The organism is Pseudomonadota bacterium, assembly GCA_016195085.1.
Lineage (GTDB): Bacteria > Pseudomonadota > Alphaproteobacteria > SHVZ01 > SHVZ01 > JACQAG01.
Map to the genome: position 1 here is coordinate 1 of JACQAG010000003.1, position 56,482 is coordinate 56,482.

Annotated in this window: 54 protein-coding genes (1 of these 54 cut by a window edge); 23 read left to right on the forward strand and 31 right to left on the reverse strand. The window is 66.8% G+C overall.

The window, feature by feature from the left end:
• Positions 1-129: 129 nt before the first annotated feature.
• Positions 130-1,293 carry a ribonuclease D gene (rnd, locus tag HY058_00575; protein MBI3495780.1) on the reverse strand — a complete coding sequence of 388 codons (1,164 nt, stop codon included), beginning with the start codon at positions 1,291-1,293 and terminating at the stop codon, positions 130-132.
• A gap of 152 nt (positions 1,294-1,445) precedes the next feature.
• On the opposite strand from rnd, the gene HY058_00580 reads away from it, so the two are divergent.
• Positions 1,446-2,120 (forward strand): SPOR domain-containing protein, encoded by a 675-nt coding sequence (locus HY058_00580; GenBank protein MBI3495781.1) that lies wholly within the window; start codon positions 1,446-1,448, stop codon positions 2,118-2,120.
• A 28-nt stretch (positions 2,121-2,148) separates the two neighbouring features.
• On the opposite strand, the gene HY058_00585 is transcribed toward HY058_00580, so the two are convergent.
• Positions 2,149-2,883: a GGDEF domain-containing protein gene (locus HY058_00585; GenBank protein MBI3495782.1), complete on the reverse strand. Its 735-nt coding sequence runs from the start codon at positions 2,881-2,883 to the stop codon at positions 2,149-2,151.
• A 191-nt stretch (positions 2,884-3,074) separates the two neighbouring features.
• The gene (locus HY058_00590; protein MBI3495783.1) at positions 3,075-4,043 is read right to left on the reverse strand and encodes a D-glycerate dehydrogenase; all 969 of its coding nucleotides are present in this window, start codon (positions 4,041-4,043) and stop codon (positions 3,075-3,077) included.
• A 176-nt stretch (positions 4,044-4,219) separates the two neighbouring features.
• Between HY058_00590 and HY058_00595 the strand changes: the two genes are divergently transcribed.
• Positions 4,220-5,062 (forward strand): cell envelope integrity EipB family protein, encoded by an 843-nt coding sequence (locus tag HY058_00595; protein MBI3495784.1) that lies wholly within the window; start codon positions 4,220-4,222, stop codon positions 5,060-5,062.
• Positions 5,063-5,071: 9 nt separating this feature from the next.
• On the opposite strand, the gene HY058_00600 is transcribed toward HY058_00595, so the two are convergent.
• A complete protein-coding gene (locus HY058_00600; protein ID MBI3495785.1) occupies positions 5,072-6,346 on the reverse strand; it encodes a DNA polymerase IV in 1,275 nt (424 codons plus the stop codon).
• A gap of 4 nt (positions 6,347-6,350) precedes the next feature.
• Positions 6,351-7,256, reverse strand: a complete 906-nt coding sequence (locus tag HY058_00605) for an ROK family protein (protein MBI3495786.1) — start codon at positions 7,254-7,256, stop codon at positions 6,351-6,353.
• Positions 7,257-7,390: 134 nt separating this feature from the next.
• Between HY058_00605 and HY058_00610 the strand changes: the two genes are divergently transcribed.
• Positions 7,391-7,759: a response regulator gene (locus HY058_00610; GenBank protein MBI3495787.1), complete on the forward strand. Its 369-nt coding sequence runs from the start codon at positions 7,391-7,393 to the stop codon at positions 7,757-7,759.
• Between the two features lie 3 nt (positions 7,760-7,762).
• The gene (locus HY058_00615) at positions 7,763-9,151 is read left to right on the forward strand and encodes a PleD family two-component system response regulator (protein ID MBI3495788.1); all 1,389 of its coding nucleotides are present in this window, start codon (positions 7,763-7,765) and stop codon (positions 9,149-9,151) included.
• 18 nt (positions 9,152-9,169) lie between these two features.
• On the opposite strand, the gene rpmG is transcribed toward HY058_00615, so the two are convergent.
• A complete protein-coding gene (gene rpmG, locus HY058_00620; GenBank protein ID MBI3495789.1) occupies positions 9,170-9,337 on the reverse strand; it encodes a 50S ribosomal protein L33 in 168 nt (55 codons plus the stop codon).
• 218 nt (positions 9,338-9,555) lie between these two features.
• Between rpmG and HY058_00625 the strand changes: the two genes are divergently transcribed.
• On the forward strand, positions 9,556-10,422 hold the full coding sequence (locus HY058_00625) for a YicC family protein (GenBank protein ID MBI3495790.1): 867 nt from the start codon (positions 9,556-9,558) through the stop codon (positions 10,420-10,422).
• Positions 10,423-10,427: 5 nt separating this feature from the next.
• Positions 10,428-11,066 (forward strand): guanylate kinase, encoded by a 639-nt coding sequence (gene gmk / locus HY058_00630; GenBank protein MBI3495791.1) that lies wholly within the window; start codon positions 10,428-10,430, stop codon positions 11,064-11,066.
• Here the strand turns inward: gmk and rsmA are convergent.
• The 10 genes from rsmA to HY058_00680 all read right to left on the reverse strand — a co-directional run bounded on the left by rsmA (position 11,063) and on the right by HY058_00680 (position 25,830).
• On the reverse strand, positions 11,063-12,025 hold the full coding sequence (gene rsmA, locus HY058_00635) for a 16S rRNA (adenine(1518)-N(6)/adenine(1519)-N(6))-dimethyltransferase RsmA (protein ID MBI3495792.1): 963 nt from the start codon (positions 12,023-12,025) through the stop codon (positions 11,063-11,065). The two genes, gmk and rsmA, sit on opposite strands and share 4 nt — an antisense overlap.
• Positions 11,916-12,965: a 4-hydroxythreonine-4-phosphate dehydrogenase PdxA gene (gene pdxA / locus HY058_00640; GenBank protein MBI3495793.1), complete on the reverse strand. Its 1,050-nt coding sequence runs from the start codon at positions 12,963-12,965 to the stop codon at positions 11,916-11,918. Before pdxA ends, rsmA begins: the two co-directional genes overlap by 110 nt.
• A 1-nt stretch (position 12,966) precedes the next feature.
• Entirely contained in the window at positions 12,967-14,262 is a 1,296-nt protein-coding gene (locus HY058_00645; protein ID MBI3495794.1) for a peptidylprolyl isomerase, read from the reverse strand.
• 96 nt (positions 14,263-14,358) lie between these two features.
• On the reverse strand, positions 14,359-16,560 hold the full coding sequence (locus tag HY058_00650; GenBank protein ID MBI3495795.1) for an LPS-assembly protein LptD: 2,202 nt from the start codon (positions 16,558-16,560) through the stop codon (positions 14,359-14,361).
• Between the two features lie 26 nt (positions 16,561-16,586).
• Positions 16,587-17,681, reverse strand: coding sequence for an LPS export ABC transporter permease LptG (gene lptG, locus HY058_00655; protein ID MBI3495796.1), 1,095 nt, complete (start codon positions 17,679-17,681; stop codon positions 16,587-16,589).
• Positions 17,682-17,688: 7 nt separating this feature from the next.
• Positions 17,689-18,810: an LPS export ABC transporter permease LptF gene (gene lptF, locus HY058_00660; protein ID MBI3495797.1), complete on the reverse strand. Its 1,122-nt coding sequence runs from the start codon at positions 18,808-18,810 to the stop codon at positions 17,689-17,691.
• Positions 18,811-18,931: 121 nt separating this feature from the next.
• Entirely contained in the window at positions 18,932-20,737 is a 1,806-nt protein-coding gene (locus HY058_00665) for a hypothetical protein (protein ID MBI3495798.1), read from the reverse strand.
• Positions 20,738-20,914: 177 nt separating this feature from the next.
• Positions 20,915-22,060, reverse strand: coding sequence for a glycosyltransferase family 2 protein (locus HY058_00670; protein MBI3495799.1), 1,146 nt, complete (start codon positions 22,058-22,060; stop codon positions 20,915-20,917).
• Positions 22,057-23,964, reverse strand: a complete 1,908-nt coding sequence (locus tag HY058_00675) for a hypothetical protein (protein MBI3495800.1) — start codon at positions 23,962-23,964, stop codon at positions 22,057-22,059. The genes HY058_00670 and HY058_00675 overlap by 4 nt, the downstream gene beginning before the upstream one ends.
• A 351-nt stretch (positions 23,965-24,315) precedes the next feature.
• Positions 24,316-25,830, reverse strand: a complete 1,515-nt coding sequence (locus HY058_00680; GenBank protein ID MBI3495801.1) for a hypothetical protein — start codon at positions 25,828-25,830, stop codon at positions 24,316-24,318.
• 205 nt (positions 25,831-26,035) lie between these two features.
• Here HY058_00680 and HY058_00685 point away from each other — a divergent pair, with 205 nt between their 5' ends.
• The 4 genes from HY058_00685 to HY058_00700 are packed head-to-tail and all read left to right on the forward strand — an operon-like array spanning position 26,036 to position 30,406.
• Entirely contained in the window at positions 26,036-27,043 is a 1,008-nt protein-coding gene (locus tag HY058_00685) for a glycosyltransferase (GenBank protein ID MBI3495802.1), read from the forward strand.
• A 14-nt stretch (positions 27,044-27,057) separates the two neighbouring features.
• Complete coding sequence (locus HY058_00690; protein ID MBI3495803.1) at positions 27,058-27,459, forward strand: GtrA family protein; 402 nt, start codon at positions 27,058-27,060, stop codon at positions 27,457-27,459.
• Positions 27,456-29,321 carry a hypothetical protein gene (locus tag HY058_00695; protein ID MBI3495804.1) on the forward strand — a complete coding sequence of 622 codons (1,866 nt, stop codon included), beginning with the start codon at positions 27,456-27,458 and terminating at the stop codon, positions 29,319-29,321. The genes HY058_00690 and HY058_00695 overlap by 4 nt, the downstream gene beginning before the upstream one ends.
• 17 nt (positions 29,322-29,338) lie before the next feature.
• Positions 29,339-30,406, forward strand: coding sequence for an acyltransferase (locus HY058_00700; GenBank protein ID MBI3495805.1), 1,068 nt, complete (start codon positions 29,339-29,341; stop codon positions 30,404-30,406).
• Here the strand turns inward: HY058_00700 and HY058_00705 are convergent.
• Together HY058_00705 and HY058_00710 are read right to left on the reverse strand one after the other, a co-directional pair.
• A complete protein-coding gene (locus HY058_00705) occupies positions 30,403-31,185 on the reverse strand; it encodes a phosphatase PAP2 family protein (GenBank protein MBI3495806.1) in 783 nt (260 codons plus the stop codon). The two genes, HY058_00700 and HY058_00705, sit on opposite strands and share 4 nt — an antisense overlap.
• Complete coding sequence (locus tag HY058_00710; GenBank protein MBI3495807.1) at positions 31,149-32,846, reverse strand: glycosyltransferase family 39 protein; 1,698 nt, start codon at positions 32,844-32,846, stop codon at positions 31,149-31,151. The genes HY058_00705 and HY058_00710 overlap by 37 nt, the downstream gene beginning before the upstream one ends.
• A 190-nt stretch (positions 32,847-33,036) precedes the next feature.
• On the opposite strand from HY058_00710, the gene HY058_00715 reads away from it, so the two are divergent.
• The 3 genes from HY058_00715 (at position 33,037) to HY058_00725 (ending at position 37,309) form a co-directional block, all read left to right on the forward strand.
• On the forward strand, positions 33,037-34,557 hold the full coding sequence (locus HY058_00715) for a leucyl aminopeptidase (protein ID MBI3495808.1): 1,521 nt from the start codon (positions 33,037-33,039) through the stop codon (positions 34,555-34,557).
• A 41-nt stretch (positions 34,558-34,598) separates the two neighbouring features.
• Entirely contained in the window at positions 34,599-35,045 is a 447-nt protein-coding gene (locus HY058_00720) for a DNA polymerase III subunit chi (protein MBI3495809.1), read from the forward strand.
• Between the two features lie 128 nt (positions 35,046-35,173).
• Entirely contained in the window at positions 35,174-37,309 is a 2,136-nt protein-coding gene (locus HY058_00725) for a HAMP domain-containing protein (GenBank protein MBI3495810.1), read from the forward strand.
• Positions 37,310-37,366: 57 nt separating this feature from the next.
• On the opposite strand, the gene HY058_00730 is transcribed toward HY058_00725, so the two are convergent.
• Positions 37,367-38,668: an NCS2 family permease gene (locus HY058_00730; GenBank protein MBI3495811.1), complete on the reverse strand. Its 1,302-nt coding sequence runs from the start codon at positions 38,666-38,668 to the stop codon at positions 37,367-37,369.
• Between the two features lie 175 nt (positions 38,669-38,843).
• Here HY058_00730 and ndk point away from each other — a divergent pair, with 175 nt between their 5' ends.
• Entirely contained in the window at positions 38,844-39,266 is a 423-nt protein-coding gene (gene ndk / locus HY058_00735) for a nucleoside-diphosphate kinase (protein ID MBI3495812.1), read from the forward strand.
• Between the two features lie 36 nt (positions 39,267-39,302).
• Here the strand turns inward: ndk and HY058_00740 are convergent, their stop codons facing one another.
• Positions 39,303-39,449 carry an aa3-type cytochrome c oxidase subunit IV gene (locus tag HY058_00740; protein ID MBI3495813.1) on the reverse strand — a complete coding sequence of 49 codons (147 nt, stop codon included), beginning with the start codon at positions 39,447-39,449 and terminating at the stop codon, positions 39,303-39,305.
• Positions 39,450-39,489: 40 nt separating this feature from the next.
• Between HY058_00740 and HY058_00745 the strand changes: the two genes are divergently transcribed.
• The gene (locus tag HY058_00745; protein ID MBI3495814.1) at positions 39,490-40,284 is read left to right on the forward strand and encodes a class I SAM-dependent methyltransferase; all 795 of its coding nucleotides are present in this window, start codon (positions 39,490-39,492) and stop codon (positions 40,282-40,284) included.
• Positions 40,285-40,297: 13 nt separating this feature from the next.
• Here the strand turns inward: HY058_00745 and HY058_00750 are convergent, their stop codons facing one another.
• Entirely contained in the window at positions 40,298-40,954 is a 657-nt protein-coding gene (locus HY058_00750; GenBank protein MBI3495815.1) for a phosphoribosylglycinamide formyltransferase, read from the reverse strand.
• Complete coding sequence (locus tag HY058_00755; protein MBI3495816.1) at positions 40,942-42,024, reverse strand: phosphoribosylformylglycinamidine cyclo-ligase; 1,083 nt, start codon at positions 42,022-42,024, stop codon at positions 40,942-40,944. The genes HY058_00750 and HY058_00755 overlap by 13 nt, the downstream gene beginning before the upstream one ends.
• Before the next feature lie 68 nt (positions 42,025-42,092).
• Between HY058_00755 and HY058_00760 the strand changes: the two genes are divergently transcribed.
• From HY058_00760 to HY058_00790, 7 genes are read left to right on the forward strand one after another with little or no spacing between them, the layout of a single operon-like run.
• Positions 42,093-43,280 carry a DUF2066 domain-containing protein gene (locus HY058_00760; protein MBI3495817.1) on the forward strand — a complete coding sequence of 396 codons (1,188 nt, stop codon included), beginning with the start codon at positions 42,093-42,095 and terminating at the stop codon, positions 43,278-43,280.
• Positions 43,281-43,297: 17 nt separating this feature from the next.
• Positions 43,298-43,840, forward strand: a complete 543-nt coding sequence (locus tag HY058_00765) for a CDP-alcohol phosphatidyltransferase family protein (protein MBI3495818.1) — start codon at positions 43,298-43,300, stop codon at positions 43,838-43,840.
• Complete coding sequence (locus HY058_00770) at positions 43,837-44,913, forward strand: AI-2E family transporter (protein ID MBI3495819.1); 1,077 nt, start codon at positions 43,837-43,839, stop codon at positions 44,911-44,913. Before HY058_00765 ends, HY058_00770 begins: the two co-directional genes overlap by 4 nt.
• A complete protein-coding gene (locus HY058_00775) occupies positions 44,910-45,590 on the forward strand; it encodes a DNA replication protein (protein MBI3495820.1) in 681 nt (226 codons plus the stop codon). The genes HY058_00770 and HY058_00775 overlap by 4 nt, the downstream gene beginning before the upstream one ends.
• A 14-nt stretch (positions 45,591-45,604) precedes the next feature.
• A complete protein-coding gene (locus tag HY058_00780; protein ID MBI3495821.1) occupies positions 45,605-46,381 on the forward strand; it encodes an SDR family oxidoreductase in 777 nt (258 codons plus the stop codon).
• A gap of 39 nt (positions 46,382-46,420) precedes the next feature.
• Positions 46,421-47,650, forward strand: coding sequence for a dienelactone hydrolase family protein (locus HY058_00785; GenBank protein MBI3495822.1), 1,230 nt, complete (start codon positions 46,421-46,423; stop codon positions 47,648-47,650).
• A gap of 30 nt (positions 47,651-47,680) precedes the next feature.
• Entirely contained in the window at positions 47,681-48,421 is a 741-nt protein-coding gene (locus HY058_00790) for an SDR family oxidoreductase (protein MBI3495823.1), read from the forward strand.
• A 201-nt stretch (positions 48,422-48,622) separates the two neighbouring features.
• On the opposite strand, the gene HY058_00795 is transcribed toward HY058_00790, so the two are convergent.
• Genes HY058_00795 through HY058_00805 form a run of 3 tightly spaced genes read right to left on the reverse strand, consistent with a single transcriptional unit; the run spans position 48,623 to position 49,689 of the window.
• A complete protein-coding gene (locus tag HY058_00795; protein MBI3495824.1) occupies positions 48,623-49,117 on the reverse strand; it encodes a VOC family protein in 495 nt (164 codons plus the stop codon).
• A 29-nt stretch (positions 49,118-49,146) separates the two neighbouring features.
• A complete protein-coding gene (locus tag HY058_00800) occupies positions 49,147-49,422 on the reverse strand; it encodes a carboxymuconolactone decarboxylase family protein (protein MBI3495825.1) in 276 nt (91 codons plus the stop codon).
• Positions 49,423-49,446: 24 nt separating this feature from the next.
• Positions 49,447-49,689: a hypothetical protein gene (locus HY058_00805; GenBank protein ID MBI3495826.1), complete on the reverse strand. Its 243-nt coding sequence runs from the start codon at positions 49,687-49,689 to the stop codon at positions 49,447-49,449.
• A gap of 69 nt (positions 49,690-49,758) precedes the next feature.
• Here HY058_00805 and HY058_00810 point away from each other — a divergent pair, with 69 nt between their 5' ends.
• Positions 49,759-51,330, forward strand: a complete 1,572-nt coding sequence (locus HY058_00810; GenBank protein ID MBI3495827.1) for an ABC transporter substrate-binding protein — start codon at positions 49,759-49,761, stop codon at positions 51,328-51,330.
• Between the two features lie 6 nt (positions 51,331-51,336).
• Here HY058_00810 and HY058_00815 read toward each other — a convergent pair whose 3' ends face one another.
• The 6 genes from HY058_00815 to HY058_00840 all read right to left on the reverse strand — a co-directional run.
• A complete protein-coding gene (locus HY058_00815) occupies positions 51,337-52,185 on the reverse strand; it encodes an alpha/beta hydrolase (GenBank protein ID MBI3495828.1) in 849 nt (282 codons plus the stop codon).
• A gap of 55 nt (positions 52,186-52,240) precedes the next feature.
• Complete coding sequence (locus tag HY058_00820) at positions 52,241-52,522, reverse strand: DUF427 domain-containing protein (GenBank protein ID MBI3495829.1); 282 nt, start codon at positions 52,520-52,522, stop codon at positions 52,241-52,243.
• Positions 52,523-52,592: 70 nt separating this feature from the next.
• Positions 52,593-54,281, reverse strand: a complete 1,689-nt coding sequence (locus tag HY058_00825; protein ID MBI3495830.1) for a long-chain fatty acid--CoA ligase — start codon at positions 54,279-54,281, stop codon at positions 52,593-52,595.
• Positions 54,282-54,339: 58 nt separating this feature from the next.
• Positions 54,340-55,350, reverse strand: coding sequence for a hypothetical protein (locus HY058_00830; protein ID MBI3495831.1), 1,011 nt, complete (start codon positions 55,348-55,350; stop codon positions 54,340-54,342).
• A complete protein-coding gene (locus tag HY058_00835; protein MBI3495832.1) occupies positions 55,335-56,312 on the reverse strand; it encodes an ATP-binding cassette domain-containing protein in 978 nt (325 codons plus the stop codon). The genes HY058_00830 and HY058_00835 overlap by 16 nt, the downstream gene beginning before the upstream one ends.
• On the reverse strand, positions 56,309-56,482 hold the final stretch of the coding sequence (locus HY058_00840; protein ID MBI3495833.1) for an ABC transporter ATP-binding protein. It continues 807 nt past the right edge of the window; the window shows 174 of its 981 coding nt (coding positions 808-981); the start codon falls outside the window, past its right edge; its stop codon occupies positions 56,309-56,311. The genes HY058_00835 and HY058_00840 overlap by 4 nt, the downstream gene beginning before the upstream one ends.

Below are 56,482 nucleotides of genomic sequence, written 5' to 3' on the forward strand. Positions count from 1 at the left end.
GCTTGAATCACCAAGCTGGCGCCATGTCAAGTAATAGCCCTCTATCTACATGGACACAAAAGCAGCTGAAAAGCCGCAGACAGTCAAACAGCTCAAGCGCTTATCGCAAAACACAGGGTAAAGTTCGGACTAGGTGGTCTCGGTCGGCTTCAGGCGCACGAGCTGCAGGCGGCCGCCCTGGCCGGTGAGTGCGATGCGGCCGCGCTTCAGGGCGAGCGCATAGTCACCGAACACGGCGCGGCGCCAGCCGGTGAGGGCGGGGACCGCGGCATCGTCGACGGCGGCGATGGCCTCCAAGTCCTCGGCGCTCGCCACCAGCTTCTGCGCCACCTCGTGGGTCTCGCATTGCAGCTTGAGGAGCACCTTCAAGAGCTCCACCAGGGGCTGGCGCCCCGGGGGAACCGAGGGGCGCTCGCCTTCGGTGATCGCCGGCGGCGGCCGATCCCGTCCTTCGGCGATTGCCGTCAGCATGTCCTGGCCCAACCGGCTCTCGGCGAAACCGGTTGGAATCAGCCGGCAGCGCGCCAAGTCGGCGACGTTGGCGGGGGCCTGGGCCGCCACCTCCAGCAACACCTCGTCGCGCACGATGCGCTGGCGGGGCACGTTGCGGCGCTGCGCCTCGACCTCGCGCCAGGCGGCGAGCGATGCGAGCATCGCCAGGAAGCGCGGGTTGCTGGAGCGGGGCTTCAGGCGGCGCCAAGCGTGGCTGGGCTCGAGGCGATAGGTCTCCGGATTGCGCAACACCGCCAGCTCCTCGGCAAGCCAGGCCGCGCGGCCGCTCTCCGCCATGCGCAGCGAAAGCTTGTCGTAGATGGTCCTGAGGTAGGTCACGTCGGCCAGCGCATAGCCCAGCTGCCGCTCGGTCAGCGGCCGCCTCGACCAGTCGGTGAAGCGCGAGGACTTGTCGATGCGGGCGCCGGTGAGCTTGCCGGCAAGCGTCTCGTAGCTCACCTGATCCCCGAAGCCGCAAACCATCGCCGCGACCTGGCTGTCGAAGATCGGGCTCGGCACCTCGCCGGTCATGTGGAAGAAGATCTCGACGTCCTGCCGGGCGGCGTGGAAGACCTTCACCACATCGGCCGCCCGCAGCAGCTCTAGCAGCGGCGCGAGGTCGATTCCCGGTGCGAGCGCATCGATCGCATGCGCCTCCTCCGGCCCCGCCAGCTGCACCAGGCAGAGCAGCGGCCAATAGGTCTTGTCGCGGAGAAACTCGGTGTCGATGGCGACGAAGGGGGCGTTGCTGAGCCGGTGGCAGAGCGCCGCCAGCTCCGCATTGTCGGCTATGGGAGACATGGACGGAGAGCTATACAGCCATCCCCGGCAGGGGCAAAGCCGCCCGCTCCTGGCCACCGTCCCGCGCAACTTTCTGACCCATATTTGCCAATTGAAGAAAGTTCATTTAAAGTCCGGCGCAATTGGGGAGGGGCTGGCGCGTGCGCGGAGTGTTGGCACGAACTGCAATCGTCGTGGGGGGGCTGGCCGGCGTGAGCGGCTGTGGCGTGGTGCCGCCGATCGTCAGCATCGCCTCCTATGCGATCGATGGATTTTCCTTGGTGGCCAGCGGCAAGACGCTGACCGATCACGCTATTTCAGTGGTGGCTGCGAGCGACTGCGCGCTTTGGCGCATCTTCAGCACCGGCCCGATATGCGTGGAGGACGCCCAGATCGCCGCCGCCGACGCGGCCGCCTCGCCGTTCGTGCCGGCCGCGCCGCGGCAGGGCCGGGCCGGCGACGGCGACGGCGATGCCGATCCCATCCTGCTGGCCGCGCCCGCGCCAAGCGCATCTCCGCCGGCGGCCACCCAGCCGGAGCCGGCAAAACCGGCGACCCGGGTCGTGGGGCTGCACTATCTCGTGCTGGCCAGCTTCCGCGATGCGAAGCCGGCCGAACAGCTCGCCGACGTGCATCGCAATCTCGGCGCCTCGCTCAAGGAGGCGGAGGTCGATGGCAAGCGCTGGTATCGCGTCGTGGTCGGCCCGGCGCCGATCGCCCAGCTTGTGCCCGTGCAAAAGTCGATGGGTGGCGTCGGCATCGAGCGGCCATGGCTCGTGGGCGCCGGCGAGGCCGTCCCGGCACCGAACTTCACCACGCTTGCGTTGAATTTGAACGCCGGCCGCTAGCCGGAATCTTCACACTAAATTCAATAGATTAGTGTCCCGCGATCCGCCGCTGGCGGCTCGGCTTTTTCCGCTTGTCCCGGTAGAGCCCGGCATCCGCGTCCTGCAGCAGCTCATCGGGACGCTGCCCCGGGCGATAGGCGGCGACGCCGATGCTGGCCTGTAGCGGCAGAACCGTCCCCTGCCAGGCGATGAGCTGCCCGTTCAAGAGCTTCGAGAGGTCGCGCGCCCGGGTAAAGCCGCGCTCGGCGGTCGTCTCCGGCATGAGCACTGCGAACTCGTCGCCGCCGAGTCGGGCGACGCAGTCGCTGGGGCGGACATGGCCGTTCAGCATGGCGGCGGCATGGGCCAAGACCTCGTCGCCGGCCGCGTGGCCGTGGATGTCGTTGATCGCCTTGAAGCCGTCGAGATCGATCATCAGGAGCACCCCGCCCTTGCCGCTGCGCTTGGACTCGGCCAGCGCGCGCTTGAGCTCGATCATGAAGCCGCGGCGGTTCTTGATCTGGGTCAGCTCGTCGGTAACCGAGAGGCTTTCCAGATAGTCGATGCGCTGGCGCTGCTGCTCCAGCTTGCGCTCGGCCTCCTCGATCGCCCTCAGGGCCAGTTGGATGACGCCCTCGTCCAGCCGGGCCAAGGCCAGCCCGCTCGCCTCGGCGAGCTGGGTTGCGCGCCGGGCGAGCAAGCCGATATTGCGCGGCGTCTCCGGCGCCAGGGGGGCGCTCGCGAGGTCGACCGTCGTCTTGCTGCGTTTGCTGAAAACCGTCATCGCTGCCGTAACCATTCCCGTGGAGAGAGATCCCCTTGGGCTGGTGCCAGCAATGCCCGTGCCGCGGATAACTTATTGAAATCGCAAATGAACCCGTGGAGACAGGCGACCAGCGCTCGGCACTATTTGCCGACCCTTCAGAAACTGCCGAGTGCCCCTTCACGCCAAACTCGCCGCCGACTCGTCCCGGCTCAGACCACCCGGTCCGGCGGCTCGCGGCCGGCAAAGACCGCATCCAGATTGTCGAGCGCGCGAAAGCCCATCGCGTCCCGCGTCTCCCGGGTGGCGCTGCCGAGATGGGGCAAGAGGAAGGTGTTGGCGAGATCGCGGTAGCCTGGATGGATGCAGGGCTCGCCTTCGTAGACGTCGAGGCCCGCCGCGGCGATGCGGCCGGAACGGAGTGCCGTGATCAAGGCCTCGTCATCGACGATGCCGCCGCGGGCGGTATTGACCACGATGGCGCCCTCCGGCAAGAGCGCGATGCGCCTGCTATCCAGAAGCCGGGCGGTCTCGGCCGTCGCCGGGCAATGCAGCGATAGAAAATCGGCGTGACGCAGCAGCTCGTCCGGGTCGGCATGGAAGATGGCGCCCGCCTCCAGATCGGCCGGCAGCCGGCGGCGATTGCTGTAGTGCACGGTCATGTCGAAGCCGCGGGCGTGCCGGGCAACCGCGCGGCCGATGCGGCCCATGCCGAGGACCGCCAATCGCTTGCCGGTCATGTGGGTGCCGAGCATGCCGGTGGGCGCCCAGGCGCCCCACCGGTTCTCGCGGACCAGGCGCTCGCCCTCATGCGCGCGCCGCGCCGCCCCCAGCATCAACAGGATCGCCACGTCCGCCGTGGCATCGGTCAGGACATCCGGGGTGTTGGTGACCAGGAGCGACCGTGCCCGTGCCGCCGCCACGTCGATGTGGTCGTAGCCGACGGAGAAGGTGGCAATGGCGCGGATGCTCAGGGGCAGCCTCGCCAGGGCCGCGGCATCGAGCCGTTCGGTCGGCGTGACCAGCAGCGCATCGGCGTCCTGAGCCAGCGCCGGCAGCGCGTCCGGCTGGATCAGCTCGTCGGCGGGATTGAGCCTGGCGTCGTAATCGCGGCTGAGGCGGCGCTCGACCGCTTCGGGCAATCTTCGGGTGACAAGCACGGTCGGCTTGGTCGATGGCATGTCCGGTTCTTGGCTGTGGGAACGGTGATGGGGGGGATCGATGCCCCGATACTACCGTGCCAAAGTGAAGCATGACATAATCCTGCGACGATGGATCGCGCCACCAATGCGGGTATCAAGGGTTGAGGATCGCTGCCTCCGACCCCCGCCAGAGGGCACGATCGGAGGATCATTCGATGGTGCATTGGGCTCATCCAGCCGGAAGACGGGTCGGTCCCGTCGTCCTCGGCCTGCTCCTAGCCGTGCCGCTTGCCGTGGCCGCACCTCCGGCCGTCGCGATCGACATCATGCCGCATCGGGCCCTCTACAGCCTGTCCCTCGGAGCCGCCAAGAGCGCCAGCGGCGTCGCCGACGCCCGCGGCTCGATGCTGCTCGAATGGGGCGATAGCTGCGATGGCTGGACCATCGAGCAGCGCTACAAGCTGACGGTCCTCTACACGGAAAACGGCGAAGCCGAGCTCTCCGTCAGCTTCACCACCTGGGAAAGCAGGGACGGTCTGCGCTACCGCTTCTTCGTGCGCAAGCTCAGGGACGGCGACGTCACCGACGAGTTGCGTGGCCGGGCGTCGCTGAGCGGCCCGGGCGAGGCCGGCTCGGCCGCCTTCACCCAGCCCGAGCAGCAGGAGATTCCGTTGCCTGCCGGGGCCATCTTCCCGACCGAGCACACGATTGAGATCATCCGCGCGGCCGAAGCGGGCAAGCGGTTCCTCTCACGCAGCGTCTTCGATGGCGGCGAGCTCGAGGGTCCCTCGGAGATCACCGCCGCCATCGGCGGTCGGCTGCCTGCCGCCGCACCCGATGCGGTGGCGCCGGCGAAGGCCGAGCCGTTCAAACGGCCGTCCTGGCCGGTCCGTCTCGCCTACTACAAGCAGGGCAGCAACGGTTCCGAGCCCGACTACGAGGTCGGGATGCGGCTTCACGACAATGGCGTCGCCGATGGATTGGCTCTCGACTACGGCGATTTCTCGGTCAAGGCGCGCCTGACCGAGATCGAGGCGTTGCCGCGCCCGAGCTGCTGAAACCCGTCCTCAACGCCGGAAGCGCGTGGGTGGGGCGAGCCCGCGCCCCTTGCCGATGGCGCCGTCTCCGTGCTTCGCCCTCAAGACGTCCATCGTCTGCTCGGCCCGCGCTCGCTTCGCCTGCGCCGCATCGAAGAGACTGGGCGGGTCTGCCGCATCGGCGGGCTGCATATCGTCGGTGCCGATGCCGATGAGCCGGTAACGCGCGCCGTCGGCGGCCCGCTCGAGGAGCGGCAGTGCGGCGCGGTAGAGGGTGTCGGCAAGCTGCGAGGGCGCCTCCAGCCGGTGCTGACGGGTGATGATGCGAAAGCCGTCCGTCTTGAGCTTGAGGGTGACCACGCTGCCGGCAAGCTCCGCCTCCTTCAGCCGATGCGACAGGCGTTCGGCCAGATGCCAGAGGCGGCGGGAGAGCTCGGCCATCTCGGCGATGTCCTCATCGAAGGTGGTCTCGACCGAGATGCTCTTGGTCTCGCGGTCGGCGACGACCTGGCGATCGTCGATGCCGCGGGCGAAGCGCGCCAGGCGGCGGCCGATCGATCCGTAGCGCCGGGCGAGATCCTCCTCCTCGCGGTCCTGCAGCTGGCCGATGGTCGCGATGCCGTCGCCGGCCAGGCGTCGGCGCAGCTTCTCGCCGACCCCCCAGATGAGCCCGACCGGCCGCGGCGCCAGGAACGATCGCGCCTCCTCGCGGCCGATGACGCCGAAGCCGCGCGGCTTGTCGAGATCGGAAGCGACCTTGGCCAGGAACTTGTTGTAGCTGAGGCCGATCGAAACGGTGATGCCGATCTCCCGCTCGATCTTGAGCGCCAGCAGCGCCAGCGTGCGGGCCGGGATGCCGCCATGCACCTCGACGGTGCCGGTCATATCGAGGAAGGCTTCGTCGATGGAAAGCGGCTCGACCAGCGGGGTCGTCGTTTCCATCATCCGACGCACCCGATGACCCACGTCTTGATAGTGATCCATGTCGGGAGGGATGACGACCGCCTCCGGGCAGGCCTTGAGCGCCTTGAACATCGGCATCGCCGAGCGTACGCCGTAGATGCGCGCCACGTAGCAGCAGGCGAGAACCACGCCGCGATGCCTGCCGCCGACGATGACGGGCCGGTCGGCAAGGTCGGGGTGCCGCTGCTTCTCGCAGCTCGCATAGAAGGCGTCGCAATCGATATGCGCGATCGACAGGCGACCCAGCTCGCAATGGACGATGGCGCGCGGCGAACCGCAGGACGAGCAGCGGCCGGTCGGCTGATCGTCGAGGCGGCCGCAGTCCCGGCACAGCGCCGTCATGCTTTCACCCTCGCTCCATCGGCCAAAGCCACGCCGCCCCGCGCACGCCGCTCGAATCGCCGTGCAGCGGCGGCACCAGCCGCGTCCGTGCATCGTCGGAGAACAGATGGCGCTGCCAAAGCGGCGGCACCGAATGATAGAGCCGCTCGAGCCGAGAAAGGCCGCCGCCCAGCACGATCACCTCCGGATCGATAATGTTGATGACATGGGCCAAGGCCCGGGCAAGCCGCTCCTCGTAGCGCAAGAGCGTGGCCTCGGCCGCCTCGTCGCCCGCTTCGGCAGCCGTGACGATCGCCTCGCCGCTGAGGCATTGACCGGTTGCGGCCTCGTGGTCGCGCACCAGTGCGGGACCGGACAGAAACGTCTCGATGCAGCCGAGCTGGCCGCAATAGCAGCGCCCGCCCGGCCGCTCTGCCTCGGTCGCCCAGGGCAACGGATTGTGGCCCCATTCGCCGGCAATCGCGTTCGCCCCCGTGACCGGTCTGCCGCCGATGACGATGCCGCCCCCCACCCCGGTGCCGAGGATCACGCCGAAGACCGGGTCGGCGCCGGCCGCCGCCCCGTCGGTCGCCTCGGAGACGGCAAAGCAATTGGCGTCGTTGGCCAGGCGCACCGGACGGTCGAGGGCCTCGGCCAAGTCGCGATCGAACGGCTTGCCGATGAGCCAGACCGAGTTGGCGTTCTTGATGAGCCCGGTCTTGGGCGAGATCGCACCTGGAATGCCGACCCCGACGCTGCAGGTCTGCCCGAGCTCGGATTCCACTTCGCGGACCAGGCCCACGACCGCCGCGACGGTCCGTTCATAGCTTCCGACCGGGCTGGGGCGCCTGCGTCTCAGGCGGACCCGGCCATCGTCCTCGAGGAGGATTACCTCGATCTTGGTTCCGCCGAGGTCGATGCCGATACGCAAAATAGTTCCCCTATTCAGGTGCTGGCCAAGGCCAATTCACGGCCGAGGATATGGTTCCACTTTCCCGCAGCCTCGGCTAGGATCACCATGACCTTTCCAGCCTCTGCCGCAGCGGCCCTTTGACCACCGGATCAATGACCCAGAAGACCGTTCTCATCGTCGAGGACAATGAGCTGAACATGAAGCTCTTCAACGACTTGTTGGAGGCTCATGGGTACAATGTAATTCAAACACGGGACGGATTGGAGGCGCTCAAGCTGGCAAGGCAGCACCACCCGGATCTGATCTTGATGGACATTCAGCTGCCCGAGGTCTCGGGGCTGGAAGTCACCAAGTGGCTCAAGGAAGATGATCGACTGAAATCAATCCCGGTCATCGCCGTCACGGCATTTGCCATGAAGGGCGATGAGGAGCGGATTCGCGACGGCGGCTGCGAGGCCTATATCGCCAAGCCGATCTCGGTCGCCACCTTCCTGCAGACCGTGCAACGTTTTCTCAGTTAGCCCATGCCGGGACGCGTTCTCGTCGTCGACGACGTCACGCCCAACGTCAAGTTGCTGGAGGCGAAGCTCGGCGCCGAGTACTTCGAGGTGCTGGCGGCGAGCAATGGCGCGGAAGCGATCGAGATCGCGCGCAAGGAAGCTCCCGACATCATCCTGCTCGACATCATGATGCCGGGAATGGATGGGTTCGAAGTGTGCCGGCGCCTCAAGGCCGATGCCGCCACCCAGCATATTCCCATCATCATGGTCACCGCCTTGAGCGACGTTGCCGATCGGGTGCGCGGGCTTGAGGCCGGGGCCGACGATTTCCTCACCAAGCCGGTCCGAGACATCGCGCTTTTCGCCCGGGTGCGCTCGCTCGTTCGCCTGAAGATGCTCATGGACGAGTGGCGTTCGCGCGAGCAGACCTCCGCCAGCTTCGGCGTGCTGCCGCCCGATCCCATCCTCCAGGAGGAGGACTACGGCCGGGCTCGGGTGCTCATCTGCGAGGATAGCCCGATCGAGATCACCAATATGCGCGAGGTTCTGTCGCGCGACGGCAATCAGCTCGCCTTCGTCGCCAGCATGCGCCAAGCGCTCGAGGCGATGGCGCGGCAGGACTTCGACCTGGTGGTGGCGGAGCTCAACGTCGGCGAGGACGACGCGCTGCGGCTGTGCTCGCAGCTTCGCTCCAACGAGCCGACCCGGCACACGCCGATTCTGCTGATCGGCGAAGAAGAGCAGACCCAGCGCCTGACCAAGGGTCTCGACCTCGGCGCCAACGACTACGTGATCAAGCCGATCGATCGCAACGAGCTGTTGGCGCGGGTGCGCACGCAGCTTCGCCGCCGGCGCTATCAGGACCGGCTGCGCGCCAACTATCAGCGCAGCCTTGCCGTCGCCCTCATCGATCAGCTGACCGGCGTCTACAACCGCAACTATCTGCTGATCCACCTCTCAGGCCTGATGCAGCGCACGATGGCGAGCGGCAAGCCCTTGGCCATGCTGCTGGTGGATGTGGACTACTTCAAGCAGGTGAACGACACCCACGGGCATGCCGCGGGCGACCAGGTGCTGCGCGAGCTGGCGACCCGGATGAGCCATTTCACCCGCAACTTCGACACGGTCGCGCGCTATGGCGGCGAGGAGTTCGTGGTGGTGATGCCGGACACCAATCCGGACCTGGCGATGCTGGTGGCCGAGCGGCTCCGCCAGCGTATCGAGGACGTGCCGGTGATCCTGCGCGACACTGGGGCCGCGGTCACCGTTTCGGTGAGCATCGGAGTGGCGCACGCGCTCGGCACCGGCGACACGCCCGACGAGCTGGTCAAGCGCGCCGATCAGGCGCTCTACGCCGCCAAGCGCCAGGGGCGCAATCGCGTCCGGCTGTTCCAGCCTTCGACGGCAGCCTAGGCGCCGCCTCGTCCGACCCTATTTAATCTTGGCTTCCTTGAACGCGACGTGCTTGCGCGCGATCGGGTCGTACTTCTTGAATTCGAGCTTTTCCGTGCTGTTACGCGGGTTCTTCTTGGTCACGTAGTAGAAGCCCGTGTCCGCAGTGCTCTGCAGCTTGATCAGAATCGTGGTCGGCTTGGCCATGGGTGTCGCTCTCAGCCTCGGTCCGGAGGCGCTGGAGAATAGCCAGGGCCGCCCTCCTGTCAAGCTTTGGCCCCGGCCCATGCCGCAGCCGGGCCGGATTCCCGTGGCATTCGAAAGCCCTGGGCGTATATCCGTGGCCGCGAGCCCTGTATAGTCTCGCCCGCTTCGATCGCACCAATCGGCTCAAGGATCCGCCTCCCCCCGTGTCCGTCGCCAGCATGACCGGATTTGCCCGCGCCGAGGGAACCGCCGCCGATCTCACCTGGGTCTGGGAATTGAAATCCGTGAACGGCCGCACGCTTGACGTGCGCTGCCGGCTGCCCCCCGGGCTGGACCGGCTGGAGCCGGTCGTGAGAGCGGGAATCGGCAAACCGCTGAAGCGGGGCAATGTCTCGGTCAACCTCGCCATCCAGCGCGCCAGCGGCCAGGCGCCGCTCGCCATCAACCGGGCGGCACTCGACCGGGTGCTGGCCTTGCAGAGCGAGCTTTCCGGCCTCGTCGACTCCGCGCCTCCGCGGCTGGAAGCCCTCCTCGCGGTTCCTGGCGTGGTCGAGCGCGGCTCGGGAGACGGATTGGCCGATCCGGGACTGGATCGGGAGCTGGTCGAGGGGTTCTCGCGCGCGCTCGCCCAGCTCGTCGGCGCCAGGCTGGAGGAGGGTGCGCGCCTCGTCGTCGTGCTGAATGGCCAGCTGGCGGAGATCGAGCGGCTGATGACGGCGGCCGGCGCCTTGGTCCAGCAGAAGCCGGAGGCGATGCGCGAGCGCCTTGCGAGCCAGCTGGCGCAGCTCTTGGAGGCGAAGCCGCCGGTCTCCGAAGAACGGCTGGCGCAGGAATTGGCGCTGCTCGCGGTCAAGGGCGATGTGCGCGAGGAGCTGGATCGCCTGGGCTCGCACCTGGCCCAGGCGCGTGAGCTCCTGGCCGCTGGCGGGGCGGTCGGCCGGCGCCTCGATTTCCTCTGCCAAGAGTTCAACCGCGAGGCCAATACGCTCTGCTCGAAATCGACCGAAGTCGGGTTGACGCGCTTGGGGCTCGACCTCAAGACCGTGATCGACCAGCTGCGCGAGCAAGTGCAAAACCTCGAGTGACGCGGATGCCCGGCTTCGCCATCTCACGACGCGGCTTGATGCTGGTCTTGTCCTCGCCCTCGGGGGCGGGAAAGACCTCGATTGCGCGTCGGCTGCTGGCATCAGACCCGGCCATCCAACTCTCGGTCTCGGTGACCACGCGCCCGAAGCGCCCTGGCGAGGTTGCCGGCAAGGACTACCATTTCATCGAGCGAACCGAATTCGACCTGATGGTGAATCGACGCCAGCTCTTGGAGCACGCCAAGGTGTTCGACCATTACTACGGCACGCCGCGGGCTCCGGTGGAGGCGGCCCTGGCCTCGGGGCGCGACATGCTGTTCGACATCGACTGGCAGGGCACGCAACAGCTGGCGCAGAACGCCCGCGACGACTTGGTGAGTGTCTTCATCCTGCCGCCGTCGACGGCAGAGCTCGAGCGCCGCCTGCTCGCCCGCGCGCAGGACAGCCCGAGCGTCGTCGCCCGTCGCATGGCCAAGGCCTCCGATGAAATGAGCCACTGGGCCGAGTACGACTACATCATCCTCAACACCGAGCTCGAACGCAGCGTCGCCAGCGTCCTGACGATCCTTTCCGCCGAACGCCTGCGCCGGCAGCGACAGATCGGCCTGACCGATTTCGTGAAGGGGCTGCGCGAGGGGCGTTAGGGTGCGGCCGCCGCCTTCCGCCGCGCCTCCAGACCCCGCGCCAGCCGGCAGAACTGCTCGACCGACAGCATTTCCGCCCTGAGCGTCGGCTCGATGCCGGCGGATGCCAGCAACGCCTCCGCATCGCCGAGGGCGCGCAGGCTCTGCCGCAGCATCTTGCGGCGCTGACCAAAGGCGGCGGCCGTCACCGTCTCCAGCAGCTCTTGATCGGCTGCCGCGGCCGGCTTCGAAGGCGGGCGGAGCTGGACCAAGGTGGATGTGACCTTGGGCGGAGGGGTGAAGGCGCGCGCCGGGATATCGAAGAGCTGACGCACCTCGGCCCGCCATTGCGCCAGAATGGATAGCCGCCCATAGGCGCCGGTGCCCGCTCGGGCGGCGAGCCGCTGCGCCACCTCCTTCTGGAACAAGAGGGTCAGGCTCTCGAAGGCATCGATGTGGCCAAGCCAGCCGATCAGCAACGGCGTTGCCACGTTGTAGGGAAGGTTTGCAACGACGCGCCGCGGAGCCGGGCCAAGGGCGGCAGCGTCCACGGCGAGCGCGTCGCCCTCGATCAGGCTGAGCCGGCCATGCGCGGCCTCGACCAAGGGCGCCAGCGCCGCGATGGCGCGCCGGTCGCGCTCGATGGCAACGACCCGTGCGGCGCCGGCAGCGAGCAGAGCGCGGGTCAGCCCCCCGGGGCCGGGCCCCACCTCGATGGTGGTGCCGGAGCCGAGATCGCCCGCAGCCCGCGCGATCCGGCCGGTCAAGTTGAGGTCGAGGAGAAAATTCTGTCCGAGCGCTCGTCTGGCGCTCAACCCATGCTCGCGAATGACTTCGCGCAGCGGCGGCAGCTTGGCGAGCGCCTCGCGCTCAGCCTCGGATGGCGACACGCGGCCTGTGCTCGACCGAAGCCTGCCCACGACGGCGGTTTTCCGCCATCGAGGCGGCCAAGCGGATTGCCGCAAGCAGGCTCTCGGCATTGGCAGTGCCGGTGCCGGCAATGTCAAAGGCGGTGCCGTGATCGGGGGAGGTGCGCACGAAGGGCAATCCCAGCGTGACGTTGACGCCGCCAAAGAAATCCAACGTCTTCAACGGGATGAGCGCTTGGTCGTGATACATGCACAAGGCCGCGTCATAGTGCCGGCGGGCCTCGGCATGGAACATGGCGTCGGGCGGCAACGGCCCCATGGCGTCGATGCCGTGACGCTGCAGCTCGGCCACCGCCGGGGCGACGATGTCGATGTCCTCGCGGCCCAGCGCGCCGCCTTCGCCGGCGTGGGGATTGAGGCCGGCGACACCCAGCCTGGGCGCCTCGATCCCAAAGCTCAGCCGGAGACCCTCGGCGGCAATCCGGCCGATCTCGACGATCTTCCGGGTCGTCAGCGATTGGATCGCTTGGCGGAGCGACACATGGATGCTGACCGGCACCACCCGAAGCTCGGGAGAAGCCAGCATCATCACCGGGGTCGGCGGGGTTCCCCCGGGCGCCGCGAGCTCGGCCAGGTATTCGGTGTGCCCGGGATGGCGAAAGCCCGACTGGTACAGCACCTGCTTGTTGATCGGGTTGGTTACCATCGCCGCCGCAACCCCGGCGGTGACAAGGTCCACGGCGCGGGCGATCGAGGCCAGCACCGCGGCGGCATTCTGAGGGTCAGGCCGGCCGGGGACGGAGGGACGCGCCAGCGCCAGCGGCAGGACCGGCAGGGCTCGAGCGAAAACCGCATGGGCGCGCTCGGGCGCCTCGATCGCCTCCACCGAAGCGGCCATTCCGGTTCGACGCGCCAGATCTGCCAACCGCGCGGGGTCGTCCAAGACGAAAAACACCGGCAGGTCCGGCGTTCGTCGCAGCCATGCCTTGAGCGTGATCTCGCCGCCGATCCCGGCGGGCTCGCCCATGGTGACGGCGAGCGGCAGCGCCATATCAGCCGCGCACATCCAGAAATGCGCCGCGGCGCAGATCGCGCATATAGCGCCGCACGATGACGCTGAGCTTGCCCCTAAACAGCTGCTCGTGGACGTCGTCGCGACTCGGCGCATTGGAGGATGCCGCGCTGCGTTCGCACACCATGAGCACGGCCACACCCGTCGGCATGCGCACGGCGGGGCTGACCTTGCCGGGCTTCAGATCCGCGACAACGGCCCGCAGTCCGGGGTTGAGCTCGCCGATCTTGAACCGACCGAGCGCGCTCGGCGCCGGGGATTTTGCGGCTTCCGCCAACCGATCCATGTCCTCGCAGCTCTTCGCTTGTTGGGCGATGGCCTCAACCTCTTTGCTCTTCGCCTCGACCGCCTCCGGGCCGCTGCTGGCCTCGACCGGCAGCAGCACCTGCGTGAGGCGCACGACGGCGTCATCGGGTTGTGCTGCGAGGATCGTCCGCTGGTCGCGCAGTTGAACAATTTGGAAGCCGTTGAGGGTGCGGATCGGATTGGACACCTCTCCCGGTTTCATGTCGTGCAGCGCCTGCATGATCACCGGCTCGATCTGGTCCTCCAGGATCCAGCCGACCTCGCCGCCGATCGCGGCGCTTGCGGCGGCGGACATCTGCCTTGCCACGGCGGAGAAGTTCCCGCCGCCGCGAATCTGCTCGGCCAGCTGCTGCGCGCTCTGCCGGACCTCGTCTTCGCGCCGAGGTTCGTCCACGGGCAGCAGGATCTCCGCGATGTTGTATTCGGGAAGGTTCTGCGAGCGCTCGATATTGGCTATGACCTCGTCGACCTCGTCCTCGCCGACCTGGACCGAAGGGGTGAGCTGCTGCCGCACCACCTTCGTCCAAGCGACGGACGCGCGCAGCTGGGTCATCACCGCATTCTTGTCGAGGCCTCTGTCCGCCAGCATGGATTCGAACGAATCCGCGGCCATGTTGTTGGATCCCTCGATCCGGTGCACCGCGTCGGTCAAATCCTGCTCAGTGACGGCGATATTGAGACGTTTTGCCTCCTGCAGTTGCAGACGCTCGTCGATCAGGTTGCGCAGCACCTGCAAGGAAATGCGCTGACGCTCCTGGCGGGTGTCGGGTATGCCGCTGGTCACCATCACCAGCCGCAGTCGGCTATCCAGGTCGCGCGCGGAGATGGCTTCGTCGTTGACGACGGCGGCGATCCGGAGCTCATCCTGCGCGCCGGCGTCGCGCGGCGGGATCCCGGCCAGCAGCAGGGCGCCCAGAACCATCGCCTGGCCATATCGGCCGGTACAAATGCCAAGTCTTCGGGCGCTCATGAGCGCGGCTCCCTCTTCGGACAAGCGGTCCCTCCTACGAGACTGGTAGCTCTCGGCGGCAATCGAGACAACACTTTCGTTTTGGCCCCGTCGGGTTCAGTTCCCGATTGCCGGACCGCGCGCGTCGACTTCGCCCAGATACTTGAAATACATCCGGAAGAACAGCGTGTTGTCGGGCTTGAGCGTGCCGTTGGTGGTGAACCGGCGGCTGTAGTCGACGGCGAAGACGAAGCACTCGTCCGAATAGGCGATCCTGAGGGCCAAAGCGCGGGTCTGGCCTTCGGCCGCCGTCAGGTCGCGCACGATCGAGCCCGAGGTGGACCAGTACTGGCCGAGGCGCAGGCTGGCGCTTGTGGAAATCTCGCGGACCTGGTTGAGGGTCGGTAGGTCCGCGTTGCGAGCCGCCTGGACATAGGTAACCGCCAGCCTGAAGGAGCTGGGGCCGCCGACGACGGCAACTTCGTTGCGGCGGAACGCGAGATTCTTGCGGTCCAGGCGGAAGCGATAGGCGAGGTCGAGATAGCTGCTGGGCGAGACGATGAGCCGGCCGACATAGTCGGAAAGGTTGCCATAGGCGCCGGTGCCGAGGGTGAATGCGGGATCGCGCTGCAGGCTGTAGCTTTGACCGAGGAAGAACGAGCTCCGCGCGCCGCCGTCGCCGTAAAGCCCGAAGTCGGCTCCGTAATCAATGCGTTGACCGGTTGCCAGGCGGTCGGTCCCGGCAAAACGGTTCGGCCGGAAGAGGTTGGTGTCGTCGAGCTCGAAGGCGAGGCTGTCCTCGTTTGGTATCTTTGCTGGGTTGCCGCCGACCGGTGCGGCCACGAACTGCGCGATCGGCTCGATGACCTCGCGCAGCCCGCCGCCGCTGCGCACCCAGGGATAACGCCAATTGAACGCCAGCTGCGGCATCGCCCGGCCGGTCGCGCCATTGAGGCTCGGGCGTGCCGAGCCGGATGGGTTGGGCACGTCATTGACGTAATAGGCATCCGTATAGAGGAACGCGGAGAGGCTATAGATCTCTCCCGACGGTGCCGTATAGGGCAGCGACCAGCCGCTGGTGAGCCCCAATCGGCGGCTGTCGGCGCCGACGTCGCGGCTGAGCGACAATGCGTTGGCGTTCACGGTGAACCGTCCGCCATAGGGATCGGGCTGCCCCTGGAAGGAATACAAGGCGTAGGGAGCCACGAGCGGGGTCTGGCTGCGATTTTGGTTGGCGCGCAGATCCTCGAAGGCAAAGGCGTTCACCGCCGCATAGTTGCGGTCCTGGAAGCCTTCGGCGAAGGCGCGGCTGGTGAGCACCTCGGGATTGCCCAGGCGGTAGCGGGCGAGATACAGCCGGTCGGTGGAGCGCTGCACCTGCATTCCGGCGCGCCAGATGTCGTTGATGTCCATGCGCGCCAAGGCGTCGACATTTCCTTGGAAATTCTTCGAGCCGATCTTGACGCCGTTCTCGCGCTCATCGACCCACGCGCCGCTGCCTTTTAGATCGATGTCGGCATTGCCGAAGCGCTGGCGGTATTGGCCGATCAGCATCGATCCGTCCGCGGTGTAGATGACGGGCTCCAGCATGACGTCGCGATTGAGATCGAGCCCCCAGTAGTAAGGGACCCCGATAATCTCGCCGACATCGCTGCCGCGGGCGATCCGCGGCGCCAGGATGCCGGAGCGCTGCCGGACGGTCGGATCGGGGTGGCGGAAATAAGGCAGGTAGGCGACGGGTATGCCGAACATCTCCAGAGTGGCGTCGTCATACTCGATGTCGCGCGCCTCCTCGTCGTGGACGATCCTGACCGCCTTGATCTGCCACAGGGGCGGCGCGCTCGGATTGTCCGGGCAGAGTGCGCAAGGGGAAAAGACGCCGCGGCTCATCTCCTTGCGGTTGCCATCGACCCGCCTTGCCATGTTTCCGGCGAGGCGGCTGTTGTCGTTGAGGAGCGCGCGTATGTTCTGGATGATGCCGTCGCGCATATTGTCGGTGAGCTCGAGATAGTCGGCGAACAGCACTTCGCCGGTCGGCTCGAGCAGGCTCACATGGCCGGAAGCGGTCACCGTGTCGGTCTTCTCGTTGTAGCTCACGGTATCGGCCAGCAGAACGCGATCGCCCTGGGAAATCTCGACGCTTCCGGTCGCCGCGACGGCGCCCAGCTCCTGATAGTGCGTCACCTGGTCGGCGCTGAGCAGGACCGGCAGGTTGAGATTCTGCGGCGCCAGCCGCAACTGCGGCGTCGGGATGTTCAGCCGCTGCGCTTCAGCGGATACGGTCGTCAGGACCCAAGCAAGGCACGCGGTCGCCAGCAACCTCCCGATCCACCCCCCCATCGGGCTCATCCGTCTTCGACGTGCAGCAAGACGGCGAGGCCGAACAGCATCGCCACGGTCGCCGGCGTCCAGGCCGCCAGCTCCACCGGCAGGCGCGCCGACAGGCCGAGGGCAAATACCAGATCGGACAGGAAGTAGATGAGAAAGCCGGTGAAGATACCGGTGGCGGCGACCGCCAGGGTCCCGCCTCGGCGGATCATGCGCAGCGAGAACACCGCGGCGATCAGCACCATGGCCGCGAGCAGGGCTGGGCTCGCCAGCAGCGAGTGCAGGTATAGCCGGTGCCGCGTCCCCGAGAAGCCCGCCCGCTCGAGCACGTCGATGAACGCCGGCAGGTCCCAGAACGACATGGTCTCGGGCGCAGCGAAGCTGTCCTGGATGTTCTCGACGGTGAGATCGGTCACCAGATTATAGTGGTCGTGATGCACCGGGGGATGGTCGCCCAGCACGATATCGGCGTCGTCGATCAGCCAGTACCCGCCATCGAGACGCGCCTGCTTGGCATCGATACGCCCGATATAACGGTCCTGGCCCTCGAACAGATAAACCGTGATATCGAACAGCTGCATATTCTGCTGGGCCACCCCCTGGGCGTGGACGATCGAGTGGTCCGGGCCATTTGCCTGCCGGAGCCACAGGCCGGTCTCGGAGACGGCGAGCAGGCTGGTGCGGCCGCGGAAGATCTGGCTCTCCAGCGCCTCGTAACGCTGGGTCATGACGGAGGCGACCGGATTGAAGATCGTCATCCGGAACACGCCGATGAGAAGCGCCACCACCAGCGCCGGAAACAGGAACTGCCAGACCGATACGCCGGCGGCCCGGGCGACCACCAGCTCCTGGGTTCGGGTCAAGCGCCAATAGGTCAGCATCGCGCCGAACAGCACCGCAAATGGCAGCATGGTTTGCGCGGTGTTCGGCAGCTTCAACAGCGCCATCTCGATGTTGACCGCGAAGCTCGCCTGCTCGCGCGTGGCGGTACGGCGCAGCAGCTCGATCAGGTCGAAGACGAAGATCAGGGCCAAAAGCGAGGTGAACACCGTGGCGAAGGAGCTGAAGAACCGCTTGCCGATATAGGTGGTGAGGGTCTTGGAAAGACGCATTGGCGCGCTATTCCGCCGGAACCGGCTCCGCCACCGTCCGGCGGCGGCGGCGCGGCGCCAGGATGAGGTAGACGCTGGCGATGCTGGGCAGGATCACGCTCGCATACATGAGCGGCACCATGCCGAGCTCGCGCGTGGCGAGATGGGTGGCGCCGAGATTGAGCGCCTGGCTGGCGATCACGGCCAGAACCGCGCCCAGGATGCGGTCTAGCTGACCGCGTCGATTGAACTCGCCGGTCAAGAGCGCGGCGAGCGCGATGAGCGCGTAGGAGAGGCAGAAGAGGGGCGTGACGATCCGCTGATGCGCCTCGGCGATGAACTTGTTGTACATCGTGGGATCGGTCTGCGGCGAGACATCGGGGCTGAGCAGCTCGCCGAGGAAGCGCTCCCTGGGCTCGCGCCAGCGCAGAGCGGCGGAATTCGGCTGCAATCTGCCGAGGTCGACGATGTAGCGGTCGAAGTAGAGCACGCGGGCAGAGCTGCCCTCGCGCTGCTCCTGCCGGTTGCCGTTGATCAGGAGTACGCGCGGGCCTTCGGCGGTCCGCACCAGCGCGCCCCGCTCGGCGACCATCGTCACCGGCGCCCGCTGGTCGCGTCCGTCATAAACCAGCAGGCCCACGAGCTCGCCCGACTCCGAGCGCTGGCGCACATAGACCGTGAGGTTCTCCGATATCGTGCTGAAGACGCCCTCGCGCAGGATGGCGTTCGTGTATTCGTTGCGGATCTGATAGGTCAGCTCCTTGAAGCCGCCATGGGACAAAGGCGCGACGTAGAGGCTGAGCACGTAGCCGATGAGGGTCGCGCCCAGCGCCACGATCAAGGCGGGCAGCGCCAGCGTGCCGGGCGACACGCCCGAGGCGCGCATGACCACGAGCTCGCTATCCATGGTCATCTTGTTGTAGGTGAACGCGACGGCGGAAAACGTCGCCACCGGCAGAACCAAGGAGAAAAAATCCGGAAGCAGCAGCACCGCCATGTAGAGAAAGGTCGAGAGCGGAACGCCGCGGTTGACGATGTAGTCGATGAACCGCAACGCCTGAGTGAGCCAGATGGCGCAGGTCACCGAAGTCAGCACGAACAGGAGCGCCGTCAGCATCTGATACAGCGGATAGCGAATCATCCAGCGCACGGCGTGCTCCACAATATCAAGGCGGGGGCGCGACCCCAACCCGGGCGCTAAGCTACACTAGCCCTCGCCGGTCCGCCTCAACAATGGCCGTTGCGGCCGATCCGGCCGGAATGCGGCCGGCTCACGCGGCGGTCGCGGGCGCCCTGATGCGAAAAGCCGGCAGGCGAATCGTCGCAGTCGTGCCGCTTCCTGGCGAGCTCTCCAAAATCAGGTCGCCGCCATGGCGCTCCATGAGCCGCTTGGCGATCGGCAGTCCGAGCCCGGTTCCCGGCGTCTGTCGGCGCTGGGCGCCGGGGACCTGGCCGAACGGCTCGAGGGCGCGTTTGACGTCCGACGGCGATATACCGATGCCGGTGTCCTTCACCACGATGCTGGCGCCGCCATGCAGGTCGATGGCCGCCGAAATCGCGATCCGCCCGCCGGCCGGCGTGAACTTGATGGCGTTGAATAGGAGATTGAGGATGACACGCCCGATCGCCTCGGCATCGACAGCGACAAGGAATGGCGGCGCCGGCGGGGTGACTTGGAGCGTGAGGTTGCCCGCTCTGAGCTGGGGCTCCAGGACCGTGCAGCAGTCCCGGATCAGGGCCATCGGGTCATGCAGCGCTTCCTCAAGGTCGTATTTTCCGGCTTCGATCTTGGCAATGTCGAGCAGGTTGTTGACTAGGCCGAGGAGGCGCGACCCAGCCTCCGCGATGGTGCCGGCAAATTCGATGTAGCGCGGCTCACCGATCGGCCCGCAAGTCTGCTGACGGATCATGTCGGCGAAGCCAAGCATGGCATTCAAGGGCGTACGCAGCTCGTGGCTGATCGTCGCCACGAAGCCCGACTTGGCGTTGCTGGCGGCCTCGGCGCGCCGACGCGCCGCCTCCGCCGCCTCATGTGCGGCGGCAAGCTCGCGCTCCCAGACTTCGCGTACGCCGAGCATGCGCCATAGCAAGAACACCACCGCCCAGGTGGCGACGATCGCCACCGCCACCAGCACGGCGCCGTCGCGCGCGGCGATGCGCCATTCGGAGAGGATGGCGCTCTCCGACATCGAGACCGTGAGCACCAGCGGCAAGTCGCGAAACAGGCGGATGCTGACGACCCGCCCGAAACCGTCGATGCTATCGAAGGTTCGGAAGGTCCCCGATCGGCCGGAGGAAACATATTCGCGGAATAGCGGCTCGTCGGCGATCGACGATCCGATCAGCGCATCGAAGCTCGGATGCCGCGCCAGCAGCCGGCCGTCTCGAAGGAACAGGCTGACCACGCCCTTCGCCTGCACGTCGATCGAGCGGTACAATCTCTGGAAATACTCGGCATTCAGGCTCCCGATGATCACGCCGGCAAAATGCGACTCGCGGGTCTCCAGCCGCCGGCTCACTCCGATCGTCCAGTCGCCGGGCTGCGCAGACAGGATCAACAGTCCGACGAAAAGCCCATGGGCCGGGTCGGCGCGGTGGACGGTGAAGGCTTCGAGATCCGCGTAGTTTCGCTTCGGCGGCGTATAGGACTCGCCGCTGATAAGCACGCTTCCTGCCGCATCGGTCATCTCGATCCGCTGCAATGTCGGCGACATGCGCTGGATCTGCGAGAGTTGCGCCTGCGCCCTGACGAGGTCGCCAGGAAAGGTGATGCCGGGCGTCGTCGGGTCATCGTCGAGCGCTCTGAGGCCGAGATCGAGGCGGGTGAAGGTTTGGACGGCGTGCTCTTCAAGGGCCTCGGCCAATGTCTCGGTGGCGCGTCCGGCATCGGTCAGCGCGCGCTCTTGGGCGCTGCGCAGGTCGAGGATGAGGAGGCTCATGATGGCGAGGTTGGTGGCGATGCCGAGCGCCACGATCAACCAGCGCAGCTTCGCCGCCGATCGCACCTGAAGGAGGCCAGGCGTCCCCTCCTGGCGCGCACTCCTCGTCGGCGCGGCGTCCTCTCGATTTGCGTACATCTGGTGGCACCGGACCGACACGAACGGGCCCTGGCGCTTGCCCCCTCAATCCCCTGACGAGCTCCCTGGAAGAGCCCCGAAGCGGCCAATCTTGTCTAATTATTCGGCCATTGCCTAGCGCGGCTGGGCTCTCGCGGTCGCCGGGCGTTCATCCGGCGTTTATGTCAAGCGACCGCCTCAGTGCCGGCGAGCGTTCCAGGTGAACAGCGAGGTGAGCGCAAAGTTCCATAAGGCTCCCACGCTCGCTCCGGCGAGACCGGCGATCCACCATGACCCGGTCCGCTCGAACAACTGATCGGCGACGGCGACGCTGGCAACGGCACCGATGCTGCATACCAGGGCAAAGGAGCCAAGGCCGCGGAGCATCGCCCAGCCGCGAAGCCTCCGGTCGCTGTAGGTCAGCCAATTGTTGAGGAAGAAGTTGGAAACCATGGCGACGCCGGTGGCGACGGCTTGCGCCCAATCGAAGCCGAGCGTGGTGGCAAGCAGAACCGCCTTCAAGCTCACGAGATGGACGGCAAGGCCCGTCGCCCCGACCATGGCGAAGAGCACCAACCGGACCGGCACGAAGCGCCCGATCAGCTTGTCGGCGAGGAGAACGAAGTACTCGTAGATGACCAGCGCGTCGAGCTTGCTCTCGCCGTGGCGACGCTCGCGGAACTCATAGGGGAGCTCGTGTACGGCAAGCGGCCTTTCGGAGGCCGCGAGGATGTCGATGAGGATCTTCCAGCCGACGCCCGTCAGGCGACCGACGACGGCATCGAACACCTCGCGGCGGAGCATGAAATAACCGCTTGCGGGGTCGCTGAGCTCCGCCTTCAGGATCGTGCGGCCGGCGCCGGCAGCGGCCCGGCTCATGAACCGGCGCCAAGGCGAGAGACTCGTGCCGCTTCCGCCGGCGATATAGCGGCTGCCGACGACCACGTCAGCCGCCCGGCTTTGCAGGATCTCGAGCATGCGCGGCAGCATCGCTTCGTCATGCTGCAGATCGGCGTCCATGACCGCCACGAAGGGTGCCGAGCTCGCGAGGATCCCTTCGATGCAGGCAGAGGACAGTCCTCTGCGGTCGATGCGCTTGAGGCAGCGGATTTGCCGATCGCGCTGCGCGCGCGAGCGGATGTGCTCGGCGGTTCCATCGGGCGAATCGTCGTCGACGAAGATCACTTCCCATGCGGCGCCGGCAAGCGCCGCGCCGAGCCCGTCGAGCAGCGGATCGATGTTGGCGCGCTCGTTGAACGTCGGAATGACGATGCTGAGCTGGAGAGCTCCATCTTCGGCTTGGTTGGATCGAGTTGCGGCGACGGATCGCACGAGTGCGGTCATGAGCTGGGAGCGACGGTCGACTGCTGCCGATCGCAAAACGGTTCCGTCGGAAACTGCGCCATCCAGTCCCTACCGAGCCCGATGGTATAAGGCGAACGCGCCGTGATGGTCCAGCCGCCGGCGCCGTGCTCCAGCATTACCGCCTCGGGACCATCGGAGGCCAGCCCTATCCGGGCAGCACAGGTGACGATCGCCTTCTCGATACCGCGCGCCGGAAGCTCGGCGAGCGCTTTCGCCCCGCCTTCGCTGACGAGGGTAAATGCCAGCTCGCTGCGGCGCGGCGCGGTCAGCGCCAGGTAGCCGCGCAGATTGAGCAGCACCGTTCCATTGTCTCCAGGCGCGATCAGCGCCACCTGGTCGCCGTCGCGGAGCCGCTCGGCAAAGCGCTTGGCGAGGTCCCACAGCACCGGTTGCGGCATGGCGAGATCGAAGCGCACTTTCTTCAGGAAGATCAGCGGCGCCAGGAGCGTGACGGCGACCGCGAGCCGAGCCGCCCACGGGCTGACGCCCGGCCTGAGCCGGATCGGATAGGCCCGGTAGAACTCGCGAGCGCCTAAGGTCAGCGCCAGCATCATCAGCAACGACAGATGCGAGTTATAGCGGAAATAGGAATGCGCCTGGCGCCCGTCATCGTCGCCGAAATGCGCGACATAGGTGAAGACGAGGAAGGCGTTGAAGGCGAGAAAGGTGATCAGCACCAGCGCCAGTGCGCGCGATCCCTCCGACCACTCGCGTCGTCGCCGCCAAAGGAGAAAGCCGAGGGGCCCGGCTGCGATCAGGCAAACGAACAGGAACGACCGGTGCAAGATGATCGAGCCCATGCTGGCGAGGATTTCGGGGATGGCATCGGATTGCCACTCCGAGAGCGGCAGGAGCTTGAGCTCGCTTTCATGGAAGTGGCCGAACACGTAGATCCGCCAGAGCGCGTAGAACAGGGCCGCCGGCAGCATGGCGAGGCCGAGGTGGCGCCAGGCCCGCAGTGTTTGGACGCGCGGGTCGGCGAGCGCCAACAAGCCAAGACCGCCGGCAAGACTCCCGAACAGCGCGACGTTTGACTGGCGAATGTTGATGAAGGCGAGGAGGACCGCGCTCATCAGCCAGAGCTCGCGAGCCGCCGATCGCCGCTCCGCCCAGGCATCAAGAGCCCGCAGGCCAAGCCAAGCTGCGAGTGCCAGCGTCACCTCGGTGGTGGGCTCGCCCATGCTCGCCAGCGCCACTTTCGGCATGAATCCGGGATTGGCAAGAGTCGTCAACGCAAGTCCGAACGCCAACGCCACCCAGCCGGGCGGGCCCTGCGAGGCCTCAGGCGTGAGCAAGCGGGCAAGGAGCAGGGCGAAAGCGAGCTGGGCGAACACATTGAAATGCACGAGGCCGCCGGCGGGAAGGCCCGGCGTGATCAGGGAGGCGAGAAAGACTTCGAGCTGTTGGTTATAGGGGAGCGCCGGGAAGATCGAGATCGTCGCCACCGCATCGCGATCGGGCAACGCCGCGTGATCCACCAGAAAGGCCGCATTGGGCAGGAGATTGAGGAAGGTGTCGGGCAGGGCCGGACGCACGGTGATGATGATCGCCAGGAGCGGCAGCGCCAGCACGACCAGGCGGCCGAGGGCGGCCAGGTCAGAGGATCCGGGCCGCATGCCCGGAGCGGCGAGCGTCGCCATCGCCGCCCCGACCAGGGCCCATGCCGGCAGCTCCATCGACCAGGGCACGGCGATGCCCCAGAGCGTCAGCACCAGGCAGGCGATCCCCCAGCCGGCGAAAAGGCGCACCTCGAGCCGGACGGACGCGGGCGCGACGCCGCCGCCCAAAAGGGCAAGGACGGCGGTCGCAAACACGCTACCGGCGAAGGCCCAGAGATCGGCCAAGCTCGGCAGCAGCAGGGCGAGGAGCTGTGAGGTCGGCATGGTCCCTAGGAGGAGAGGTCGGCAACCCGTCGCCCCTGGCCGGCGGCGGCTTCTGCCGGCCCAGGATTCGCATCGAAAGCCCGGACTGATGGGTTCCGGGGCAGGGGAGGCTCCAACGGGAGCGTTGCTTATACGAGGCTAGGCCGGCTGTCCATGCGCGTCCGCACGCAGATCTGGCCAGCCAGCCCGATGCAGCCTGCTTTGCCATGCCGGCCGGTCTCGGATGCGCGATCACTGCCGGGCAAAGCCGCGATCCTGTTAATCTTCCGGTTGAATTCGCCGGCGCGTGGCGAGCGGCATCGCCGTCGAAGCGATTCGATCGCCTGGCGATTCTGGCGCACGCAAAAGCGCTTACCGCCGCGTCAGCCGATAGAGCTTGAATCTCGGCTGCTCGAAGATCGCTTCGATCCCCTCGCTGCGGGCGAGCACGAACGGGTCGTGATCGAGGAGGCAGATGTAGTCGAACTGCGCCAGCGCCGCCATGAGCTCTGGGCTCAGCACCGCTCCCCGCACGAGGCTGTCCCAAACGAAATCCGGTCGTACCGCATCGGCGAGCGCCTGGCTGGCAGGAGCGAGCCGCACGGGCTGTTGCGTGGGTGCGGCGAACAAGGTTGGAACGAGCGCATCCTTCGCCGTGACCCACTGCGTCGGCAGGTGCAGGATCGGCACCGTTCCGGTGCGCAAATGTGCCGCCGATGGCGGGAATCCCACGGCGACACGGCTTCCCGGAAGGACGAGCTCGAATGCCGGCGACAATGCCGCATAGATCCGGTCCGCATGCCGCCAGTGCTCGATGATGACGGCCATGCGCGTGACGAAGAGTAGGCTGGCGCCAGCGAAGATGAGCTGCCGCATCGCCCGCGACATCGCCTCCGTCGGCTCGCTCGCCGCGACCAGCGCCAGAACCAGCACGATGGGAATGCGCCGATCGACGTTGGCGGCCGTCATCATCATGCTCGGCATCAGGAGGTAAGCCGCGGTCAGCGCCGCCAAGGGCGCGATCATGGCCGGGGCGATGCGGATCAGGCCTTTCCAGCAGCCGACGGCGAAGGCGGCGAGCAGCAGGGCGAAGCTCGCGACGTCGAAGGCGCGGTTGTAGTTGTCGAGCACGGTGAAGATGAGGTCGAGTTTCCTCGAGGGATTGGCAAACACCCACGCGCCCTCGCCATGGGGCGAGAGCATGAAGAGGATCAACGGCGGGATTCCCGGCGCCGCCGCAATCGCCAGGCTGCGCAGAATTGCCGCCCATCCTCGGTTCGGCTCGCGCACGATCCGACCGAGCTCATAGCCCAGGACCAGGACGGCATAGACCGCGAAGGCGAAGAGATGGGCAAAGTAGAGGGCAACGCCAAAAGCAGTTGAGATCAGGATCTTCAACAACGCCCAGCGCCTGGTTTCGGGCACGGATATCCAGATGGCGAAGGCGAGGAGGCATAACCCTGCGCCGAACAGATAGTTGAGTAGACCGAGGAAGAGGATGCGATCGTAGAGGAACAGGAACGCGATCAGCGGCCAGAGCGAGGAGCGGCGCCAGAGCGCCCGGTGCAACAGCATCGATCCGCCGGCAAGGAGGGCGAAGGCGGCGCCAATGAAGGCGCGACCGGCCCACTCGAGCGGCATGAGCCGGGCGAGGCCGGGCACCACCAGATCCATGGCCAGGTTGGCAACCGGCTGCCAGTTCACCTCATAGAAACGCTGCAGTGCGGCTGAGGAGGGAAGGCTCGCCAGCACATGCATGCGGGCGAGGTGGTTGGGATAGTCCTGAATGGGCAAGGTGCGCACGAGCGCCAGCGGCGCCAGCGCCAGGCAGAGCGCGGCAAGGAAGCAGGCGATCGCGAGCAGCGCATTGCCGGGATCCCCGGACAAAGGTGTTGGCGTTCGGATTGGTTCGGTGCCTGGCTTCAATATTCGCATCCGCAAGTTCGGGCCCATCCAAACGCCGCCGCCGCGCTCGCGATGCGCGCCGCCGGCCCGACCCGATCGGCCAGGCGCCGCCGGCTTAGCATGGAAATGCGAAGAAATTCGACTTGTGAGCGTTCGTAGCCTCCTCCATGTTGAGCCGAGGCCGGCAATGAACGAATCATCTCCCTCGAATCGACCGCAGTCCCAGCCCCCACTCGCCGCGGGCGAGCACCCAGCCGCGGAGCGGCTTGCCCAGCGTCATCAAATCGCCGTGCTCATCCCATGTCGGGACGAGGCACGGACGATCGGCGCCGTCATCGCCGATTTTCGCAAGTCGCTGCCCGGCTCGGACATCTACGTCTACGACAACGGGTCCAGCGACGGCACCGCCGAGCACGCGCAGACCGCCGGCGCGTTGGTGCGCCACGAGCCTCTCCGCGGCAAGGGCAATGTCGTCCGCCGGATGTTTGCCGACGTGGAGGCGGAGGTCTATGTGCTCGTCGACGGCGACGACACTTACGATGCCGCCAGCGCGCCGGCGTTGATCCAGGCATTGCTGTCGGGGCCGCTCGACATGGTGAACGCCGCGCGCGTTCCTGTCGGCGTGGGCGCATACCGGCCTGGCCATCGCCTCGGCAACAGGGCGCTGACGCAGATCGTGGCCTGGGTGTTCGGCGACCGCTTCAGCGACATGCTATCGGGCTATCGCGTCATGTCGCGACGGTTCGTCAAGAGCTTCCCGGCTCTCTCCAGCGGCTTTGAGATCGAAACCGAGCTCACCGTGCATGCGCTCGAGCTCGGCATTTCAATCAGCGAGATGCCCGCACCCTATCGTGCCCGGCCGGAGGGATCGGCGAGCAAGCTGCGCACCGTCAGCGACGGCATCAGGATCTTGCGACTGATCGTCACCTTGGTGAAGGAGGAGCGGCCGTTCTCGTTCTTCGCGACGATCGCCGCCGGGCTCGCTTCCGTCTCGATCATCTTGGCATGGCCGGTCCTTCTAACCTATCTCGCGACCGGGCTCGTGCCTCGCCTGCCGACCGCCGTGCTCTCGACCGGGCTCATGCTGCTCGCCTCGCTCAGCCTTGCCTGCGGACTCATCCTCGACAGCACCGCACGAGCCCGCAAGGAGATGAAGCGCCTCAGCTACCTTGCCTTGCCCGCGCCGCATCCGTGATCCTTCCCGACCGAATGCAGCCGCCGCTCGTGCTCGTTCAGCTTTTCCGCTTCGCCGCGGTGGGCGCGGTCGGCTTCTTCGTCGACGCCGCGGTCTTGTATCTGCTGATCTACGGCGCCGGGCTCGGGCCGTTGCTGGCGCGGTTGCCTTCCTTCCTTGCCGCCTCGGCGGTCACCTGGATCGCCAATCGGACATGGACCTATGGCGGCGCGCATCCCGGCAGCATGGCAGCGCAGTGGGGGCGCTTCGTGCTGGTGAACGGCATCGGCGGCATCCTCAACTACGCCATCTACGCGCTGTGCTTGGCCGCTGAGCCGTTTCGCAGCCATCCCGTGCTCGCCGTGGCCGTCGGATCGTTGAGCGGCCTTGCCTGCAACTTCGCCGCCTCGCGGCGGTTCGTCTTCGGGCGGGGTTGACCGCATTGGGCGGGCAGTTCCTGCTGTTCTGGCCCGGATGGGACGGACTCCTCGGCGTCGCCGCGTCGGTTGCGGTGTTTCTCGGCTTTGCCGCGATCGGCTCGCGAGCCGGCAAGAGACGTTTCGCGGCCGCCGATGTCGTGGTCGGCTGGGGGGTCGGCGCGGGAGCGGTGACGCTTCTCGGCACGCTGAGCCATGGGCCGCTGACGCTCTGGGGTGGCGGATTGGCGGCCGTGGCGATCCTGGCGGCGGGCTGGCAGATCCGCCGCGGCGAGGCGATCGCCGGGGCCTGGCTGTGGCCCATCCTCGCGCTCATGCTGCCGCTCTTGCTGCTGGTGGCGGGCTCGGGCTTCACCAATTGGGATGATTTCACCCATTGGCTGCCGAATGCCGGCTATCTCTATCGCTTCGATGCCTTTCCCCGGGCCGATCTGCCGCCGAGCCCGTCGGTATCGCCGGCCTATCCCTACGGCCTCCCGCTCTGGAGCTTCTTCGTATCGGAGATTTCGGGGCGCTTCGTCGAGCGTGCAGGCGCGCTCGCCAATGTGCTGCTGCTCGGCGCCTTCGCCGCAATCTTGGCCGCCCTCATCGCCGAGCACGCCGGTATCGTGGAGACCCGCAGGACGCGCTGGGGTATCGCCGCCCTGGGACTTCTCGGCGCGAGCGCGCTCAATCCGGGGTTTGCTCCGAGCTTCGCCATCACCGCCTGGAGCGACAGCGCCACGTCGGTCGCGCTTGGCACGACCGGCGTGCTTGGCTGGCGGCTCTTGGAGCATTTGCGCGATCGCGACCGCGAGGCCGCGCGCATCCTCGCCTGGCAATTCGGCTTCGCTGCCACGGCGTTGGTCAACCTTCGTCAGGCGAACCCGGTGCTGCTGGTCCTTCTCATGATCGGCATCGGTCTCATCGTCCTGCGCGACCCGGAGCAGCGGCCGGCCCCATTCCTCAGGCTGCTGCCGATCATGCTGGGCCCACCCTTGTTGCTGACCCTCGCCTGGCGCCACTATGTCGCCGGCAACATTCCGGGTGGCGAGTTTCATTTCCTGCCGATCGCCGAATGGCGGCTGGCCGAGCTGCCCAAGATCCTGGACGGCGCCTTCCGGCAGAGCTATCCGAAGGCCTACTATTACGAGATGCTGGCCTTGAGCGCGCTCGGGCTGGCCGGCCTGTGGCGGCCGCATACCGCCTTCGCTCGGCTTGCGGCCCTCGTTGCCGTGGTCTTCCTCGGCTATGTCGGGTTTCTGCTATTCGCCTATGTGGCCGCAGCCTTTCCGGCGGTCGAAGCCGAGCGGGCCGCCTCCTTCTGGCGCTACAGCACCCATGCCGCACTTCTGGGAATGGCGGCGGCGGTCTACGGCCTCACGCAGCTCTGGAGCCGATGGCGGCGGCGGCGGGAATGGCCCACCGAGCCGGCAGGGATCGCGCTGGCGACGCTGGTTCCGCTCATGGTCCTGGTCTTTCCGTCCGCCTTGGTGCGCCCGGTCAGACCGGAAGAAGCCTTCATCCGCGGCATCGGCCATGAGCTCGCCGACTCGCTTCCCGCCGGAGCCAAGCTCGCCGTCATCCTGCCCGATGGGCTGGTCCATTACATGCTGAACTACGAGCTGATGCGGCTCGGGCGCGAGGATCGGGGGCTCAGCGCCTCGATGTATGTCGACGATTTCATGGGCGCGGAGATGCGGCAACGCCGGCTCATCGGCCTCGCCTCCGACGCCACGCTCCGCTACGCCTTCACCCTTGGCCGCTACCCTGAAGGTGTTCAGGCGCTGTCGGGCGATCTTGCCGCCAACGAGGCTGCCCTCTATGTGCGGGAGCCATCGGCCTGGCGGCTTGCCAGGCGCTGGCAGCGGCCGGCCCGCTAACCCCGGAAAGAGTTCCGATGCCCAGCGGCGACATCGCCCATCGCAACAATCTTGACCTGCTGCGACTGGTCTTCGCGATCACCGTCTTTCTGGTGCATGGATATGTGCTGTCGGGAAAACCCGAATTGAGCCTGCTCGGCACGGTGCTGTCGACGGACATCGCGGTGAAGTCATTTTTCGTCGTGAGCGGGTTGCTGATCTTCCGGAGCTACGAACGATCGAGCGGCCTCTTTTCCTATGCCGCGAAGCGAGCGCGGAGGATCTATCCCGCCTATGTCGCCTCGGTCCTGTTCTTTGCCGCGGTGCTCTACGCCGTCAGCGAGGCTTCGCCCGGCGCCTATTTCTCGGTGGCCTGGCTCAACTATGCGGCGTGGAACCTGGTGTTCCTCAACTTCCTCGATCCCCGGCTCCCGGGCGTGTTCGTCCACAATGCCTGGCAGGAGGTCAACGGCGCGCTATGGACGCTCAAAGTCGAAGTCATGTTCTACGCCGCGGTGCCGTTGATAATATTCATATTTCGACGTATAGGTGTGCTCGTCTCGATCGTGTTCCTCTATATCTCGTCCGTTGCCTACGCCTATGGGATGCTTCTTCTCTCAGGCCAATACGGGTCTCCGCTGCTCGCCACCTTGGCGCATCAACTTCCAGGGCAAATAAGTTACTTTGTTAGCGGCGCTTTTATTTATTATTACTTCGATATGTTAAAGAACATCATGCCGCAGGCGGCGATGGCGGCCATGGTTTTGCTCATCGTGGACAGCGTATCCGGCATTCATGTTTTTGAGCCCTTCGCCTTGGCAATCTTGATATCGACCGCCGCTTTTTACGTTTATTTGGGGAATTTCGGAAAATATGGAGATTTCTCTTTTGGTGTTTACATCATTCACTTTCCGATCTTGCAGGCTCTCGTGCAGCTCGGGCTCTTCGACTATTCGCCTTACGGCGCGCTCGCCTTGGCAGCGGGGTTGGTTGGAGGCGGCGCCTTTCTCCTGTGGCGTCTGGTGGAAGAGCCCTTCCTCGCCCGCGCGTCCCACTACATCGCGGCAACGGAGCCGGGCCGGGATGCTCCCAGAGCGGCCTCCTAAAGCGGGGCGGAGGATGACCGGATCGCCGAAGGAGATGGCGCCTCCGGCCGCAGCCGGTAGCCGCGGCGCGCTGCAGCCCAACCGAGTACGACGGCACCCAACGCGCCGAGATAGAGCCCGGCCAACGCGTCGCTGAGATAATGCTGGGTGATCACGACGCGGGATGCGGTCACGGCAAGGGCGAAGACGAGGTAGACCGGCCACGGCCGCGGCCACAGCACATACAGCGCCATCGCCAAGGCGCCGGCGGTGGTGGCGTGGCCGGAGGGAAACGACCAGAGATCGGCCGTGGTCGCCAACGGGTGAAAGCCGTGGAAATCTGCAGCGAACAGCAGTTTGGGCCGCGCCCGGCCGACGGCGATCTTGACGACATCGGCGGCAAGTCCGGTCCCGGCAACCGCTGCGAAGATATAGCCTGCCTGCAGCAATCTCTGCCGCCAGCGTTCGCGGATGGCCTCGTCCGTGCGGGTGCGGCGGATCCAGAGCGCGGCGAGTCCGACGACGCCGCTCGGAAACAGGTACCACCGCGCCTCGCCCAGGCGCGTGATCCACTGGAAGACCGGAACGACCGGGCCCGCATGCTCGCGCAGCAGCAGCGCCAGCGGCCGATCCAAGGCCAGCATGGCGGAGAGGATGATCGCGGCCGTGACCGCGGTCAGGGCGAGGAAGAGCCGGAATGCCCGTGCGTGCTCCGCTCCGTCCCTGAGCGCGACCGGCCAGAACCAGCGGAGCGACGCGGTCTCTAGGGCGCCTGACCGTAAAGTCTGAGGCTGATCCATTCCCCTCTGGAATAGTTGAAGCCCTCGAGGCTGTCGAGCACGCGGTAGGGCGTGCCGGCGGCATCGATGGCGCGCCGGAAGGCGCCATCCTCGCGGTCGCGGACCAGCGCCAGGTGGTCGTTCGCGGCGGCGAGATGCCGGGCGGCTGCCTCGGCGTCGAGGAACTTGAGGCGCGTGCCCACCAGAAACACGAGACTGGGCTCCGTGTAGCCGACACTGGCGATCGCGGCCGCACCCTCGGCCGAGCGGTTGTGGCGGGCAACGCTCTCTGCGGCGGCGCGGCTCACCCACAGCCCATCCAGCCGGGGAAGGACATGACCGAAGGTCCCGGCCAGGATCATGGCGGCACCGAGGAGCGCTATCGCCGAGGCCATCCGCCATCGCTTCCGGTACGCCAGGGTCGCGACCGCACCGGCGAGTGCGGTGGCAAGGAGAGCCAGTACGATTACGGCGGCGCCCACGGTGCTGTGGAGCAGCATCGCGAGACCGAGCGGGGCTGCGGCGATTGCCAGGGATATCACCAGCCACAGGGTGCCGATGGCCCGAGGCCAACGGTGCTCCAGCGGGGTCAAGGCACCGGCCGCCGCGCGCTGCACGAGATCTGCCGACAGCAACGCCAGCGCCGGATAGGTGGGCAGCACATAGCTCGGCAGCTTGGTCGGGACCAGCTCGAACATGACCCAGGCGGGAATGAGCCAGGCCAGGCAGAAGCGGACGGAAGGCTCGAGACGGCGCTGCCAGGCATGGATCAGTGCCGGCCAGGCGAAGAGCGAGGCCGGCCAGAACGCCAGCATCATCAAGACGAGGTAGTAGCCCGGCGGCGCGCCGTGGCCTTCCTGTCCCGAAACCAGCTTCGGCAAGAGATCGGTGGTCACGGCATCGGCAATGAACCCGCCATCGGTGGCGAAGCTGACGGCAATGAACCAGGGGGCCGCGATCGCGGCGGCGAGCGGCACGCCGATGATCGGCCGGAGCCGGCGCCAGAGGCCCCAGTCGCGATCCGTGACGGCGAGCGCCAGCAAGGTCAGGAGGCTGACCGCCGGTATCACCGGCCCCTTGATCAGGATCGCAACACCTTCGGCCGCCCAGAACATCAGAACCGGTCCGAGACGGCGCGGCGCTCCGCGGCGCGCTTCGAGATAGATCCGGCCGAGCGCTCCTTGCGAGGCGACGGCCGTCGCCAACAGGCACGCATCGGTATGCGCCTGCCTGGCGACGACCGCGAACAGCACCGAGGCGCCGAGAAAGCCGGTAGCCAGCAGAGCCGAGCGAGGCTCGAACAGGCGGCTGCCGGCGGTGTAGGTCAGCATGAGCGCCGCCAGCGCGCCCAGGAGCGAGGGTAGGCGATAAGGCCAGATCGCGGCCCCGGGAAAGAGGCCCGTGGCCCAGACCGAAGCCGCCTCCAGCCAATAGATTCCGACTGGCTTCTTGTGGCGGGGCTCCTCTTGAAAGCGGATGCGGACGAAATCGCCCGTTTCCAGCATCTGCTTGGCCGCCTGTGCATAGCGCGATTCATCGCGGTCGACCGGCGGCAGGCTGAGAATGCCCGGCGCCAGCGCCAGCCAGCCAAGCACGAGAATGACGAGATAGGGGAGCGGGCCCCGCGTGGAGCTGGGCAGGGGCAAGAGCGGCCTCGCGAGGGGTCGAGCGGGTTCGAGCATGCCCGAACCAGGGACACCCTGTTCGCAAGCCCGGCCGCTTCGCAAGCAGAAAAGCCCGGCCCCCCGCGCGGGTGCTTGGCCCGGGCAATCGGCGCCACTATCATTGACACCACCCACCGTTGCCCCTATCCCCAGATTCAACCGTCCATCAGCCCGTTTGCGGCAAGGCCGGAGCCCCCCGGAGGAAGCCATGCGCATCTCGTTCAGCAAACTAGAACTGCCCGTGAAGGGCGCTTTCGTCGTCGGCGCCTACGAGGGCAAGAAGCTCGCCGCCACCGCCCAGAAACTGGATCGCCGCACCCGCGGCGCACTGACGCGCGCCATGGCGGCGAGCCGGTTCACCGGCAAGGCGAAGCAGACGCTGTCGATCCTGGCGCCTTCGGGGGTGCGGTTGAACCGGATCGTCATCTTGGGCCTGGGCAAGGATCCAGGCAGCGCCAAAGGCAAGGACAATGCGGTCGATGAAGAGGCGGTGCTGGTTCGACTCGAGGCGCTGGGCGGGGCGCTCTACGCCGATCTGGCCCGTTCGGGCGAGAGCGACGTCACCGTCGCCCTCGATATCGAGGGCCCGGAAGCGGCGCATTGTGCCGTGCATGTCGCCTTCGGCGCTCGGCTCCGGTCCTATCGCTTCGACAAATACAAGACCAAGCAGAAGCCGGAGGATCGGCCCACGCTCGCGCGCCTCACCGTCCTCGTCGATGATTTCGCCACGGCGCGGAAGCTCTGGCCGACCCATGAGCGGTACGCGGAGTCCATCGAGTTCACCCGCGATCTCGTCTCCGAGCCCGGCAACATCATCTTTCCCAAGAGCCTGGCCGAGCAGTGCAAGAAGCTGGGCGAGGTGGGCGTCGCGGTCGAGGTGCTAGGCATCAAGGAGATGACCAAGCTCGGCATGGGGGCACTCCTCGGCGTCGGCCAAGGCAGCGCGCAGGAAAGCCAGCTCGTGGTCATGCAGTGGAAGGGTGCCGATGCGAAGACGAAGCCCATCGCCTTCGTCGGCAAGGGTGTCACCTTCGACACCGGCGGCATCTCGATCAAGCCAGCCCAGAACATGGAAGACATGAAGTGGGACATGGGTGGGTCCGGCACCGTGATCGGCCTCATGCGCCAGCTGGCCCAGCGCAAGGCGCGGGTCAATGCCGTCGGCATCGTCGGCCTGGTCGAGAACATGCCGTCCGCCACGGCGCAGCGGCCTGGCGACATCGTCAAGACCATGTCCGGGCAGACCGTGGAGGTGATCAACACCGACGCCGAGGGGCGTCTGGTTCTGGCCGACGCGCTTTGGTACTGCCAGGATCGCTTCAAGCCGCAATTCATGATCGACCTCGCCACGCTGACCGGTGCCATCATCATTTCGCTCGGCCATGAGCATGCCGGCCTGTTCTCCAACGACGACGAGCTGGCCGACCGGCTCATCGCGTCGGGCAAGGCGACGGGCGAGACCGTGTGGCGCATGCCCTTGGGCGAGGCCTACGACAAGGCGATCGACTCCGATGCGGCCGACATGAAGAACGTCGGCAACCGCGCCGGCGGCAGCATCACCGCGGCGCAGTTCATCCAGCGCTTCGTCAACAAGCTCCCCTGGGCGCATCTCGACATCGCCGGCATGGCCTGGTCGTCCAAGGACAAGCCCACGGTGCCGAAGGGGGCGACCGCGTTCGGGGTGCGTCTCCTGGATCGGCTGGTGGCGAAGTACTACGAGGCGAGCTGAACGCCGGCGGCGGCCGAGGCGCCGGCTGCAAGCTCGGAGCCATGACCGAGGTCAGCTTCTACCACCTGACCACCCGGCCCTTGGAATGGGCGCTGCCGCGTCTCTTGGAGAAGGTGGTGGCGACGGGCAAGCGGGCGGTCGTCATGGCGGGCTCGGAGGAACGGGTCGAGGCGCTCAACGCGCAGCTCTGGACCTATGACCCGGCCTCGTTCCTTCCCCATGGCAGTGTGCGCGACGGCACACCCGAAGAGCAGCCGATCTGGCTCACCCGGGCGGAAGAAAACCCGAACGGTGCCTCGATCCTGGTGCTGACCGACGGCGTGGCCTCGCCCGGGATCGGCGGCTTCGAGCGCTGCCTCGACCTCTTCGATGGAAACGATGCCGGCCAGCTCGCCGCCGCCCGCGAGCGCTGGGCCGTCGCCAAGGCGGCGGGCCATGCCGTCACCTATTGGCGGCAAACCGCCGCCGGCGGCTGGGAAAAGGGTTAACGGGACTAAACCAAAGTAAATAAAGGCTTACTAGCTCGGCCTCATACTTTCGACGGATGGTTCGGATGGTGCGGCCGCGGTTCTAATGCCGCCGGAGAGGAACCTCTTTCCCCGGAGACCGTATTGCCATGAGCACTATCAAGCTTGCGTCCGTGTCGACCAGCACGGGCCTCCTCGGCCGGCTATCGGCCAATGCCCTGTTGAAATCCACCATCGCCGTCATGGCGGCGGTGATCGTCGCGATGCTGGCGGCGAATACCTGGAGCTCCTGGCAGAGACTGACGGCGGCGGGGCGCATCCTCGCGGTAGCCGACGCTTCCGGCTACGCCTTCGTCGCGATGCATCGGATGCGCACCGACCGCTCCTCGACCTTCCGATCGATCAACTCGGATGAGCTGCTCGACAAGGACATGCAATCCTATATCCGCACCGCCCGCGAGGCCGAGATGCCGGCCGCCAGGGCGGTCGCCGAGCTGGCGGCTTCGCTCGACTTCACCGACCGGGCAACCTTGGTGCCCGAGCTGCAGCGCACGATCACCGCTCTGGATGCCCTGCAGAAGGAGTCCTGGGACGCCTTCACCAAGCCGAAGTCGGCGCGCCGCTTGGCCATGGCCAAGGAGTACATGGACGAGGGGACGAAGTTTCTGGAGATACTCGACAAGCTCTCCCAGCGGCTGTTCGCCTCGATCAAGAACAGCGACGCTCTCGTCGACCAGATGATGGAGATGAAGCAGCTGGCATGGCAGGTCCGCAATGCCGGCGGCGAGGCCTCGCTCATCATCTCGAATGGCCTCGTCAGCGGACGCCTTTCTCCTGAGGCCCAGCTGAAATACACCAGCTGGGTCGGCGCCTCCGAGGCCGCCTGGGCCGCACTCGAGGACATGGCGTTCGGCCGGGTGCTGCCGGCGCGGCTCGTGGACGCGATGGCCACCGCCAAGAAGGACTATTTCGGCCAGGACTATATTGCGACCCGCGATCGGATGCTGAACGCGCTGCTAAACGGCGAAAAGACCGAGTACACCGTCAACCAGTGGGCGCCGGTGACGGTCCCCCGGCTCACCACTCTGCAGACGGTGGCCGAAGGCGCCCTCGACGCCGCGAAGAACCACGCCCAAGGGCAGCGGTCGGCGGCCGAGCGCGACCTCGTCCTGCAGCTGACACTCCTCATCGGCGCGCTCGGCTTCGCGCTTGGCAGCATGATGGCGGTCAGCCGGCGCGTCATCGGTCCCTTGTCCCGCATCCGCGATGCCATGCTGAAAGTCGCCAGCGGCGATCTGGAGGCGGACGCCTCGTTCCCGGGTCGCCAGGACGAGATCGGTCAGCTCGCCGACGCCTTGGGCACCTTCAAGCAGAATGCGGTCGAGAAGGCCCGCATCGAGACCGAGCAGCGCGAGCGGCATGCCCAGGCGGCGTCGCGTCAGCAGTCCGTGGACGCCGCCATCGTCGCCTTCGAAGGCCAGATGCGCGAGGCGCTCGACGCCTTGGGCGGCGCTTCGGGCGAGATGCGCAAGACCTCGGACGGGCTCTCCAGCACCTCCGATCAGACCAATCGTCAGGTCAAGACCGCGGCGGCCGCAGCCGAGGAAGCTTCGAACAACGTGCAGACCGTGGCCGCGGCCTCCGAGGAGCTGAGTGCCTCCATCGCCGACATCGGCCAGCAGGTCTCGCGCGCGGCCAGCATCGCCAGCCGCGCGGTCGGCGAGGCGAAGCAGACGGACTCGACCGTGCAGGGGTTGACGGAGACCGCCGGCCGCATCGGCGAGGTGGTGAAGCTGATCAACGACATCGCCGGACAGACCAATCTGCTAGCGCTGAATGCGACCATCGAGGCGGCGCGTGCCGGCGAGGCAGGCAAGGGCTTCGCCGTGGTCGCGGCGGAAGTGAAGTCGCTCGCCAACCAGACCGCGAAGGCGACGGAGGACATCTCGGCGCAGATCACCGCCGTGCAGAACGTGACCAAGGAGACGGCGGAGTCGATCAAGCGGATCGGCAGCACCATCGGCGAGGTCAGCACCGTCGCCACCTCGATCGCCTCGGCGGTGGAGCAGCAGGGTGCGGCCACCCAGGAGATCGCCCGCAACATCCAGCAGGCCTCGCGCCGCACGAGCGATGTGTCGGAGAACGTCGCGGGCGTGACCGCCGGCGCCGATGCCACCGGCACCGCGGCGCATGGAGTGAAGTCGGCGGCCGAGGCCCTGGGTCAGCAGGCCGAGCGCCTCAGGAGCCAGGTCAGCGACTTCCTCGGCAAGATCCGCGCCGCCTGAGCCAGGGTCCTGGGAGGGGGCCCCTCGCCCCCTCCCAGAGCCGCTGGCGGTTAGCCGCTACCCGGCACCGCCGAGCCAGACGAACTTCACGACGAACAAGACCGCCAGGATGGCGATCGCCGGCTTGATGTCGCCCAATCTGCCGGCCAGCAGCTTGATCGCCACATAGCTGATGAAGCCGAAGGCGATGCCATGGGCGATCGAGAAGGAGAGCGGCATGGTGATCACCGTCACCATCGCCGGCACGTACTCGGTCACATCCTCCCAATCGAGATCGCGCAGGCTCGCCGACATCATGCAGGCGACGAAGAGCAGCGCCGGTGCGGTGGCGAAGGCCGGGATCGAGCCGGCCAACGGCGCTATGAACAGGCTGGCGAGGAACAGCACCGCCACCACCAGCGCGGTCAATCCGGTACGCCCGCCCGCTTTCACCCCGGCCGCGCTCTCGATGTAGCTGGTGGTCGTCGAGGTGCCGAGCAACGCGCCGGCCATGGCTGCGCCGCTGTCGCAGAGGAGCGCGCGGCCTATGCGCGGCAGCCGTCCGTCCTTGTCGAGCAGGCCCGCCCGCTGGGCGACGCCGATCAAGGTCCCGGTGTTGTCGAAGAGATCGACGAACAGGAATACGAACACGATGGAGACCAGTCCCAGATTGAGGGCGCCGGCAATGTCCATCTTGAACAGCGTGGGAGCGATGCTGGGCGGGATTGATACGATCCCACCCCAGGGTGTGAGCCCCAGCACCATGGCAACCGCGCTGACCGCGAGGATGGCGATGATGATCGCCCCGGGCACGCCCCGGTGGTCGAGCGCGATCATCAGCACAAACCCCAGAACGGCAAGCAGCACCTTGGACGAGTCGAGCGGAGCCAAGGTGACCAGGGTCACCGGATGGGCGGTGATGATGCCGGCATTCTCCAAGGCGATGATGCCGAGGAAGAGCCCGATGCCGGCGGAGATCGCCAGCTTGAGCGAGCGGGGAATGCTGTCGATGATCCATTCGCGGATGGGCGTGGCGCTGATGATGAAGAACAGCACGCCCGACAGGAACACCGCGCCCAGTGCTATTTCCCAACTGTGGCCCATGCCCTTGACCACGCCATAGGTGAAGTAGGCGTTGAGGCCCATGCCGGGCGCCAGAGCGATGGGGTAGTTGGCGATGAAAGCCATGGCCGCCGAGCCGATGGCTGCGGCAAGGCAGGTGGCGACGAACACGGCACCTCGGTCCATGCCCGCATCGGCCAGGATCAGCGGGTTGACGAAGATGATGTAGGCCATGGTGAGGAAGGTGGTCATCCCCGCCACCACTTCGGTGCGCGTATCGGTTCGATTGGCTTTCAGGTCAAACAGCTGCTCCAGCATGCTCCCCTCCACACCTTCCGGCGCATGGGCCCATGCGCCTCTTCTGCGACTCTAGGGTCGGGGGCGGGGAGGTCAATGATTCGCTGGCAAAGCGGCTGCCGAGGCCCGATGTTGCGCCGCGGGATTGACGCCGCTATAACCCCGCGACCTTGACCGCCGCCGCCCGAGCGATTCCATGGCCGTAGAACGCACGCTTTCGATCATCAAACCCGACGCAACCAAGCGCAACCTCACGGGCAAGGTCAACGCCGTGATTGAGGCGGCGGGGCTCCGCATCCTGGCGCAGAAGCGGCTTCGGCTCAGCCGCGCCGAGGCCGAGTCGTTCTATGCGGTGCACAAGGCGCGGCCGTTTTTCGCCGACCTCTGCAGCTTCATGATCTCGGGGCCCGTGGTGGCCCAGGTGCTGGAAGGCGAGGGCGCGGTGCAGAAATACCGCGACGTGATGGGGGCGACCGACCCGAAGAAGGCGGCGGACGGCACCATCCGCAAGCTTTATGCCGAATCGATCGAGGCCAACTCGGTGCACGGTTCGGACTCGCTCGCCAACGCCGCGAACGAGATTGCGTTCTTCTTTTCGGCTATCGAGATCGTCGGCTAGCCTCAAGGCCGGCCGATCTCGCCCGCGACGGGCGCCTCAGACAACGAAGATCGCGAGCAGGACGAGCACCAGGATGACGAAACCTGCAATATAGGTGCTGCCTTTTACGAAGGCATGCCAGGTCTCTACGTGACGTTTGACTTCAGCATCCATGGCGACGGTTCCCCGGGGTGGCTTCGCCATCCTATAACCCATCCGCAGCCACGAAGAAAAGGGTCGAGCGATGGCCGATAGGGCGAACGATCCCGGCCTGTTCGAGGGGACGGCCGAGTACTACGCCCGCTTCCGCGGCAGCTACCCCTCCGCCTTCATTAACCTGGTCGCTCATTGCTGCCGGCTGGATCGCAACGGCCGTTTGCTCGATCTCGGCTGCGGCCCCGGCCTGCTTGCCATCCCCTTCGCGCGCTGGGCCAGGGAGGTGGTCGGGCTCGATCCGGAGCCGGAAATGCTGAGTGCCGCCGCCGCATCGGCGAAGGAAGCGGAGGTCTTCAACATCCGCTTCGTGCGCGGCAGCTCCCGCGAGCTGGGGCCGCATCTAGGCCACTTCCGCCTGGTCACGATCGGGCGGGCCTTCCATTGGATGGACCGGGCGGCGACCCTGGCTTCCCTGCACGATCTCGTGATCCCGGGCGGCGCCGTCGCCATCATCGGCGAGGAGCGGGACCAGGATCCAAAATCCTGGCGCTCCATCATTCGCGAGGTGACGGATCGTCGCGGTGATCCGAAGAATGAGGGAACGCTGGAGCACGAGCGGCCGGGCTATGTCAGCCACGATCAGATTCTGGCGCGGTCCGCTTTCCGCGGCCCTGACTATCTCAGGTGGCCGTCGGCCCGGAGCTGGACCGTCGAAGAGATCATCGGCTATATCCGCTCGACTTCCACGGGTGCGCTTCGAAAGCGCGCCGGTACGACCGAAGCGTTCGAGGCCGAGGCGCGCCGGGCGCTCGCCGAAGCGGAGCCGTCCGGCCGGTTCATCGAGCGCTACCGCTTCAGCGCCAAGATCGGCTGGCGCGACTAGCTTCGCCTGACGCTCAGGCGTCGAGCCCGGGATTGACGAGCGCCGCCGCCGGCGTCACGGCGCCTTCGACGCTGACCCGGTCGCCCTCGATGCGCACCCGACCTTCCGCAAACATGCGCAGGGCCAGGGGATAGATCCTGTGCTCCTCGGCGAGCACGCGGGCGGACAGAGACTCCGGCGTGTCGTCGCCACGCACCGGGACCACGGCCTGGACCACGATCGGTCCGGCGTCCATCTCATGGCGCACGACATGCACGGTGCACCCGGTGAAGCGGCAGCCCGATTCCAGCACGCGCTCGTGCACGTGCAGGCCTTTGAAGGCCGGAAGCAGGGCCGGGTGGATGTTGATCATGCGGTCGCGCCAGAGCTCGACGAACGCCGCCGTGAATAGCCGCATGAATCCGGCGAGGCAAACCAGCTCCGTCCCGGCATCCTGAAGCCGCCGATTGATCTCGGCATCGAATGACGCGCGGTCGGAATAGTTCCGATGCGGAACGACGAGGCTCGGGATGCCGGCCTCATCCGCGCGGGCGAGGCCGCCGGCCTCGGGGCGATTGGAGATCACCAGCACGATCTCCGCCGGGGCTTTGGGCCCGGCACAGGCATCGATGAGCGCCTGAAGGTTGCTGCCGCTGCCAGAGATCAGCACGGCCACCTTCAGCCGTCCCATGCCGCCTCCAGATTCTTGAAGACGACCGGCGGCGCTCCGGCCGGGCGCGGGGCGAGCGTGCCGATCTTGAGCACCGTCTCGCCGGCGGCCGCGAGGACTGTCGCCGCCGCCTCGGCTTCGGTTGCCGCCACGATCAGCACCATGCCGATGCCGCAGTTGAAGGTGCGCGCCATCTCTCTGGGCTCGATCCCGCCTGTGCGCTGCAGCCAGCGGAACACCGGCGGGATTTGCCAGGCGGCGAAATCCAGGTGCAGGCCGAGCGCATCGGGATAGCTGCGCGGCGGATTCTCGATCAAGCCGCCACCGGTGATGTGGGCGAGACCCTTGATCGCACCCTTGCCGGCTCGGATCGCCGCCAGGCACGGCTTGACGTAGATCCGCGTCGGCGCCAGCAAGGCACGAGCGAGAGTCTCACCGGCGGCGAACGGCGCCGGGGCGTCATAGGCGAAATCCGATGCCTCCACGACGCGGCGCACCAGCGAGAAGCCGTTCGAATGCAATCCCGAGGAGGCAAGGCCGAGCACGATGTCGCCGGCTTCGGCTTTGCTGCCATCGATCACCTGGTCGCGCTCGACCGCGCCCACGGAGAAGCCGGCGAGGTCGAAGTCCTTGGCGGCGTAGAGGCCGGGCATCTCCGCGGTCTCGCCGCCGATGAGCGCGCAGCCGGCCTGGCGGCAGCCTTCGGCGATGCCGGCGATGACCGCGCGCGCGGCCGGCACCTCGAGCCGCCCGGTGGCGAAGTAGTCGAGAAAGATCAGGGGCTCGGCCCCCTGCACCACGAGGTCGTTGACGCACATCGCCACCAGGTCGATCCCGACCGTGTCCAGGATCCCGGTGTCGATGGCAATCTTGAGCTTGGTGCCGACGCCGTCGGTCGACGCAATGAGGATGGGATCCTTGTAGCCGGCCGCGCGCGGATCGAACGCGGCTCCGAACCCGCCGATCTCGCCATCGGCGCCGGGGCGCTTGGTCGAGCGGGTCAAGGGCTTGATCGCCTGAACCAGCGCCTCGCCGGCGTCGATGTCGACACCGGCCTTCCGGTAGTCGAGGCTGTTGCGACCGCGGGTTATGGCATCCTCGTGGGGGCTGGGTTATATGTGTGCGGCGCCCGACAATAAATCATCGCGGACGGTTTGCAATGGCGCTGGCCGGTGGCCGCCTTCGCTCGCTCTTTTGGTGCTTGCTGTTGGCAACCGCAGTGTGGTTGCCGGGCCCTATCCATGCGCAGATCGTGCCCGATCAGAGCGACGATCTGTTCACGGTCAGGAAGGTGCCGGTGGACGTGACCGCGGACACGGCGGCGGCTGCCAGCGTGCGGGCCCTGGCCGATGGCGAGCGGCTGGCGCTGCAGCGGCTCCTGGAGCGCTTGACCTCCCGCGCCGACGCCAAGCGCTGGCCGCGGCCGGACGATGCGCAGCTCGCGAGCTTGGTGCGGGCACTCGAGGTCGCCGACGAGCGGACCTCGACCGTGCGCTATCTCGCCAATCTGACCGTGCATTTCAATCGCCAGGCGGTCCGGCGAATGCTGAACGAGGCGGGTATCGGCCTCGTATCGGCACGCGCCCGGCCGGTCATCGTGCTGCCGGTCTATCGGCTGGCCGGAACATCGTCCTTGTGGGAGGACCCCAACCCCTGGCGGGCGACCTGGGCCGGCCATCCGCCCGGCGGAGGATTGGCGCCGGTGGTAGTGCCGATCGGCGATCTCGACGATGTGGCTGCGATCAATGCGGCTCAGGCTCTCGCCGGCGACGGCCAGCGCCTCGAGGCTATCGCCCGGCGATACGGCGCCGAGGGGACGGTCGTCGCCGTCGCCACCCTGGCGATCGATCAGGACAATGGCATGCCGCGCCTCGACCTGTCGGTGACCCGCTATTCCGGCGGTCGCGACAGCACCACGGTCACCTCGCTGACCGGCGTCAACCGCGATACCGTGGCGCCGCTGCTCGATCGCGGCGTGGATCAGGTCTTGAGCGATCTGGACGAGGCGTGGAAGGCCGACAACGCCCTCCAGTCCGCGGGCGAGGAGCAGCGGCTGGTGGCAACGGTCGGCTATGAGGGCGTGACGGAATGGCTGGAGCTGCGTCGGCGCCTCGGCCAGATCGCGGCGGTCAGGCGGGTGGACATCGTCCAATTCGGCCCGCACGAAGCCCGCCTCAATATCACGTTCTTCGGCGAAAATGCGCAGTTGCGCCAGCTCATCGCCCAGGCCGGCATCGAGAGCTTGGAGCGCGAGGAGGATCTGCAGCTGCGCCTTGCTCCCGGCGCATCGAGCCTGTCGGCGTCGGGCGGCGGAGCGCCCGCGACCATACCCGTCCAGAAGCCGTGATCCCTCGCGCCATCGCCGTGAGCTTGCCCAATCTGGTCACGCTGGTGCGCCTGCTCTGCGCACCGGTCGGCGTGTATCTGATGTTGAGCGGCAGCTGGACCGAGGCGTTCTGGGTGTTCCTGGCGGCGGCCTTGAGCGACGGCATCGACGGGTTGCTCGCTCGCTGGTTGCAAGCCGACACCATGCTGGGCCGCTATCTCGATCCCTTGGCCGACAAGACGTTGCTGGTCAGCGTCTACATCACCCTCAGCCAAGCAGGCCAGCTGCCGTTGTGGCTGGTGGTGCTCGTCGTCTCCCGCGACATGCTGATCATGGGTGGCGTCCTTCTCTTGCACATGGTCGGGCAACCGCCGCGCATGGCTCCCTTGCTGGTGAGCAAGGCCAACACGGTGGCGCAGATCGCGCTCGCCGGCATCGTGCTCGCCGACCTCGCCTTCCGCTTCCAGCTCGACGGCTCGATCCTGACGGGCATGATCGCATTGGTCGGGGTCAGCACCTCCGTCTCGGCGGCGGCCTATCTCGTCACCTGGGGCCGGCAACTGCTCGCGATCGAGTCATGACCTGGCGGCAAAGGCTGCTCGTCTGGCTGGCCGGCTTCGCCGGAGCGGTCTTCGTCGTCTACGAGTTGAGAAACGTGCTGCTGCCCTTCGTCGCCGGCATGGCGATCGCCTATCTGCTCGACCCGGTCGTCGACCGGCTGGAGCGGTGGCGGCTCGGGCGGACGCCGGCGAGCGTGCTGGCGCTGGTCGCCTTCCTGCTGGCGGCACTCGGCTCCCTGCTGCTGATCGTGCCGGTGATCGAGGCGCAAATCGTCGGATTGTTGGCACGGCTGCCCCAGCTCATCCAACGCGGCCGCGAACTGCTGGCGCCCGTCATCGAGGCAGCGCTCGCGCGCCTCGGCGAGGAGGACGGAAGGAAACTGCCGGAGCTCGCCAGCGGCTATGTCGGAGACGCCGCCCGCCTGGCGCTGGGCGCGGTCGTGGGATTGCTCTCGGGCGGTGCGGCGGTCGCCAACATCCTTTCGTTGCTGTTCATCATGCCGATCGTCTCCTTCTATCTGCTGCGCGATTGGGACCACATGATCGGGCGCATCGACGGCTGGCTGCCGCGCGCCAACGCCGAGACCATCCGTGCGCAGGCGCGGGAGATCGACGCGACGCTTTCGGGCTTCGTGCGCGGCCAGTCGCTGGTTTGCCTGGCGCTGGCCGGCTGGTATGCGATGGGCCTCAGCCTCGCCGGCCTGGATTTCGGCGTGCTCATCGGCGTATTCGTCGGTCTGCTCTCCTTCATCCCCTTGGTCGGCGCGCTCGTGGGCGGGGTGCTCTCGGTCGGGCTCGGCCTCATCCAGTTCGATCGCTGGACCGATGTCGCGTTGGTGGCCGGCGTCTTTGCCGTCGGCCAAGTGCTGGAGGGCCATGTGCTGGCGCCTCGGCTCATCGGCGACAAGGTGGGGCTGCATCCGGTCTGGATCATGTTCGCCTTGCTCGCCGGCGGCGCCCTTGCCGGCTTCCTGGGCGTGCTCCTGGCGGTACCGGCGGCGGCCGTCATCGGCGTCTTGGCCAGGTTCGCTCTCGCGCGCTATCTCGAGAGTCCGTTTTACCGCGAGCCGGCGCGACCGGATGATGGCGGATGACGCCGAAGCCGGCGGCGCAGCTCGTCCTCGATCTCGGCCATCGTCCGGCATTCGGGCTCGACGATTTCCTGGTGGCCGACCCGAACCGCGAGGCGGTGGCCTGGCTCGACCGATGGCCCGATTGGCCGGCGCCGGCGCTGGCGCTCTATGGCCCCGCCGGATCGGGCAAGAGCCATCTGGCGGAGGTCTGGCGGAGCCGGAGCCGGGCGCTTGGCTTTCGGCCGAGCGATCTCGAGGTCGCACGCGTGCCGGAGCTCGCTCACGCCGGTGCGGTCGTGCTCGACCCCATGGAGGGAGCGTTCGAGGAGCGGGCGCTGCTGCACCTCTACAACACCCTGGCGGAGCGCCGCGGGCATTTGCTGCTGGTCGCCCGCGAGCCGCCTTCGCGCTGGCCGGTCGGGCTCGCCGATCTCAAGTCGCGCCTGGGGGCGCTTCCGGCCGTGGCGGTGGGTGCCCCCGACGACACGCTGCTTGCAGCGGTCATGGTGAAACTGTTCAATGACCGGCAGCTCCATGTCGAGGCGGAGCTGGTGCGCTACCTGCTCCTGCGCCTGGAGCGGTCCTTCGCTGCGATCAGGGCGGCGGTGGCCAGCCTCGACCAATCGGCCCTGGAGCAGCAGCGGCCGGTGAACGTGGCGCTGGCACGGGAAATGTTGGGCCGGCTACAAGGCCCATAGAGCGGAGGGAATGCATGGATCTGGGGATCGGCGGCAAGACTGCGCTGGTGTGCGCGGCGAGCAGGGGGCTGGGCAAAGGCTGCGCCTTGGCGCTGGCGGCGGAGGGCGCCCATGTGGTGATCACCGCCCGCGGTGCGGATGCCCTGGAAGCGACCGCAGCCGAGATCCGCGGCAAGGGCGGCAAGGCCACGACCGTGGTCGGCGACATCACCACGCCCGAGGGCAGGGCAAAGGCGCTCGCCGCTTGCCCCAATCCCGACATCCTCGTCAACAACGCCGGCGGTCCGCCGCCCGGCGATTTCCGGCAATGGAGCCGGGAGGATTGGGTGAAGGCGCTCGACGCCAACATGCTGACCCCGATCGAGCTGATCAAGGCAACGCTGGACGGAATGATCCAGCGTCGCTTCGGACGGATCGTCAACATCACCTCCTCGTCGGTTCGGGCGCCGATCCCGCATCTCGGGCTTTCGAACGGTGCGCGCACCGGATTGACCGGGTTCGTCGCCGGCATCGCCCGCCAGAGCGCGCGGCACAACGTCACCATCAACGGTCTCTTGCCCGGCCCCTTCGCCACCGACCGGCTGCGTTCGACCACGGCGGCCTCGGCCAAGCAGCTCGGCCGCAGCTTCGAGGACGTCTATGCCGAGCGCATGCAGCAGAACCCGTCCGGCCGCTACGGCACCATCGAGGAGTTCGGCGCCGCCTGCGCCTTCCTATGCAGCCAGCATGCGGGCTACATCACCGGCCAGAACCTGCTCATCGACGGCGGCGGGGTCAACAGCTCGATCTAAGGCGCACCGTCCGTCAGACACAACCCGGGAGGTCCATCCATGACAGGCAAATACGTCACCGTCCGCGCCAAGGACGGCGGCAGCTTCAAGGCCTACGTGGCGACGCCGGAGAAGGGCAGCGGCCCCGGAATCGTCCTCCTGCAGGAGATCTTCGGCATCAACCGCTATATGCGCGATGTCGCCGACTACTATGCCGAAGAAGGCTATGTGGTGCTGACGCCGGATCTGTTCTGGCGGATGGAGCCGGGCCTGGAGCTGGACGACAGCCAGATGGAGAAGGCCTTCGCGCTCTATCAGAAGTTCGACGTGGCGAAATCGGTCGAGGATATCGCCGGGTCCGTCGCCACGTTGCGCGCGCTGCCGGAGTGCAAGGGCAAGGTCGGCGCGCTCGGCTTCTGCCTGGGCGGCAAGCTCGCCTATCTCGCCGCCGCCGAGGCCGGCGTCGATTGCGCGGTCGGCTACTACGGTGTCGCGATCGAGCAGGACCTCGGTCTCGCCGCCAAGATCAAGGGTCCGCTGGTCCTGCATTTTGCCGGCGAGGACAAATATGTGCCGCCGGCGGCGGTGGAGACGATCAAGACCGCCTTCGCCGGGCGCGATGACGTCGAGATCTATGTCTATCCCGGCGTCGATCACGCCTTCTCCCGCACCGGCGGCCATGCCTACGACAAGCCGGCGGCGATGATGGCGCATTCGCGCTCGATCTCGTTGTTCCGCCGCGTCATGGGGCCGCATCTCGACCTGAGCGCCCTGTGGGAGCGGCACACCTATTATGAGTTCGGCCAGCGCGACGTCGATGCAACCATGGCAACGATGGTGCCGCAGCCTTACGTCAACCACATGCCGACCATGACCGGCGGTGTCGGCTACAAGGATCTATCGCGCTTCTACAAGAACCATTTCATCCCGAAGACACCGGCCGATACCAAGCTCATTCCGATCTCGCGAACGATAGGGTCGGATCGGATCGTGGACGAGATGCTGTTCTGCTTCACCCACGACATCGAGATCGACTGGATGCTGCCTGGCCTCAAGCCGACCGGCAAATATGTCGAGATCCCGCTGGTGGCGATCGTCTGCTTCCGCGGCGGCAAGCTCTACAACGAGCACATCTACTGGGACCAGGCCTCCGTGCTGGTGCAGATCGGCGCGCTCAATCCGAAGGGTCTGCCGGTGGCCGGGATCGACACGGCGAAGAAGCTGGTCGATGAGTCGCTGCCCTCCAACACGCTGATGGCGCGTTGGACGGAAAGCGCGCCGAAGACGTGAGGCAATAACGCCGTCTTGGAGGAGAGGGACATGAAGATCAAGGGCACGGTGGCGCTGGTCACGGGCGCCAATCGCGGCATCGGTCGCGCCTTCGTCGAGGCGCTGATCGCCAAAGGGGCAGCGCGCGTCTACGCTGCCGCGCGCGATCCGAGCCGGCTTGCCGATCTGGTGGCGAGCCACAAGGGCAAGGTCGAGCCGGTCAAGCTCGATATCACCCGTGCCGATGAGATCCAGGCGGCGGCGAAGAAGTGCGCGGAGGTGTCGCTCTTGGTCAACAATGCCGGCATCAACCTGCAGGCGGGCTTCGTCGCCTCGGCCGATCTCTCGCGCGCACGCGCCGAGATGGAGACGAACTATTTCGGTCCGCTCGCCATGTGCCGGGCCTTCGCCCCGATCCTCAAGGCCAATGGCGGCGGCGCCATCGTCAACATGTTGTCGATCCTGGCCCGCGTCAATCTGCCGATGTACGGCTCGCTGTCCGCCTCCAAGGCGGCGGCCTTGTCGATGACCCAGGGGGTGCGCGCCGAGCTCGCCCAGCAGGGGACGCTCGTCATCGGCATCATGCCCGGAGCCTGCGACACGGAGATGGAGCGCAACTTTCCCCCGCCCAAGCTCGCCCCGGCCGAAGCCGCCCGTGCCGCGCTGGACGCGGTCGAAGCGGGAGCCGAGGATGTCTATCCCGGCGACATGGCGGCAGGCATCTCCCAGGGACTGGCCGCCGATCCGAAGGCGATCGAGAAGGACTTCGCCAAGTATCTGCCGAGCGCCTAGGGGCCTAATCGAGAAGTTCGCCGGACAAGGCGGCTCCTGCACTTTGATGGTGCGTCCTTCGACAAGCTCAGGATGAGGGGGATTGTGCGTCGCAGAAAGACCGGAGTGGCAGAAAGAAAAGCCTCGTCCTGAGCTTGTCGAAGGACGCATGGCAGCGGTCCAATACTTCGGCATATACCGACGAACTTCCCGATCAATACGCTAGACGCGGGCCTTGGCTCCTGTTCGCGAGCGCTGCTGGCGCTTGCGCTGTGTCGCCGCCTTTTTGGTTGCGGACCGTTGGCGCGCGGCTCGCGCGCGGCGCTCGCCATAATGCATGCCTTCGAGCTTGAGCCCGTCGGGGTCGAGAAAGAACACCGCATAGTAGTCGTCGTAGTACTCGCCGGCAGGATCGACGATCGTGGTCCCGAGCGCCTCGAGGAATGCCTGCAACGCATCGACGTCCTTGCGGCTCGCCAAGCGGAAGGCATAGTGGTGAATGCCGACATCGCCGATGCGATGCTTTTTCCGGCGGCCCTTGGCATCGGCGGCGCCGATCCAGAAAAGCGTCTTGCCGTTCGCCCACCCCATGGCATCGGCGTATTCGGCCTCGACGTCGAAACCGAGGAATGCCATGAGGCGGCTATAGAACGCCTTCGAGGTCTGATAGTTGCCGACCCTGATGGAAAGATGATCGATCCCGGTCACGCGCACCATCTTGCACTCCGCTTTCTCATGCCCCTTGTCTACTTGACCAAGCAGAATCCCTGCGCCTCGACGCCGAGCGCCGGATTGAACTTGCTGCGGAAATTCTCGAGCGCGACCGCCGCCGTGAGCTCGACGATCTCAGCCTCGGTGTAATGCTGCTTCAGCCGGCCGAAGAAGGCATCGTCGATCTTCTGGCCGGTGATCGTCATCCGCTCGGCATAGTCAAGGGCGACCCGCTCCGGCTCGGTGAACAGCCGGCTGTCGCGCCAGGTCGCCACCTCCGCCAGTTTCGCCTCGCCGCCGTCGCTTTCCATCACACGGATGGAATTGATGTCAATTCAGAATGGGCAGCCATTGATCGAGGCGACGCGGAGATAGATGAGCGGCAGCAGCGCCTGCGGAAGTCGCCCCGACTGGGCGATGGAGGCGCTCAAAAGCTTGGCGGCGCGCAGGATCGGCGGGCAATGGGCCATGACCTTGGTCGGGTTCAACAGGTCGCCGAATATCTCGCGTTCCTTCTTGAACGTCTCCGCCAAGGTCGGGTCGCCGCCGTCATCGTCGATTTCGCTCACCCGTGGCATTGTTCCACCTTCCGTTCCGATAGTGACGATATAGTGCGTTTTCCGATTCGAAGAAAGGAGTGCGGAGCCATGCGCGCTTGGATCTTCGTTGTTGCGCCGATGCTGCTCGCCAGCGTTGCCGGCTCGGCGGAGCCGCCGAAGGTGCTGCGCTATGCGCCGGCCGCCGACTTGACCTCGTTGGACGCGCAGACGAACGGCGCGCTGGTGACCGCCGAATACGGCATGATGGTCTATGACACGCTGTTTTCCATGGATGCCACCCTGGTGCCTCGCCCGCAGATGATCGAGGCCTACACGGTGGCGCCGGACGGTCTCAGCTACGCCCTCACGCTCCGCGCGGGCCTCAAATTCCATGACGGCGCGCCGGTCACCAGCGCCGATGTGATCCCCTCGATCCGTCGCTGGATGAAGCGCGATCCGTTGGGGCGGAAAATGGACGCGGCTCTCGCCGCCTTCGAGGCCGACGGTTCCGGCGGCTTCCGGATGACGTTCAAGACCCGCTTTCCCTTTGTCGAAATGGCATTGGCCTGGACCGGGTCAGGCATGGCCGCGATCCTGCCCCGGGCAAGCGCTGAGACCGATGCCTTCAAGCCCGTCACCCAGTCGGTCGGCTCCGGCCCGTTTCGGTTCCTGCCCGAGCTCTGGCGCATCGGCAACTCCGCCGCCTGGGAGCGAAACCCCGACTATATGCCGCGCGCCGAGCCGCCGAACGGGCTCGCCGGCGGCAAAGTGGCGAAGCTCGACCGCATCGAGCTCAAATATCTTCCCGACGCCGGCACCCGCGCCAATGCGCTGAAGGCGGGCGAGATCGATCTCATCGACCTCTTGCCGGTCGATCTGGTGGCCGTGCTGCGCCCGGACCGGAATATCGTCGTGGACCGGCTTTCGCCCTTCGGCGGCGAGGGCGTCATCCGCATGAACCACCTGCAGCCGCCATTCGACAATCTGAAGGCAAGGCAGGCATTGGCCCTCACCGTAGTGCAGGCGGAATTCATGGGTGCCGCCTATGGCGATCCCGCCTGGTGGGAGCCGAGCTGCTTCTCCTGGTTCGTCTGCGGTTCTCAGAACGGCACCGCGGCGGGGTCCGAGCCTTATCGCCAGCAGGATCTCGCCCGCGCCAAGGAGCTGCTGGCGGAGTCCGGCTATCGGGGCGAGCCGATCGTGATCGTGACCGCCGCCGATGTGCCCTCGCAATATGCGATGGCGCAGGTGGCCGCCGCCAATCTCCGCAAGATCGGTGCCGCCGTCGACCTGCAGATCGTCGATTTCGGCCAGGTGATGGTGCGGCGGGAGAACCGCAATCCGCCCGCCGCCGGCGGCTGGAACCTGATCGTGCTCGGCTTCAACGGCATGTTCCTCTCCTCGCCGATCACCAACCCGGCGATCGATTCCCGCTGCGGCGAGGCGCTGTTCGGTTGGCCATGCGACGAGACGGTGGAGCGGCTGCGCACCGAGTATATGAACGAGGCCGATGCCGAGAGGCGCCGGCCGATCCTGGAGGCGCTGTCGCGGGCCGCCTGGGCCTCGCTACCCTCGGTGCTGACCGGGATGTACTACAACGCCTATGCTTGGCGCAGCGACGTCAAAGACTTGCTCCACGCCACCCAACTCGTGTTCTGGAACGTCGACAAGGTGCGATGACCCCGGTCACGCCGCCATCCAAGCGCGCACCGTCTTGACCCAAGGGCTCTCCCGGCGGCCGCCGTCGATGCTGATCTGGAAATGGTCGAAGCCTTCGAACACCTGATGCTCGACGCGGCATTTCTCTCGCTTGAGAGCCTCGACCATGGGCATGCCGGTGGTCATGACGTGATCCAGATCGCGGCTGCCCCAGGCGATGTAGAACGGCACGGCGTTGCCGGCGACATGGCTGATTGGGCTCGCCTGAGCCGCGTCCTCGGGCCGGGCGAGCAGGTCTTTGCCGCGTTTCTCCAGATCGCCCAGCTCGAACTTGAAGGTGGCGCTCACCGGAAAGCAGGCGCGGAGCGCGGCTAGCGGCACGCCGGCAGCCGCTAGCAGGTCCCGGCGCAAGGCAGCGAGGCTGGCAAGATGCCCGCCGGCGGAGTGTCCGCCAATGAACAGGCGCTCCGGGCTGCCGCCATAGCGCGCGATATTTCCATGCACCCAGGCGAGGGCCGCGACCGAGTCTTCGAGAGGTGCGGGGAACCGCACCTGGGGCAACAGCCGATAAGAGACGGAGACGAAGATCGCCGGCAGATCGGTGAATGAGGGGGCCATGTACCCCATCCATTCCTTGTAGCCGTTCGACCAGCCGCCGCCATGGAGGAACACCAGCACGGGCAGATCGCGGAGCCCGGTTGCCTCGGGCAGATAGAGATCGAGGCGCTGCCAATAGTCTTCCCCATAGGCGATATCGAGGGCCACGCGGCTGGAGCGGGCTACTTGGCGCGATCGCTCCAGGATCTCGGCGGCATAGGCCTGTGCTGCCGGCCCCATCTTTTCCTGCGACTGCACCGGCAGACTGTCGAACGCCATGAAGCCTCTTCCTTTGCTCGGCCCGCTCGACCGTCGGCGGGCGCCGCCTTCGCCCCTAACGCACCTCGACGTCGTCCCAGAACCCGAAGCGCTGGGCGACCTGCTTCATCTTGGGGAGCGGCGCCTCGTAGGACCAGGCGGCGCGTTCGTGGCGTGCCCCATCGATCACCACGTCGTAGAACTGCACGCCATGCGGGCAGGCGTGATCCGACTCCGTCTTCGGGGCCTTCTTCAGCCATTCGGTACGCACCGCGGCGCTGGGGAAATAGTGATAGCCGCCGCACTCGACGATGTCGGCGCTCTCGGCGACCACGTGACCGTTCAGGACTGCCTTCATGCCGGATCCTCCTTCGCTAACCCAGTCTAGGATGTGGGGCCTGGGCCGACGCCCCGTCAAGGGAGAGAAATCATGACGGCGCGCTCGGCGCCGTCGCCGTCGTCTGCCGCTTGGCCGCCTCCTCGGCGATCAGTTCCTTCTTCGACAGCTTGCCGATGAGAGTTTTCGGCAAAGCGTCGCGGAACTCGATTTCGCGCGGCATCTCGATCGACGACAACCGCTCCTTCAAGAACGCCTTCAAGGTCTCTGCGTCGAGAACCGCACCGGTCTTGAGCTTGCAGAACGCCTTCGGACTCTGGCCGCGATAGCTGTCGGGGACGCCGATGACGGTCGCTTCCTCCACCGCCGGATGCTGGTAGATCGCCTCTTCGATGTTGCGGGGGTAGACGTTGTAGCCGCCGCAAAGGATGAGATCCTTGATGCGGTCGACGATGAAGACATAGCCGTCCTCGTCCATGCGGCCGACATCGCCGGTGCGCAGGAGCCCGTCGATGAAGACCTGGGCGGTCGCCTCCGGTTGCCGCCAGTATCCCGCCATCACCTGCGGGCCGCCGATGCAAATCTCGCCGCGATCGCCCAGCGGCACCACGCGGTGCGGGTCCTCGAGATCCCTAAGCTCGACCCTGGTGCCGGGGAACGGCAAGCCGATGGAGCCTTCCTTGTTCAGCCCATAGAGCGGGTTGCAATTGCTGACCGGCGAGGTCTCGGTCAAACCGTAGCCCTCCACCAGCTTGCAGCCGGTCAAGGCCTCGAAGCGCTGCTTTACCTCCAACGGCAGGGGCGCCCCGCCGGAGAGGCAGTTTTCGATCGAGGCGAGGTCGTAGCGTCCGTCGGCATTGGCTGTATTGATGGCGGTGTACATCGTCGGCACGCCGGCCATGAAGGTCGGGCGCTTCTTGTGGATGGTGCGGAGCACCGTCTTGATCTCGAAGCGCGGCAGCATGATGATCGCGCCGCCCAGCGCGATGCCGACATTCATCAGCACCGTCATGGCGAAGACATGGAAGAACGGCAGCACCGACAGGAGGCGGACCCGCCCATACTCGACGCGGGTGAACCAGAGCCGGCATTGCTCGACATTGGCGGAGAGGTTGCGGTGGGTCAGCATCGCCCCCTTGGGCGTGCCGGTGGTGCCGCCGGTGTACTGCAAGACCGCGACCGCCGTGGCCGGATCGATTGCGACCGGCGCATAAGCGCCGTCATTGGCGATGAGGTCGGCAAAGCGCACATGCCCGGGACCCGCGGCAATGCGCGCGAGGTCGTGGCGCCGAACCCAGGGAAACAGCAGGCGCTTCAGCCCCGGCAGCGCATCGGCCATGGAGCACACGACGATGGTCTCGAGCGCGCTCTGGCCTCGCTGCTGCGCCAGCTTCGGATAAAGCACCTCGAGGTCGAGCGTCACCATGATGCGCGACTGGCTGTCGTCGATCTGCTTTTTCGTCTCCGGGGGAGCATAGAGCGGATTGAAATTGACCACGGTGCCGCCCGCCTTGAGCACCGCGTAGTAGCAGATGACGGAATAGGGGCAGTTCGGAAGATAGAGCCCGACCTGCACGCCGGGTCCGACGCCGAGCGCCTGGAATCCCTTCGTCGCCCGGGCGACCAGCCGGCCGAGCTCGGCATAGGTGATGATGCGATCGAGGAAGTCGATCGCCGGGAGATGGCCGAAGCGCTCGACCGAGCGGTCGAGGAGCTCACCCAGGCTCACCGACGGGATCGGCGCATCCCAGCTGATGTCCGGCGGGTAATGCGGGCTCAGATCCGCGCCGCCTGCGGCAATGGAGAGGTGCGGGGTCACCGCTCTTGGCTCCGAACCCTCATGGACGCTCCCCCATGCCGTGCTTTCCGGGCCTCCTACCCTCTGGCGAGGCTGCGGTCAACGCCGCGCCGCGCCCAGCCAGCCTTCGGTAGACGGGAGCGAGCAGGATCGGGAGCGCGTAGATCGGCAGTTGCATCGCCGCGAAGAATAGCATCAGCTCCGGGGTGGCAGCGCTGCCGAGATTGGCCCAGACCACCGCCATGTTGCGGTTGCCGCCGGCGAGCCCGATGGTGGCGGCCGCGAGCGGCGTCATCCAGCAGAAGGCGAGATAGCTCAACGCCTGGAAGCCGAGGCTGGCAGCGAAAGCGGTCGCCGCATAAATCAGCACCGCCCCGGGCTCGGCCGCAATGAGCGGGCCGACGCCATCCATGGCCGCGATCGCGAAGAGGTGCAGCAGCACCACATTGCAGCCGCCGATCACACTCTCCCGACGCTGCAGCCGGTCGGCGCCGATGGAGCGGCGGAGAAGGGCGGCAACGAGCCCGGCACCGAGGATGAACAGCGCCAACCTTGCCATCAGCGGCACGATGCCGACGCCAATGGCCACGCCGATGAGACCGAGGGCCAAGGGCGGCAGAACCAAGGGCATGAGAAAGGTCGAGCCGATGACCGCGAGCAAGGCGAGCGCGCCGTCGAGGCCCAGCAGCATGGCGATGGCGGGGGAGCTGGAGAGCGGCGGCGAGGCCGCCCACAGCACCAGCGCGTTGCCGAGCGCTTGCGGCAGGCCGAGGAAGTTCGCGGCGAGCTCGGCCAGAACCGGGCTCGCCAGCAGGATCCACGCCGGCACCAGCAGGAGGCGCTCGGGGCGACGGGCATGGCCGACGAGCACCGCTGGATCCGTGCCCAGGAACGCCGCGACCGTGAGCACGAAGACGAGGGCGGGCAAGCCCGGGCGCATGAGATGTGCCAGCTCCGGCAGCGCGATGCCGACGAGGAGCCCCGCCGCCATCAGCACCGTGCCGCGGCGTTGCAGGAGAGCAAGGAAGCGCTCGATCATGCGAGATGGCATGCGGCGCGGTGCTGGCTCGCGACTTCGCGGAGCGCCGGCGTTTCCGCCCGGCAGATTGCCTCCGCCTTCGGGCAACGCGAGGCGTAGGGACAGCCGGCCACGGGCGGGGCCACGGCATCGAGGGGGGTGGCCGCCAGCCTCTGGCCGCGGCGGTCGCGCCGACGCTCTCCCGGCACGAGGCTGGGCACGGCGGCGATCAGCGCCTCGGTGTAGGGATGGCGCGGGTTGGCGAACAGCGTGTCGGCGGCGGCCTCTTCGACGATGCTGCCGCGGTACATGACCGCGACCGTCTCGGCCACATGCTCGACCACGGCGAGGTTATGGCTGATGAAAAGGTAGGTGACGCCGTGGCGCCGGCTCAGATCCAGCATGAGGTTCAAGACCTGGGCCTGCACCGAGACGTCGAGAGCCGAGACCGGCTCGTCGGCAACAATCAAGGCCGGTCGGGTGATGAGTGCGCGGCTGATGGCGATGCGCTGACGCTGGCCGCCGGAGAATTCGTGGGGATAGCGCTCGGCCGCATCCGCCGGCATGCCGACCGCTTCTAGAACCTCGGCGACCCGGTCGCGACGTTCGCCGCCGCCGACCGACGGCAAAGCGTCCAAGGGCTCGGCGACGATGCGGCCGACCCGATGCCTGGGGTCGAGGGAGCCATAGGGATCCTGAAACACCATCTGGAAGTCGCGGCGGCGCCGCCGGAGCTCGCTTTGGCTCAAGCGGAAGAGATCCTCGCCCTTGAGCTTGACCGTGCCGGCGTCGGGCTCGTCCAGCGCCATGACCAGGCGCGCCAGAGTCGACTTGCCGGAGCCGGACTCGCCGACGATGCCGAAGCTGCGGCCGGACTCGACCGTGAGGCTGACATGGTCGACAGCGGTCAGCCGCGGGGCCCTCGAGAACGGGCTGGCGCGCGGCAGCTTGAAGCGCCGAACCAACCCTTCGGCCGCGAGCAAGGGCTGGCTCACGGGGCATTCTCCCCGGCGCGAAGGCAGAGCGCCCGGTGGTCGGTCCCGAGCGCATGCCAAGGCGGTTCGCCCGCACGGCAGGGCTCGATCGCCAGACGGCACCGATCGGCAAAGGCGCAGCCTTTGGCGAGGGAAGACGGCTCGGGAACCGTGCCGGGAATGGCGACGAG

Bases quoted from the DNA above. Each gene is read 5' to 3' on its own strand.
- rpmG (MBI3495789.1), bottom strand. From the start codon at position 9,337: ATGGCCAAGCCGACCACGATTCTGATCAAGCTGCAGAGCACTGCGGAC.
- HY058_00645 (MBI3495794.1), bottom strand. From the start codon at position 14,262: ATGAGCGCCCGAAGACTTGGCATTTGTACCGGCCGATATGGCCAGGCG.
- HY058_00760 (MBI3495817.1), top strand. From the start codon at position 42,093: ATGGCGCTGGCCGGTGGCCGCCTTCGCTCGCTCTTTTGGTGCTTGCTG.
- HY058_00750 (MBI3495815.1), bottom strand. From the start codon at position 40,954: ATGGGACGGCTGAAGGTGGCCGTGCTGATCTCTGGCAGCGGCAGCAAC.
- rnd (MBI3495780.1), bottom strand. From the start codon at position 1,293: ATGTCTCCCATAGCCGACAATGCGGAGCTGGCGGCGCTCTGCCACCGG.
- HY058_00730 (MBI3495811.1), bottom strand. From the start codon at position 38,668: ATGCTGGAGCAGCTGTTTGACCTGAAAGCCAATCGAACCGATACGCGC.
- HY058_00705 (MBI3495806.1), bottom strand. From the start codon at position 31,185: ATGGATCAGCCTCAGACTTTACGGTCAGGCGCCCTAGAGACCGCGTCG.
- HY058_00800 (MBI3495825.1), bottom strand. From the start codon at position 49,422: ATGGAAAGCGACGGCGGCGAGGCGAAACTGGCGGAGGTGGCGACCTGG.
- HY058_00690 (MBI3495803.1), top strand. From the start codon at position 27,058: ATGCAGCCGCCGCTCGTGCTCGTTCAGCTTTTCCGCTTCGCCGCGGTG.
- HY058_00665 (MBI3495798.1), bottom strand. From the start codon at position 20,737: ATGTACGCAAATCGAGAGGACGCCGCGCCGACGAGGAGTGCGCGCCAG.
- HY058_00785 (MBI3495822.1), top strand. From the start codon at position 46,421: ATGACAGGCAAATACGTCACCGTCCGCGCCAAGGACGGCGGCAGCTTC.
- ndk (MBI3495812.1), top strand. From the start codon at position 38,844: ATGGCCGTAGAACGCACGCTTTCGATCATCAAACCCGACGCAACCAAG.
- HY058_00720 (MBI3495809.1), top strand. From the start codon at position 34,599: ATGACCGAGGTCAGCTTCTACCACCTGACCACCCGGCCCTTGGAATGG.
- HY058_00715 (MBI3495808.1), top strand. From the start codon at position 33,037: ATGCGCATCTCGTTCAGCAAACTAGAACTGCCCGTGAAGGGCGCTTTC.
- HY058_00625 (MBI3495790.1), top strand. From the start codon at position 9,556: ATGACCGGATTTGCCCGCGCCGAGGGAACCGCCGCCGATCTCACCTGG.
- HY058_00815 (MBI3495828.1), bottom strand. From the start codon at position 52,185: ATGGCGTTCGACAGTCTGCCGGTGCAGTCGCAGGAAAAGATGGGGCCG.
- HY058_00615 (MBI3495788.1), top strand. From the start codon at position 7,763: ATGCCGGGACGCGTTCTCGTCGTCGACGACGTCACGCCCAACGTCAAG.
- HY058_00590 (MBI3495783.1), bottom strand. From the start codon at position 4,043: ATGCCATCGACCAAGCCGACCGTGCTTGTCACCCGAAGATTGCCCGAA.
- HY058_00725 (MBI3495810.1), top strand. From the start codon at position 35,174: ATGAGCACTATCAAGCTTGCGTCCGTGTCGACCAGCACGGGCCTCCTC.
- HY058_00805 (MBI3495826.1), bottom strand. From the start codon at position 49,689: ATGCCACGGGTGAGCGAAATCGACGATGACGGCGGCGACCCGACCTTG.
- HY058_00670 (MBI3495799.1), bottom strand. From the start codon at position 22,060: ATGACCGCACTCGTGCGATCCGTCGCCGCAACTCGATCCAACCAAGCC.
- HY058_00745 (MBI3495814.1), top strand. From the start codon at position 39,490: ATGGCCGATAGGGCGAACGATCCCGGCCTGTTCGAGGGGACGGCCGAG.
- pdxA (MBI3495793.1), bottom strand. From the start codon at position 12,965: ATGGCGCTGCCGCTCGCCGTCACCATGGGCGAGCCCGCCGGGATCGGC.
- HY058_00600 (MBI3495785.1), bottom strand. From the start codon at position 6,346: ATGACGGCGCTGTGCCGGGACTGCGGCCGCCTCGACGATCAGCCGACC.
- HY058_00585 (MBI3495782.1), bottom strand. From the start codon at position 2,883: ATGACGGTTTTCAGCAAACGCAGCAAGACGACGGTCGACCTCGCGAGC.
- lptG (MBI3495796.1), bottom strand. From the start codon at position 17,681: ATGCGTCTTTCCAAGACCCTCACCACCTATATCGGCAAGCGGTTCTTC.
- HY058_00710 (MBI3495807.1), bottom strand. From the start codon at position 32,846: ATGCTCGAACCCGCTCGACCCCTCGCGAGGCCGCTCTTGCCCCTGCCC.
- rsmA (MBI3495792.1), bottom strand. From the start codon at position 12,025: ATGCCGAGAGCCTGCTTGCGGCAATCCGCTTGGCCGCCTCGATGGCGG.
- HY058_00790 (MBI3495823.1), top strand. From the start codon at position 47,681: ATGAAGATCAAGGGCACGGTGGCGCTGGTCACGGGCGCCAATCGCGGC.
- HY058_00780 (MBI3495821.1), top strand. From the start codon at position 45,605: ATGGATCTGGGGATCGGCGGCAAGACTGCGCTGGTGTGCGCGGCGAGC.
- HY058_00675 (MBI3495800.1), bottom strand. From the start codon at position 23,964: ATGCCGACCTCACAGCTCCTCGCCCTGCTGCTGCCGAGCTTGGCCGAT.
- HY058_00685 (MBI3495802.1), top strand. From the start codon at position 26,036: ATGAACGAATCATCTCCCTCGAATCGACCGCAGTCCCAGCCCCCACTC.
- HY058_00795 (MBI3495824.1), bottom strand. From the start codon at position 49,117: ATGGTGCGCGTGACCGGGATCGATCATCTTTCCATCAGGGTCGGCAAC.
- HY058_00595 (MBI3495784.1), top strand. From the start codon at position 4,220: ATGGTGCATTGGGCTCATCCAGCCGGAAGACGGGTCGGTCCCGTCGTC.
- HY058_00770 (MBI3495819.1), top strand. From the start codon at position 43,837: ATGACCTGGCGGCAAAGGCTGCTCGTCTGGCTGGCCGGCTTCGCCGGA.
- HY058_00830 (MBI3495831.1), bottom strand. From the start codon at position 55,350: ATGCCATCTCGCATGATCGAGCGCTTCCTTGCTCTCCTGCAACGCCGC.
- HY058_00820 (MBI3495829.1), bottom strand. From the start codon at position 52,522: ATGAAGGCAGTCCTGAACGGTCACGTGGTCGCCGAGAGCGCCGACATC.
- HY058_00610 (MBI3495787.1), top strand. From the start codon at position 7,391: ATGACCCAGAAGACCGTTCTCATCGTCGAGGACAATGAGCTGAACATG.
- HY058_00740 (MBI3495813.1), bottom strand. From the start codon at position 39,449: ATGGCGAAGCCACCCCGGGGAACCGTCGCCATGGATGCTGAAGTCAAA.
- HY058_00775 (MBI3495820.1), top strand. From the start codon at position 44,910: ATGACGCCGAAGCCGGCGGCGCAGCTCGTCCTCGATCTCGGCCATCGT.
- HY058_00700 (MBI3495805.1), top strand. From the start codon at position 29,339: ATGCCCAGCGGCGACATCGCCCATCGCAACAATCTTGACCTGCTGCGA.
- gmk (MBI3495791.1), top strand. From the start codon at position 10,428: ATGCCCGGCTTCGCCATCTCACGACGCGGCTTGATGCTGGTCTTGTCC.
- HY058_00810 (MBI3495827.1), top strand. From the start codon at position 49,759: ATGCGCGCTTGGATCTTCGTTGTTGCGCCGATGCTGCTCGCCAGCGTT.